Here is a 49,679-nt window from a genome sequence, read left to right on the forward strand (position 1 = left end):
AAATGAATGAAAAATACCAATCTGATAAGCTTTACTTAGTTGAAAACTTTGAAAAAACAGAAAAATTAGTTTATAATAGGTCTGTTGTAGAAAGGAAGTGATAATGTGAATAGAGGCTCTAGACGATTTCCGTTGATAGCAGATGATGAACCAGTAATGTCTCCGCTTGTAAAGATGAATCTTTATGATAATGAAGATTTAATTAACAACATTCGAGGCTTTTATCAAGAAAAAACATATCAAAGCATGGTCAAAAGCAATTATGAACATGAAAAAATATCACATCCTAAGGTAATTGAAAATGATCCTGTACCACCGCAGAGTTTTGTAAAAAAAGCGACAGAGTTGAGCAAATCTCGACAAGAGGCAAAGAGGTCTGTTCGGGAGAAACGACAAGCTTACTATGCGAAACAGGAATTTAAGGCGCCATCAAAGGAAGCTTTTCAGCAACAATTGAAGGCAACAGTACCGAAAAAACAAACTCAGCGAAAGGTGACTGAACTAAGTCATCTTTCTGATCGTTTACAGCAGGAAAGCTATATATTAGCAGAAATTCCAATCATATTTCAAGAACCTGATAATACACCGAACCCAAAAACAAAGAAAAATAATTTTGATTTTTTGAAACGCAGTCAAGTTTACAATAAACAAGACAATCAGTTTCATAAAGAAAGAGCCAAGGCTCAAGAATTAAATCTGACACGTTTTAAAGACATTAATTAAGGAGAGATCATGTCAAAAACTTATCATTTTATTGGTATTAAAGGATCCGGAATGAGTGCCCTAGCACTGATGCTTCATCAAATGGGACATAACGTCCAAGGAAGTGACGTTGACAAATATTATTTTACCCAACGTGGTTTAGAGCAAGCAGGTGTAACTATATTACCTTTCTCACCGAATAATATCAGTGAGGATTTAGAGATTATTGCAGGAAATGCTTTTCGTCCAGATAACAATGAAGAGTTGGCTTATGTTATTGAAAAGGGCTATCATTTTAAACGATATCATGAATTTCTCGGAGATTTTATGCGTCAGTTCACTAGTCTAGGTGTAGCTGGGGCACATGGAAAAACCTCAACGACAGGTTTATTAGCTCATGTTTTAAAAAATATTACAGACACTTCTTTCCTAATTGGAGATGGTACAGGACGTGGTTCTGCTAATGCTAATTACTTTGTGTTTGAAGCTGATGAATACGAACGTCATTTTATGCCGTACCATCCAGAATACTCAATTATTACCAATATTGATTTTGACCATCCTGATTATTTTACAGGCCTAGAGGACGTATTCAATGCCTTTAATGACTATGCTAAGCAAGTTCAAAAAGGTTTATTCATTTATGGAGAAGATCCAAAACTTCATGAAATCACTTCTGAGGCACCAATATATTATTATGGTTTTGAAGATTCAAATGATTTTATAGCAAAAGACATCACTCGAACTGTTAATGGTTCTGACTTTAAGGTTTTCTATAACCAAGAAGAAATTGGTCAGTTTCATGTACCAGCATACGGTAAACATAATATCTTAAATGCAACTGCTGTTATTGCTAACCTTTACATAATGGGAATTGATATGGCATTAGTAGCTGAGCATTTGAAGACATTTTCAGGGGTAAAGCGTCGTTTTACTGAGAAGATTATTGACGATACTGTCATTATTGATGACTTTGCTCACCATCCTACTGAGATTATTGCGACATTAGATGCTGCTCGACAAAAATACCCGTCAAAAGAAATTGTAGCTATTTTCCAACCGCATACGTTCACTCGTACGATAGCTCTTTTAGACGAATTTGCCCATGCCTTGAGTCAAGCGGATAGCGTTTATCTCGCTCAAATATATGGTTCTGCTAGAGAAGTAGATAATGGTGAGGTGAAGGTAGAAGATTTAGCTGCTAAGATTGTCAAACACTCAGATTTAGTGACAGTCGAAAATGTCTCGCCTTTACTCAATCATGATAATGCTGTCTATGTCTTTATGGGTGCTGGAGACATTCAATTGTATGAGCGCTCTTTTGAAGAATTATTAGCTAACCTAACTAAAAATACACAATAAGTTGATGGTAAGGGCTGAGAGAAGTTTCTCAGTCCTCTATCTGACTTTATCAAGAGAATTTCATAAAGAAATTAAGGAGATGAGTATGATTATTAGAAATGGTTGCCTAGAGGATTTACAGCAAGTCATTAGTATTGAACAAATAAATTTTTCAGAAGCAGAGGCTGCGAGTAAAAAAGCAATGAAAGAACGTTTAACGATAATGACTGATACTTTTTTAGTTGCAGAGATTAATGGTCGTTTAGCAGGTTACATTGAAGGACCGGTTATTAAAGGTCGGTACTTAACGGACGATTTATTCCATAAAGTTTCTGAAATCCCTGTAAGGGAAGGTGGTTTCATAGGAATTACTAGTCTATCAATACATCCTGATTTTAAAGGTCAGGGGATTGGTACAGCGTTATTAGCAGCGATGAAAGACCTGGTTGTTTCTCAAGAACGAGATGGTATAAGTTTAACTTGCCATGATGATTTAATTTCCTTCTATGAAATGAATGGATTTAAAGATGAGGGAGAATCTGACTCCCAACATGGTGGTTCGCTTTGGTATAATATGATCTGGAATAATCCAACACGATCAATTTGTTAAAAGTAGATAACATTGTCAAAGTTTTGTTGATTTTATAGACTATTTAAGATATAATTGCCTGTGATTATTATTAGGAGGAAATCTCTTTGACCGAATTTAATGACGATCAGCATTCTAACCATGATCAGAAAAGTTTTAAAGAACAAATTCTGGCAGAGTTAGAAGAAGCTAACCGTTTGAGAAAGTTGCGTGAAGAAGAACTCTATCAAAAAGAGCAAGAAGCCAAAGAAGCTGCTCGCAGAACAGCACAATTGATGGCAGATTATGAAGCGCAACGTTTGAAAGACGAACAAGAAGCTAGAGCAAAGGCGCTAGAGACTAAGCAACGCTTAGAAGAGCAAGAGAAGGCTCGGATTGAGGCGAAACTTCAGGCAGAAGCTGCTCGAGAAGAAGAAAGACGTCAGGCGGAACAAGCATTAGCTTCCCAAGAAGAACAAGTTATCAATCAAGGGATGGAACCTTCAAGAGAGCTTGATAGCGGCTCCAAATCTAGTGAATTTAGGACAACTGAAAATGTACCTGAAATAGATTTAAAAGCAGATAAGACTGATGTTGCAACTGCTGTGCCTAATCAAGAAACGGAAGAAATCTTTCTTGTGAGAGCAACAGATATTCCTACAGAAGGTGAAAATGTAAAACTTGGTGAGACATCAGAGTTAGAGCCCGTAGCAAAGGAACCTATCCGAGTAGAGGATTTGCCAAAAGAAGAAGAGGGTATAGCTTTGTCAGCCAAGAACAAACATAACAAGCGTGAAAGACGTCAAAAAGCAGATAATGTGGCAAAACGAATTGCACGTATTCTGATATCAATTATCATACTTGTATTGCTCTTGACAGCATTTGTAGGTTATCGTTTTGTAGATAGTGCTATTAAACCTGTTGATTCCAGTTCAAATAAATTTGTACAAGTTGAAATTCCGATAGGATCTGGGAATAAATTAATTGGTCAAATTTTAGAAAAAGCAGGAGTCATTAAGAGCGCCACAGTCTTTAATTACTATTCCAAGTTCAAAAACTATAGTAATTTTCAAAGTGGATACTACAATCTTAAAAAAAGTATGACTTTAGATCAGATTGCTGCTGAATTGGAAAAAGGCGGAACTGCAGAACCGACAAAACCAGCTTTAGGTAAGATATTAATTACCGAGGGTTACACTATTAAACAGATTGCTAAAGCTATTGAGTCTAATAAAATTGATACAAAGACTACAAGTACACCTTATAAAGCTGATGATTTCTTGAAACTTGTTCAAGATGAAACGTTTATTAAAAAAATGGTAGCTAAATATCCAAATTTACTAGGAAGTTTACCTGATAAATCAAAAGCTATTTATCAATTGGAAGGATATTTATTCCCAGCTACCTACAACTATTATAAAGATACAACCTTAGAAGGACTTGTTGAAGATATGATTTCAACAATGAATACTAAGATGGCACCTTACTATAACACTATTAAAGCGAAGAATATGTCTGTAAATGATGTTTTGACATTATCATCTCTTGTTGAAAAAGAGGGATCAACAGACGAAGATCGCCGTAAAATAGCAAGTGTCTTTTATAACCGACTATCAGCCGGTCAAGCTCTTCAAAGTAACATTGCAATTTTGTATGCTATGGGAAAATTAGGTGATAAAACAAGTTTAGCTGAAGATGCTCAAATTAATACTTCAATTAAATCACCATACAACATCTATACTAATACTGGTTTGATGCCTGGACCAGTTGATAGTCCAAGTATCTCAGCAATTGAAGCGACTATAAAACCTGCTTCAACAGATTACCTTTATTTTGTCGCTGATGTGAAGACCGGAAATGTATACTACGCTAAAGATTTTGAAACACACAAGGCTAACGTTGAAAAATATATCAATAGTCAAATTAACTAAGCTTATAAACATGGTGCGAGTCATCATGTTTATATCTTTGACTTGAAAAAATGAAAAGAAAAGAGAAATAAAATGGCAGAAAAAACTTACCCAATGACACAAGTGGAAAAAGATCAACTTGAAAAAGAACTTGAAGAGTTAAAATTAGTTCGTAGACCAGAAGTTGTAGAGCGTATCAAGATTGCTCGTTCTTATGGTGACTTATCAGAAAATAGCGAATATGATGCAGCAAAAGACGAACAAGCATTTGTTGAGGGCCAAATTCAAATTTTAGAAACAAAAATTCGTTATGCTGAAATTATTGATAGTGATGCAGTTGCTAAAGATGAGGTTGCAATTGGTAAAACTGTCCTTGTCCAAGAAGTTGGTACAAATGATAAAGATACTTACCATATCGTTGGTGCTGCTGGAGCTGACATTTTTTCAGGAAAAATTTCGAATGAAAGCCCAATTGCTCATGCTTTAATTGGTAAAAAAACAGGAGACTTAGCTACAATTGAATCACCTGCTGGTAGCTATCAAGTTGAAATCATTAGTGTTGAAAAAACAAATTAATAGTATAAATCATAGAATAATATCTAGAGTCTAGACGTTATTCTATTTTTTTAAAGTATTTTTTGTTATCTTATAATAAAAATACATTTTATGAGGTGTTTATATGGTTTTTAAAGATGCTACCGCTATGGCACAAGCGATAAAACAGCATAAGATTTCGTCGCAAGAATTAGTAGAGCAAGCAATCTACAAGATCGAGGAACAGAATGTAAGCGTTAATGCTGTTGTCAGCAAGCAATATAATGAGGCGCGTCAAGCAGCCAAATACGCAAATGAATCAGATGCTCCTTTTGCAGGAGTTCCTATTCTTCTGAAAGATTTGGGACAGAATCAAAAAGGACAACTCTCAACCTCAGGTTCACAATTATTTAAACACTATCATGCTAAACAAACGGACTATTTAGTGCAGTCCTTTGAAAAATTAGGGTTTATTATTTTAGGAAGAACAAATACCCCTGAATTTGGTTTTAAGAATATTAGTGATAGTCAACTTCACGGGAATGTTAATCTTCCATTTGACCATTCAAGAAATGCTGGAGGCTCTAGTGGTGGTGCAGCCGCAGCTGTTAGTTCAGGAATGGTTCCAATTGCAGGAGCTAGTGATGGAGGAGGGTCAATCAGAATTCCAGCAAGTTTTAATGGTTTGATTGGTTTAAAACCGAGTCGAGGACGTATACCTGTTGGACCTTCATCCTATAGAGGTTGGCAAGGGGCTTCTAGTCATTTTGCTTTAACAAAGTCAGTTAGAGATACAAAACGACTATTATATTATTTACAATCATATCAAGTAGAAAGTCCATTTCCCCTGAAAAAACTCAGCAAAGAGAGTCTTTTCGAGTTTAGCGTTAGTAAACCCCTAAAAATAGCAGTATTGATGGATTCTCCCTTAAAAACAAAGGTATCAAGTGAGGCTAAAGCAGCTATTAAAGAAGCCGCAGATTTTCTGTCTCAAAAAGGGAATCATTTAGAATTAGTAGAACAACCTTTAGATGGTATTCATTCTATGAAAACTTATTGTATGATGAATAGCGTTGAAACAGCAGCAATGTTTGATGACATCGAAAAGAGTTTAGGGCGTTCAATGGAATTTAGCGATATGGAATTAATGACCTGGGCTATGTATCAGAGTGGACAAAGGGTATTGGCTAAAGATTACAGTAAACTCTTAGATTCATGGGATCAATTTGCAGCTACCATGGCGAGGTTTCATGAAAATTATGATTTAATTTTAACAGCAGCAACTAATCAACCAGCTCCTTTTCATGGACAATTTGATTTAGACGAGACACTCCAGAAACAATTGAGGCATATGGGAGAATTCTCAGTAAGTGAACAACAGGATTTAATTTGGAAAATGTTTGAAGACTCAATGGCCTGGACACCTTTTACACATCAGCCAAACTTGACTGGGCAACCTTCTTTAGCCATACCAACTCATCTAACTAAAGAGGGGCTACCTTTAGGTGTACAATTGACAGCGGCTAAAGGGAGAGAAGATTTATTGCTTGCTGTTGCAGAGTTGTTTGAAAAAGAGAAGCAATTCAAAGGGCCTGTTTACCATTAATTTGAAAAGTAAACAATATTTTTGCGAAAACGGATACAATATGGTACTCTTAACAATGGTTGTATTATTATCGTAAATTTATGTATTAATTTTCATTAAATTTAATTTTCGATAGAGTACGCCAAACCATTTTAATATAATTTAATCTACAGGAGTACTTATGAAAAAGACAATTTTACTTGGTTTAGTCGGTTTATCTGCAATGACATTAGCAGCTTGCTCAAATGGTCAATCTAGCAAAGAAACAACATGGGACAATATTAAAAAAGATGGTGTCCTTAAGGTTGCTACCCCTGCAACGCTTTATCCAACAAGTTATTATGATGACCATAAAAAATTGACTGGTTATGAGATTGATATGATGAAAGCGATCGCTAAAAAACTTAAGATAAAAGTTAAGTTTGTTGAAGTTGGAGTTGCTGAATCATTTACTTCTGTAGATAGTGGCAAGGTGGATGTTGCTGTCAATAACTTCGACACAACTCCCGAGCGTTTGAAAAAATACAATTTCTCTCAACCTTATAAATATTCTGTTGGAGGTATGATTGTACGTGCAGATGGCTCTTCAAAGATTACAGCAAAAGATTTATCTGACTGGAAAGGTAAAAAAGCTGGTGGTGGCGCTGGAACGCAATATATGAAAATTGCAAAACAGCAAGGCGCTGAACCTGTTATTTATGACAACGTAACTAATGACGTTTACCTTCGAGATGTATCAACTGGACGTACAGATTTCATTCCGAATGATTACTACACACAAGTCATTGCTGTAAAATATGTAACAAAACAATATCCAGATATCAAAGTAAAAATGGGTGATGTGAAGTATAATCCGACTGAGCAAGGTATTGTGATGAGTAAAAAAGATAAGAGCCTCAAAACAAAAATTGATGCAGCTATCAAGGATATGAAGAAAGACGGTTCTTTGAAAAAAATCTCTGAAAAATATTATGCTGGTCAAGATCTCACAAAAGAACCTGCTGGAACAGATAAAATTCCAGTAATTAAAGTTAAATAAAATATTTCGAGAGGAGTAGATAAGTGATAAACTGGGATGCCATTTTTAATTTGGAACTAGCTGTTAAGGCTTTTCCAAGTGTTATTCAGGGGTTACCATATACCATTGGATTATCCTTGGTTGGCTTTATTTTAGGAGCTATCGTAGGATTCTTTGTAGCTCTAATGAAGATGTCTCATTTCCGCTTACTGAGGTATCTAGCTAATATTCATATTTCCTTAATGCGTGGGATTCCTTTAATGGTTCTACTCTTTCTTATCTATTTTGGTTTGCCTTTTATAGGGATACAGTTAGATGCTGTGACTGCTTCTATCGTAGGTTTTACCATGATGTCTAGTGCATATATATCAGAAATTATCAGAGCAGCTCTTTTAGCTGTTGATCATGGTCAGTGGGAAGCTGCTAGAGCTCTAGGGTTAAAAACACCGACGATTTATAGAGGCATTATTATTCCGCAAGCAACAAGAATTGCACTCCCTTCTTTAAGTAATGTTTTGCTAGATATGGTTAAGGGTTCCTCATTGACTGCGATGATTACGGTACCTGATATCTTTAATAATGCTAAAATAGTTGGGGGAACCTACTCCGACTATATGACCGCCTATATCTTAGTAGCCCTTATCTATTGGGTAATTTGTACGCTTTATGCAATTATTCAAGACTGGTGGGAAAAACGATTACTTTATTAATAAGGTAGTTTGTTAGCTAGATTACTTGCACTTTAAAAGCTAGATTTTTATCTGACTTTTAGGGTGCTTTTTATATGGTGTTGACTAAAAAGTTAGGCAAAAATAAAAAGACTTAGCTATGTAGGACATAGAACTAAGTCTTTTTTACTTGAATTACATAATAATCTTTAACTGTTTAGGACAACACACCATTATTTAGTATGCTTGTTTTATCCCCGTCTTTTTTGTTTTCCGGCGTTACGATTTGTTTTTTTAGATGTAATAATTGCTTGATTAGATTCAGTAGCTTTAGTTGAATTTGTAACATCTTTTCGTGCGTTATTAGCTTTGTAGGCTTTAGGAGGATTTTTAGTATATTCTTCTTCTACTTTTCGGCGTAGTTTAGGCTTAAGTACATAAGTCGTAACTAGCTGCTGGATAATACTGAAAATACCACCAATAAACCAATAAAGCGCAACACTAGCAGGTAAACTAATAGACATGAATACCATCATTATTGGCATCAGATACATCATTGTTTTCATTTGCTGACGTTGTTCATCTGGAACACCTTGCATTGACAACCAAGATTGTACAAAATAAAGAATGGCGATAATGACAGTAAGTGTCAGACTCTTTTGACCTAAGTTAAGTCCCAAGAAGGTTGCACTAGAGACTCCAGGAGTATAGCGTGCAGCAAAGAAAATAGCTGAGAAAAATGGCATCTGAATGAGTAATGGCAAGCAGCCAATACCGCCAAACATGCTAAGGCCATTCTCACGTTGAGCTGTCATTAATTCTGTCTGAGCTGCTAATTTTTCTTCTTGTGTTTTAGCATTGCGTAGTCGTTCATTGATAGGTTCGAATAAAGGCTTAAAGTACGCCATTTTTTCAGCTTGATAGCTAGCTTTCCAAGACTGATAAAGTCCAAGTGGTAAGATAACGACACGTACGATGACGGTTACAATAATGATAGCGACACCAAAACCAAGCCCTTGGTGTTGAGCGAAATAAGTAATGAGGTTGGCCATAGGCACTCCAAGAGTATTCCAGATAACTCCATAGGGTTTTCCAGCCTTATCAACGCTAACACATCCTGTCAATAATAATAACATAGACAAAGATAAGCTAGAGAATAAGATACGTTTCAATGTTTTTTTCAATGTTTTTAGTTCCTCTAATTTTTAATATACCTATCTATTTTACTTTTTTTTAAGAATTAAACAATACTTCCGCAGAATGATTTTTAATTACTCATTTTAAAGTCATTAAAATCATCGAAGTTATCTAGTTTAATATCAACATAAGTTACTTTAGACCATTTTGAAGGTCCTTTTCGAATTTTCTGAATAAATTGTGTCATTTTATTTGAATCTGTGGATTGTGCTAAAATTTCAACAGTTCCATCATCGTTATTCCAAACGCGACCGTAAATATCACCTATTTCTAAAGCTAAGGAATAAGTTGCATAGCGAAATCCGACTCCTTGAACGCGCCCTGAGACAATTAAATGAACTTTTTTCATAACTTGACCTCTTTTCTGATATAATAGGTTTATGACTACTATTATAACTTCAAAATCAAATAATCTCATTAAAAAAACGAAAAAGTTGTTACAAAAAAAATATCGGAAATCTTCATATCTTATTGAAGGCTGGCATTTATTTGAGGAAGCTGAAAAATATGGTGCACAATTTTTAAATATTTTTGTGACAGAAACGGCAATAGATCGTTTGAGAAAACCCGAGAGAGCTATTGTTGTTACAGATGATGTTTTGAAAGAATTAACTGACTCACAGACTCCTCAAGGGATTGTAGCTGAGATTGCCTTTCAAGAGACAAGATGGACAGATATTAAAAAAGGACGTTTTCTTGTATTAGAAGATGTGCAGGATCCAGGAAACCTAGGAACAATGGTTCGAACTGCAGATGCAGCGAATTTTGATGCTGTTTTTTTATCTCAGAAATCTGCTGATTTGTATAACCAAAAAACACTTCGTTCTATGCAAGGCAGTCACTTTCATTTACCAGTATTTAGGGTAGAAATAGAGCAGTTTGTTAACTTTTGTAAAGCAGAAGGGATAACTATGATTGCGACAACTTTATCTGAACAATCGGTAAATTATAAAAATCTCCCTAAATATGATTATTTTGCTTTAATCATGGGAAATGAGGGACAGGGAATTTCCAAAACTATGACAGAAGAAGCAGATGTTCTAGCACATATTGAAATGCCTGGACAAGCAGAAAGTCTTAATGTAGCAGTAGCTGCGGGAGTAGTCATTTTCAGCTTAATTTAAGTTCATATGTTATAATATCCCCAGAGGGGTGATTATAATGAAAAAGTATCAAGACGATAAGGACTTCATGGATTTGGTCGGTCACCTTATTGACCATCCACGTTTCCAAAAACTCGAAGCTATTGTCCAACATCATCACTCAACTCGCTTAGAGCATTCTATAAATGTTAGTTATACAAGTTATAAAATTGCTAAGAAGTTTGGTTGGGATGCGAGTAGTACTGCTCGAGGTGGTTTACTACATGATTTCTTTTATTATGATTGGCGTGTAACGAAATTTAACAAGAGCCATGCTTGGGTTCATCCAAGGATAGCGGTTCGTAATGCGCGAAAATTAACTGATTTAAACGCTAGAGAAGAAGATATTATTTTGAAACACATGTGGGGAGCGACTATTGCACCACCACGTTATAAAGAAAGTTATATTGTGACTATGGTTGATAAGTATTGGGCAGTACGAGAGGCTTCTCGTCCACTCAAACGTATTTTTAAGAAACCTATCCGTTTTAGTCGCAAATTCTTAGGTAGTCACAATCATTAAAATTTAGAATAGGAAAATACATATGAATGATAACGTCATTTACACACAATCTGATTCAGGGCTGAATCAATTTTTTGCTAAGATTTACGGTCTTGTAGGGATAGGAGTAGGTTTGTCAGCTGCTGTTTCTGCGATTATGCTGTATATGTTTCCACAAAATATGATTGCCATCATGCAAAAAATGCCAGGGTTGTATTTTGGAGCAATCATCTTAGAATTGGTTTTAGTCTTTGTTGCTAGTGGAGCGGCGCGTCGAAACACACCAGCTGCATTACCATTATTTTTGATTTATTCAGCTTTGAATGGGTTTACTTTAAGTTTCATTATCGCAAGGTACACGCAAACAACAGTTCTTCAAGCTTTTATAACATCTGCAGCTGTTTTCTTTGCAATGGCTTTGATTGGAGCTAAGACTAAAAAAGATTTATCAGGTATGCGTAAAGCGTTAATGGCTGCTTTAATTGGGATTTTAATTGCAAGTCTTGTTAATTTATTTATCGGTAGTGGGGGTATGAGTTATATCATTAGTATCGTATGTGTCATCATCTTTTCTGGATTGATTGCTTATGATAACCAAATGATTAAATATGTCTACAATAGCCAAGGCGGCCAAGTCGCAGATGGTTGGGCAGTTTCGATGGCACTAAGCCTTTATCTTGATTTTATTAATCTATTCTTAAATATTCTTCGTCTTTTTGCACGAAATGATTGAGGCTAACTGGTTAGATATTCTAGCCAGTTTTTAATTGTGAAATAACACCAAAGAAGGAATTTGTTATATGAAGGCACAGGAGCGTCGAGAAAATATTTTAACGACTTTAAAAGGAACAAAAGAAGCTGTATCGGCAAGCACATTAGCAAAGATTTTTAGTGTTAGTAGGCAGGTGATTGTTGGAGATATTGCCTTATTGCGTGCACAACAATGTGATATTATTTCTACCCCAAAAGGATACCTTATGTCCAGTGCTCTAAGTACTCATCAATTCACAGCTAGATTGGTTTGTCAGCATGGCATAGAACAGACAGAAGAAGAACTGGAAATTATTTTGCAGTATCAAGGAACCATTATGAATGTGGAGGTAGAGCACCCTATTTATGGGATGCTGACTGCTCCCTTAAACATTCAAAGCCAAAAAGACATTGATAATTTTACTGCTAAATTAAAAGTTTCCAATGCAGAATTGCTATCCTCTTTGACAGATGGTTTACATACACATATGATTTCTTGTCAAGATCAGTCGGTTTTTGACCAAATATGTGAGGCTCTAAAAAAAGCAGGAATCTTATACATAGACAAATAACCTTACAGGTGTCTTTACACCTGTAAGGTTATTTTGTATAATAGCTTCAAAGGAGATAAAAATGTCAAAAAAAACAACACAAATGGTTTCTTATACTTCTATTTTAGTAGCTTTTGCAATCATGATTCCTATAATCATGCCTGCTAAAATAATTATTGGGCCTGCTTCTTTCACCTTAGCAAGCCATGTACCTTTATTTTTAAGTATTTTTATATCTGTTCCAGTTGCAATATTGGTAGCTTTAGGGACAGGACTTGGATTTCTACTAGCTGGTTTTCCGATTGTAATCGTTCTTAGAGCTTTATCACATATCGGATTTGCATTAATTGCGGCTTTCTTGATTAAGTCAAAGCCCTCTTTATTGATGAGTAAATGGCAAACATTGTTATTTGCTGTAGCTATTAACATAATTCATGGTCTGCTCGAATTTATTACTGTTTATATAATCACAATGACTTCTAACAGTAGTTCAACTTATTTATGGTCACTATTTTCTTTGATAGGGCTAGGCTCTTTGCTACATGGATTGGTAGATTTTTATATAGCTCTCTTCATTTGGAAATGGATGGCACAAAAGTTGGGGAAAATACTTAGGATAAGATAAAGGAATCGGCTATATGCTTAATCATGCTCTAGTGAAAATTTAATAGTGTATTGACGTGACAAGGACGATAGAGGCTTTGATTTTGTTTACATATATTTGTAAACTCTTTCTTTTTTTGCTATAATGAGTCATGTAAATAAATGAGGAGAATGAATAGATGTCAACAACTATTTGGATTTTATTAATTATCGTCGCTTTGTTTGGTGGTCTCGTGGGAGGCATTTTTATTGCTCGTAAACAAATTGAAAAAGAGATTGGAGAGCACCCTCGTTTAACACCGGATGCTATTCGTGAAATGATGAGTCAAATGGGACAAAAACCTAGTGAAGCTAAAGTTCAACAGACATACCGTAATATTGTAAAACACGCAAAAACAGCTATCAAAACTAAAAAATAAGAGTGTTTTAGCGTTGAAGCGTTTAGTGATGAAATAGTGAGTGATAGTCCATCAGATTTCTAGACAAGATTTGGGCAAACTTGGTCAAGTGTAGATTTGACTGATTGGTTATTGTATAGAGAGGCTAGGACTGTTGTCCAGCCTCTTTTAGTCACTAATATTGGAGGAATAAAAATGGATAGTAGGCCTATTGGCTTTCTAGATTCTGGTGTAGGTGGTTTAACGGTTGTTAAGGAAATGTTCCGTCAACTTCCAGAAGAGGAAGTAATCTTCATTGGAGATCAGGCTAGAGCTCCGTATGGTCCTAGACCTGCTCAACAGATTAGAGAGTTTACCTGGCAGATGGTTAATTTCTTATTGACTAAAAATGTTAAGATGATTGTTATAGCTTGTAATACAGCAACTGCAGTTGCCTGGCAAGAAATTAAAGAAAAACTAGACATCCCTGTTTTAGGCGTTATTTTACCAGGAGCTAGCGCAGCTATCAAATCAACTAATTCAGGGAAAGTTGGTATTATAGGTACTCCCATGACTGTTAAATCAGATGCTTATCGTCAAAAAATTCAAGCTTTGTCTCCAAATACTGCTGTGGTATCCCTTGCTTGTCCGAAATTTGTTCCAATTGTGGAATCAAATCAGATGTCTTCTAGTTTAGCCAAAAAGGTGGTTTATGAAACATTGTCCCCATTAGTTGGTAAATTAGATACTTTAATTTTAGGTTGCACGCATTATCCCCTATTACGTCCCATCATTCAAAATGTTATGGGGGCTGAGGTTAAATTAATTGATAGTGGCGCAGAAACCGTTCGTGATATTTCTGTTTTATTGAACTATTTTGAGATAAACCATAATTGGCAAAATAAACACGGTGGTCATCACTTTTACACAACCGCCAGCCCAAAAGGTTTTAAAGAAATTGCAGAACAATGGCTTAGTCAAGAAATAAATGTGGAGCGTATCGTATTATGACAAAAACAATTTTTGAAAGTAAAACTGAAGGCAATTGGTTTTTAGGTAGTTTCCAAGCTTTTAATTATTTTACTTGTTTTGGTAATGATGAATCTTACGAAGCTATCCAAGATGTTTTTCATCGTCTATTATCAACTTTGAAAGTTGAAGGTCTACAGCTTCACGTTGTGCAGATGACTTCGGATTTTCAATTATTAGCATTCCTCGTTGATATGATTAATCAAGAGTATTCAAGGCATATCAAAGTGACTCAACATAAAGGGGCCATCTTAGTTAGTGAAGATGATCAGTTGTTCTTAGTTCACTTACCTAAAGAGGGCACTTCTTTAGAAAAATTCTTTGATTTAAAGAATGATAATAATTTTGGGGATACCATATTAATTGCGACTCACAATGAAGGAAAAACGAAGGAATTTAGAGAATTATTTGGGAAATTAGGACTCAAAGTTGAAAATTTAAATGATTACCCAGATTTACCAGAAGTTGAAGAGACTGGTATGACCTTTGAAGAAAATGCTCGACTTAAAGCAGAGACTATTTCAAAATTAACTGGAAAAATGGTAATTTCAGATGATTCCGGATTAAAAGTAGATGCTTTAGGTGGTTTGCCAGGGGTATGGTCTGCTCGTTTTTCAGGTCCTGACGCGACAGATGCTCGTAATAATGCCAAATTATTGCATGAATTAGCCATGGTATTTGACAAAGAAAGACGTTCAGCACAGTTTCATACAACCTTAGTCGTGTCAGCTCCAAATAAAGAAAGTTTGGTAGTTGAAGCAGAGTGGCCAGGTTATATTGGTACGGAACCTAAGGGGGAAAATGGCTTTGGTTATGATCCGCTCTTTATTGTCGGAGAAGGTAGTAGGACAGCAGCTGAATTGAGCGCACAAGAAAAAAATAATCTATCACATCGTGGGCAAGCTGTCCGTAAATTGATGGAGGTATTTCCAAAATGGCAATTAGAAAATTAGTTGTAATGAGTGATTCTCACGGAGATCGTGACATTGTAAAAGATATAAAGAATCATTATTTGGGAAAAGTGGATGCTATTTTTCACAATGGGGATTCCGAACTTCCTAGCTCAGATCCTATATGGGAAGGCATTCATGTGGTCACAGGAAATTGTGATTATGATTCAGGTTATCCGGAAGTTTTGGTTACAAAAATAGATAATGCTGTTATTGTTCAAACCCATGGTCATCTCCATCAGATTAATTTTACTTGGGATAAATTGGATTTATTAGCTCAGCAAGAAGACGCGGATATTTGTTTATACGGTCATCTTCATCGTGCAGATGCTTGGAAAAATGGTAAAACTATTTTTATCAATCCAGGCAGTGTTTTGCAGCCAAGAGGACCAATAAATGAGAAGCTTTACGCTGTTGTAACTATAACAGATAGTAAGGTTTTGGTAGAGTATTATACTCGCCAACACCAACCCTATCCTAACTTGACAAAGGAATTTTCAAGATGATTGCTAAAGAATTTGAGTCGTTTTTGCTAAGTCATTTGGACCACTATCTGATTCCAGCTGAAGACGTTGCTATTTTTGTGGATACGCACAATGCTGACCACGTTATGCTACTATTAGCAAGTAATGGTTTTTCACGTGTACCAGTTATCACTAAAGAGAAAAAATATGTAGGTACTATTAGTATCTCAGACATTATGGCCTACCAATCTAAAGGTCAATTAACAGATTGGGAGATGGCACAGACTGATATTGTTGAGATGGTTAATACAAAAATCGAGCCGATTAATGAGGCAGCTACTCTGACAGCAATTATGCATAAGATTGTAGATTATCCATTTTTACCTGTTATCAGTGATCAAAATGATTTTAGAGGCATTATAACCCGTAAATCGATTTTAAAAGCTATTAATAGCCTCCTACATGATTTTACAGACGAATATACTATCACTCCTAAAAACAATGATAAATGATATTAATAATTTTATTGAGAGTAAGAAATTATCTCTCAATTCGCGTAAGTCCTATCACTATGATTTAAAGCAATTTTATAAAATAATTGGTGGACATGTAAATTCTGAAAAACTGGCATTGTATCAACAGTCTCTAAGTGAATTTAAGTTAACAGCTCGTAAGCGAAAGTTATCTGCAGTCAATCAATTTCTTTTCTTTTTATATAATAGAGGAACACTGAAGGAATTTTACAGACTACAAGAGACTGAAAAAATCACTTTGACTCAGACAAAGTCTCAAATAATGGATTTATCAAATTTCTATCAAGATACTGATTATCCGAGTGGTCGTTTGATTGCTTTGTTGATTTTATCTTTAGGTTTAACTCCGGCTGAAATTGCTAATTTGAAGAAGGCTGATTTTGATACAACTTTTAATATCTTAAGTATTGAAAAATCGCAGATGAAGCGTATTTTAAAACTTCCAGAAGACTTGCTTCCTTTTCTTTTGGAATCTTTAGAGGAAGATGGTGACTTAGTCTTTGAGCATAACGGCAAGCCTTATTCTAGACAATGGTTTTTTAATCAATTAACAGATTTTTTAAATGAGAAGAATGAGCAACAACTAACTGCACAACTTCTGCGAGAACAATTTATTCTAAAGCAAAAAGAAAATGGCAAAACGATGACGGAGCTCAGTCGCCTTCTAGGCTTAAAAACTCCTATCACTTTAGAGAGATATTATAGATAATGGATATTAAGTTAAAAGATTTCGAGGGGCCTCTAGACTTACTCTTACACCTCGTATCTAAATATGAGGTTGATATATACGATGTACCGATTGTGGAAGTTATTGAGCAGTACCTTGCTTATATAGCAACATTACAGGCGATGCGTCTAGAAGTAGCTGGTGAGTATATGCTTATGGCAAGTCAGCTGATGTTGATAAAAAGCCGTAACTTATTACCTAAAGTAGTGGAGTCAAATCCTATTGAAGATGATCCAGAAATGGAATTGTTGAGCCAATTAGAGGAATATAGACGTTTTAAAGTGCTAAGTGAAGAGTTAGCTAATCAGCATCAGGAACGTGCCAAATATTTTTCAAAACCAAAACAAGAAGTTATCTTTGAAGATGCAATTCTTCTACACGATAAATCGGTGATGGATCTTTTTTTGACTTTTTCTCAAATGATGTCCCAAAAACAAAAAGAATTGTCAAATAGTCAAACGGTAATTGAGAAAGAAGACTACCGTATTGAAGATATGATGATCGTTATTGAAAGACATTTTAATCTTAAAAAGGAAACGACATTACAAGAAGTGTTTGCAGATTGCCAAACAAAATCTGAAATGATAACTTTATTTTTGGCAATGTTAGAGTTGATAAAATTACATCAAATCACAGTAGAACAAGACAGTAATTTTAGTCAAGTTATCTTAAGAAAGGAAGAGAAATGACTTATTTAGGCTCAATAGAAGCTCTTCTTTTTGTTGCAGGTGAAGATGGACTGAGTTTGCGTCAAATGGCAGAATTATTGTCTTTGACACCATCAGCATTAATACAGCAACTAGAAAAGTTGGCTAAACGATATGAAGAAGATGACGATTCTAGTCTATTATTGCTTGAGACAGCACAAACTTATAAATTGGTAACAAAGGATAGTTATATGACTTTGTTGAGAGATTATGCGAAGGCTCCGATTAATCAGAGTCTATCTCGGGCAAGTTTGGAAGTTCTATCTATTATTGCTTATAAACAACCTATTACTAGGATTGAAATTGATGATATTCGTGGCGTGAATTCCAGTGGAGCTATAACGAGACTGATAGCTTTTGGTTTAATTAAAGAGGCTGGAAAGAAAGAAGTGTTGGGACGTCCTAACCTTTATGAGACAACTAATTATTTCTTAGATTATATGGGAATTAATCAGTTAGATGACTTAATTGACGCCTCTTCAATTGAATTAGTTGACGAAGAAGTATCGTTATTTTCAATGGATTCAATTAATACAGAAGATAAGGAAAACAATGAGAATTAATAAATATATTGCGCATGCAGGGATTGCAAGTCGTAGAAAAGCTGAGGAATTAATCAAGCAAGGAATGGTCACGATTAATGGTCAAGTGGTTAATGAATTGGCGACCCAAGTAAAGGCTGGTGATCTGGTTGAAATTGAAGGAAGTCCAATTTACAACGAAGAGAAGGTATATTATCTCTTAAATAAACCACGAGGTGTTATTTCAAGTGTCTCAGATGACAAAGGACGTAAGACAGTTATTGACTTGTTGCCACAAGTCAAAGAACGGATATATCCTGTTGGTCGCTTGGATTGGGATACAACTGGACTTTTAATTTTGACTAATGATGGTGATTTTACTGATAAAATGATTCATCCTCGTAATGAAATTGATAAAGTTTATTTAGCACGTGTCAAAGGAATAGCTACTAAAGAAAACCTTCGACCATTAACGCGTGGCGTTGTTATCGATGGTAAGAAAACAAAACCTGCTCGCTATACTATCATAAAAGTGGATCATGAAAAAAATCGTTCAGTAGTTGAATTAACTATTCATGAAGGTCGTAATCATCAAGTTAAGAAAATGTTTGAACAAGTTGGGTTATTAGTGGACAAGCTATCTCGTACACAATTCGGTACCTTAGATTTAACGGGCCTCCGTCCTGGGGAAGCACGACGATTAAATAAAAAAGAAATTAGTCAGTTGCATAATGCGGCTATTAATAAATCTTAATGCTTAAATCTTTTTTGATTTTCTTGGTTCGCTTTTACCAAAAAAATATTTCTCCAGCTTTCCCAGCTAGCTGTCGTTATCGTCCAACTTGCTCTACGTATATGATAGAAGCTATTCAAAAACATGGTCTAAAAGGTGTGTTGATGGGGATTGCACGTATTTTGCGATGTCATCCCTTAGCCCACGGAGGAAATGATCCTGTCCCTGATCATTTTAGCTTAAGACGTAATAAAACGGATATATCAGATTGATATATCCGTTTTATTATTTGTAATTATAGTTTTGACCATGTTTTAGGAATAAACATTAATAAAACAGGGTATATTTCTAAACGTCCTGCTATCATAGCAAATGAAAGAAGGAGTTTTGAGAATGGACTAAAGAATGAGAAAGTTTCATTGCTACCTAAGAGTGGGCCTATGTTGTTAAAACATGAGGCTGCAGCACTGACAACAACCAAAAAATCATTAGTATCAAGCGTTAAAACAAGAACGAGTGCCATGAAGATAGCTAAATAGATAGTTAGATATTTTAAAACGCCATGTTGTGTATTTTTATCTAGAACGCTTTTATTAATGTGTAGTGACATGACTCTATTAGGATAGAGTGTAGACAATACTTGGTTACGTGCAACCTTTGCTAGGATTAAGCTACGCATGACTTTAAAGCCCCCAGCTGTAGAGCCAGCAGAACCACCGATAAACATCAAGAATAGCAAAATAACCTGTGAAAACAAAGGCCAACGAGTGATATCAGTCACGCCAAAACCAGTTGTCGTAATAATAGCTGATACTTCAAAGAAAATATGTTCGAGGCCTTGTCGAAAATTATCATACATACCGATGACGTTTAGAGCAATCATGAAAGTTGCTATTGCCACGATGCGGAGATAGGTTTTTAGTTCCTCATCACCAAAGAATGCTTTAATTTTTCGGAGTAAAAGAAGATAGTAAAGATTAAAGTTAACCCCGAAGATAAGCATACCAATAGAAACTAAGTTAGTTATCAGAGGACTATTATAATGAGCAATGCTATCATTGTAAACTGCAAAACCACCTGTACCTGCAGTTCCCATCGCTATGATAATACTATCAAAGAAAGGCATACCTGCAAAATATAATATTACTGCAAATACTGCAAACATAAGAAGATATAACAAATACAAAATTTGTGCAGTTTTTTTAAGTTTCGAGACAACTTTACCGAATACAGGTCCAGGAACTTCAGCTCTCATAACCTCTAAATGGCTATTTTTAGAATTTTCCATGATGGCAAGGGCAAATACTAAAACCCCCATTCCACCGATAAGATGGGTAAAACTACGCCAAAATAAGAGCGCGGGGGATAAGACACTGACGTCATCAAGAATAGTTGCTCCTGTTGTCGTAAAACCAGAAGATACTTCAAAGAAAGCATCGATAATATTAGGGATTTGCCCTGAGATAACAAATGGAAGGGCGCCAAAGAAGGACCAAAGTATCCAGCAGAGTGCAACAATTAACATGCCTTCTTTAGTGTAGATATGATAATTTTTAGGTTTAAAGAGAGAACCCAGTAATCCAAGGATAATTAGAATAATCATGGTAATGACTATACTCATCATGACACTTTGCGGTTCACGGTAAATAAGTCCAACAGTTAGAGGAATCGCTAGAAGAGCAGCTTCAATTAGCAAAAGTTTTGAGAGAAGGAAGCGAATCATACTTTTATTCATATTCCTACCTCGCTAACATATCACTAGTTCTAGTAATATTTTTTAATAAGGTGATAACAACGATACGATCACCCACTGTTAAAACATCCTCACCAGTTGGGAAAATCGTTTTATTATTGCGGATAATCGCTGCAATTAAAATATTTTGCTTTAATTTTAAAGATGCAAGGCTACGATTTGCTAATTTGCTAGTTTCTTTTATTTCAAATTGTAAGGTTTCAATGCGATCGTTAGCAATATGATGCATAGCTTCTAGGTTGGAATCCTGAGCATTTACACGCCCGCGTACAAAGTGCATCACATGGTCTACGGCAATACGCTTGGGTGTGATAATGCTTGATAGTTGTTTATCGTCAATGATTTCTAGTAGGCTAGTTCGATTAACTTTGGTAATGTTTTTAGGAATACCGATACTTTCTAAGAACATTGAGGTAATGATATTTTCTTCATCAACACCAGTTAAAGTAGCAACTGCGTCAAAACTTGTAACGCTTTCTTCTAACAAAATATTTTTAGCAGTACCATCCCCATGAACGACAGGAACATTGGGAAATTCTTGACTAAAATATTCAGCTTGTTCTTGGTTGAGTTCAACTAGTTTGACGTGTGTATTGGTATTTTTAAGGATATTGAGTAGGTAGTAGGCGATGCGTCCTGCACCGATAACCATCAAGTTTTTGACAACTTTATTTTTAACGTAATTATGGAAAAGTATCATTTCAATACGATTTCCAGTTACAAAGATTTTATCTTTGACTTGGATAGTTGCATCGCCATCAGGAATAATCAATTTGCCATCGCGTTCAATTGCGCAAATAACAATATTGCCAAATTTTTTACGAATTTGACTCATTGAAGTATGACAGAGTTTATTTCCTTCTAAAATTTTAAATTCCATTAACATCACACGCCCGTTGGCGAAATGTTCAACTGAAGTTGCATTTGGAAATTCTATGGTATTAGCGATATATTGTGCTGCCAACAATTCAGGGTTGACAACTGAAGAGAAGCCAAGAAAGTTTTTATCTTTGAAGTAAGGATTAGAATACTCAGGATTACGCATGCGAACAACAGTCTCTTTTGCCCCCATTTTTTTGGCAAGAACTGCTGAAATCATATTAACTTCATCTCGATCAGTGATAGCGATAAAAATATCACAATTTTTGACTTCGGCTTGTTCTAAAATTTTATAGTTTGCCCCATTCCCAACAATTCCCATAATATCATGCTGTTTAGTGACACGTTTAAGGACGTTTTCTTTTTTCTCAATTAAAACAACATCGTGCTTTTCAGCAACAAGTGAGCGACAAAGTGCGGTTCCGACTTTACCTCCGCCGACAACAATTATTCTCATTTTTACCTCCAATAATAAACTCTATGATACCTTTTTTTTAGTAAAAATGCACGAGAATTATGGTTAAAAAACGTTTTCATCTTTCTGATAAGAGTAATATGATTCTCTTATCAGAATCTGGTGAAAAATAACATAGATAAACTTGTGACAAGCCCTAAATTAGGTTATAATTAACCTTTAAGCGTACAGTAGAAATGGAGATATTATGGAGAATCATAATTCTATTAAACAGACCTATGGATTAATGACTACAATTGCTATGATTGTAGGTGTAGTGATTGGTTCAGGCATTTATTTTAAAGTTGATGACATCCTTAAATTTACTGGTGGAGATGTCTTTTTAGGCATGGTAATTTTAGTACTAGGTTCTTTTTCGATTGTTTTTGGAAGTTTGTCAATTTCTGAGCTAGCTATTAGAACGAGTGAAAGTGGTGGTATTTTTTCTTACTACGAAAAATATGTTAGCCCAGCTTTAGCAGCAACTTTAGGCTTGTTTGCGTCTTTTTTGTATCTTCCAACTTTAACAGCAATCGTTTCATGGGTAGCTGCATTTTATACTTTAGGTGAATCATCAAGATTGGAATCACAGATTATTTTAGCTGCTGTTTATATTTTAGCGCTTAGTCTCATGAATATCTTTGCTAAGCGTATTGCAGGGGGATTCCAATCTTTAACGACCTTTGTAAAAATGATTCCTTTAGTCCTAATTGCTTTAATTGGTGCTTTTTGGTCTGATAAAGCTCCACAACTTCCACAACATTTAACAGCTATTCAACCGTCAAATGTTGGATGGAGTTGGGTGTCAGGTCTGGTACCATTGTATTTTGCATATGATGGTTGGACAATTTTTGTTAGTATTGCACCAGAAGTCAAGAATCCCAAGAAGAATTTACCACTTGCTTTTGTCATTGGTCCAGCGCTTATCTTATTATCATATTTGGCATTTTTCTATGGTTTGACACAAATTTTAGGTGCTAGCTTTATTATGACAACTGGTAATGATGCTATTAATTATGCAGCTAACATTATTTTCGGTCCTAGTGTTGGGCGTTTATTATCTTTCATTGTTATTTTATCTGTATTAGGTGTTGCCAATGGACTTTTACTTGGGACGATGCGTCTACCTCAAGCTTTTGCGGAACGCGGATGGATCAAAAGTGAGAGGATGGCTAACATAAATTTGAAGTATCAAATGTCATTGCCAGCTAGTTTGACGGTGACGGCTGTAGCTATTTTTTGGCTTTTTGTTCACTTTATGGTTACAAAATTTAACTTATTACCGGGTAGTGATATTAGTGAAATTGCTGTGGTGTTTAATAATACCAGTTTAATCATTCTTTATGTTTTAGTACTCAGCCTTTATCTCAAAAAAGATATTAAAAATAAATTTACCGGCTTAGTTTCACCGATTCTAGCAATTTTAGGCGGTTTGATCCTCCTTATCGGGAGTTTGTTAAGTAATTTCTTTACGGTTTTAATTTTCCAATGTTTTTGCTTATTATTCTGTTTGATTTGTCATTATATCTATCAAAAAAATAATCCAAAAACTCATGAATAGGTTGACTTTGTAGACTGAAGTGCTATAATAGTGTCAACGATTTGTTAGTTTAAATCAAACCTGTTATGATTTAAGTTAACAAACCACCATAAACCACATTGTTTGCTGAGATTGACTCCGAGCAGTGTGGTTTTTTTGCGAGTCAGAATGAGTTCTAGAAAGTGATGATGAGATGAATATTGAAACATTAACGCAGAAAAATCATCGTTCCGATAGCGGACGAAATCATATTGTTTTATTTGAACCACAGATTCCAGCAAATACTGGTAATATTGCTAGAACTTGTGCGGCAACAAATGCTCCTTTGCACATCATACGACCAATGGGATTTCCTATTGATGATAAAAAAATGAAACGAGCGGGACTGGATTACTGGGATAAGCTAGATGTTAGTTTCTATGATAGTTTGGAAGAATTTATGTTGTCATGTCGAGGGAAAGTTCACCTAATTAGCAAATTTGCTGACAAGGTTTACTCAGATGAAAATTATAATGATGATCAAGACCATTATTTTATGTTTGGTCGTGAAGATAAAGGATTGCCAGAAACTTTTATGCGCGAGCATGCCGAAAAGGCCTTACGAATTCCCATGAACGATGAGCATGTGCGTAGCTTGAATGTTTCAAACACTGTTTGTATGATTGTTTATGAAGCCCTTAGGCAGCAAAGCTTTCCTAATTTAGAATTAAGCCATACTTATGAAAATGATAAACTAAAATAATAAAGAAAGTGATCGTTTAAAATGGTCACTTTTATCTTTAGAAAGTTAATTAGTATATAGTATCAAAAACAAATGGTAAAATAGTCACCAAGACGACAAGGGATATTTTTAGCTGTAGAATAGTCAGGAGTAATTATGATTACATATGATTTCACAAGTTTACCAGAACGTTTTTCAAGTAATGCCATCAAATGGAAGGCGGTTCAAAAAGATCAAGAAATCCTTCCCCTTTGGATTGCGGATATGGATTTTCCTATCTTTCCAGAAATGTCGGAGGCTATTGAAGATTTTTCACACCAAATGGTTTTTGGCTATGATAGTCCTAAAGACAGTTTATACCAAGCTATCTCTAATTGGGAAGTGCAAGAACATGGTTATCAATTTGATAAAAAATCATTATTATTAATTGATGGGGTTATACCAGCGATTTCAGTTGCTATACAAGCCTTCACAAAGGAGGGAGATGCTGTTCTAATTAATGCCCCAGTCTATCCGCCCTTTGCTAGAACTATAAAATACAATAATCGTCATTTAGTTTCAAATAGTTTACTTAATAATAATCAGTATTTTGAGATTGACTTTAAACAATTAGAAAAAGATATCATTGAAAATAATGTAAAGCTTTATATTTTTTGTAGTCCACATAATCCTGGTGGGCGTGTCTGGACAAAAGAAGAAATTCAAAAAATAGGAGATATCTGTAAACGGTATAATGTTATCCTCGTTTCTGACGAAATACATCAAGATTTGGTATTATTTGATAATGTACACCATAGCTTTAATACTGTTGATTCTAGTTTTAAAGAATTGAGTGTTATTTTATCTAGTGCAACTAAAACGTTTAATATTGCAGGGACTAAAAATAGCTTTGCAATAATTGAAAATGAAAAGTTACGCTCTGATTTTAAGAAGAGGCAAATAGCTAATAATCAACAAGAAATTTCCTCATTGGGGTTATTAGCTACAGAAGTTGCCTTTACAAAAGGGAAACAATGGTTAAAGGCCCTAAAAATGGAGTTAGAAGGATCAATAGAATACCTTTATGAGCAATTAACGCAAAAAACTCATATCAAAGTGATGAAACCAGAGGGAACTTATCTTGTTTGGTTAGATTTTTCTGCTTATAATTTAACGCATTTAGAAATTCAAGAAAAACTTCGATATGATGCCAAATTAATATTAAATGATGGTTTAACTTTTGGAAAAGAAGGGAAGAAACATGCTAGAATCAATGTCGCAGCTCCTAGGTCTGTTATTGAGGAGGCAGTTTTGCGATTAGTGACAAACTTTAGAAAAAATGACTAGACTATAAAAAAAGTCGCATGGAAAGGGTTTTTATGTTATAATACTTTGAATGTAAACAAGCATTAGAATGTTTTTAATGCTCAAAATTAAATAGAAAGCGGTCATTATAATGGGAAAATTTCAAGTCATTTCACATCCACTTATTCAACATAAACTGTCAATCTTACGTCGCACTACAACATCTACTAAAGATTTTCGTGAGTTAGTTGATGAGATTGCGATGTTAATGGGCTATGAAGTGTCTCGTGATTTGCCTTTAGAAGATGTTGAAATCCAAACACCAGTAGCGACAACTGTACAAAAACAATTAGCTGGGAAAAAGTTAGCAATTGTTCCAATTTTACGTGCAGGTATTGGTATGGTTGATGGTTTCTTAAGCCTTGTGCCAGCTGCTAAAGTTGGTCATATCGGTATGTATCGTGATGAAGAGACTTTCCAACCAGTCGAATATTTAGTTAAGTTACCTGAAGATATTGATCAACGTCAGATTTTTGTAGTTGATCCAATGCTTGCTACAGGTGGGTCTGCTATTTTAGCAGTAGATTCTCTAAAAAAACGTGGCGCAGCTAGTATCAAATTTGTTTGTTTAGTAGCAGCTCCAGAAGGAGTGGCAGCACTTCAAGAAGCACATCCAGATGTAGATATTTATACCGCTGCTTTGGATGAAAAACTCAACGAACATGGCTACATTGTTCCTGGACTCGGAGATGCTGGGGATCGCTTATTTGGTACAAAATAAGATTTGAGATGAAGAAGGCTTTTCTGAAGAACTCAGAAAGCCTTTTCTTAAAAAGGTTATTATTTGACCTTTGTTGACCAAATGATTATAATAGTGACAGTGATAAAAAGAAATGGAGAAAGATATGATTCCAGTAGTTATTGAACAAACAAGTCGTGGTGAACGCTCTTATGATATTTACTCACGTCTTTTAAAAGATCGTATTATTATGTTGACAGGCCAAGTTGAGGATAATATGGCTAATAGTATCATTGCACAGTTATTGTTTCTCGATGCACAAGATAATACAAAGGACATTTACCTTTATGTCAATACACCAGGTGGTTCAGTGTCGGCTGGACTTGCTATTGTGGATACCATGAACTTCATTAAATCGGACGTACAGACGATTGTTATGGGGATGGCTGCTTCAATGGGAACCATTATTGCTTCAAGTGGTGCTAAAGGAAAACGTTTTATGTTACCGAATGCAGAATATATGATCCACCAACCAATGGGTGGAACGGGCGGAGGCACACAGCAATCTGATATGGCTATCGCTGCTGAGCATCTTTTAAAAACGCGTCATACTTTAGAAAAAATCTTAGCTGATAATTCTGGTCAATCTATTGAAAAAGTCCATGATGATGCAGAGCGTGATCGTTGGATGAGTGCTCAAGAAACACTTGATTATGGCTTTATTGATGCTATTATGGAAAATAATAATTTACAATAATAGATTTAAAAGAGTTGAGTTTACCAACTCTTTTTTTATTTGTTGGAATTATGTTATAATCTTAGTAATTACAGATATGACGCAGAAAGGAAAAAATTATTGAATAAACAAGAGCGTTTAGGAATGAGCGTTTATCTTTACTATAATCGTGACGCTCGTAAATTATATAAATACGGAGATGTTCATTATCATTCTCGTAGATTAAGATATCTAGTCATTTATGTTAATAAAGAGGATATTGTTAGCGTTAGTAAAGAGATAAAACATTTAAAATTTGTTAAGGATGTTCGGTTATCGGCAATTGATGATATTGATCAGGATTTTGTTGGAAACTTATATCGTTAAGATATTTACTAGTAGTTATTAGAAAGAAGGAATTCAGATGTCCTTCTTTTTTATTTAGTTTCTATAATTTTCAAAAAACAATTTAAAAACTATTGACAATATTCTGATAATTCTGTATTATTTTAGTTACCATTTTCAAAAAAGGAGAAAAATATGGAAAAGAGACTTAGTTTAGGAGTTCTTGTTTTAGCTAGTACAGTTCTTTTAGCAGCATGTGGAAATGTCGGAGGAGGAGCATCTTCGACAGGAACAAAAATAGGGAAAGATATTAAAGTAGGGTATAACTGGGAATTATCAGGAAACGTTTCTTCGTATGGAAATTCAATGAAGAATGGAGCTGACTTAGCAGTAAAAGAGATTAATACTACTGGAGGAGTTGGCGGCAAGAAGTTAAAAGTCCTATCACAGGATAATAAATCAGAAAATGCAGAGGCAGCAACGGTTGCCACAAACTTGGTTACCAAAGGAGCTAATGTCATTATCGGACCAGCAACATCGGGTGCAGCTGCATCTTCAACTCCAAAAGTAAATGCAGCAGCAGTTCCAATGATTGCACCTGCTGCGACACAAGACAATTTAGTCTATGGTTCTGATGGAAAAACCTTAAATCAGTATTTCTTCCGAGCTACTTTTGTCGATAATTATCAAGGAAAGCTATTGTCTCAGTATGCTACAGACAACCTTAAAGCTAAAAAAGTTGTTCTATTTTATGATAATTCATCAGATTACTCAAAGGGGGTAGCAAAATCATTTAAGGAAAGTTATAGTGGAAAAATTGTTGATAGTATGACATTCTCCGCTGGTGATACTGATTTCCAAGCGTCATTGACTAAGTTGAAAGGGAAAGAATATGATGCTATTGTGATGCCAGGTTACTATACCGAGACAGGATTAATAGTTAAGCAAGCGCGTGATTTAGGTATCTCTAAACCGGTTCTTGGGCCTGATGGTTTTGATAGTCCGAAATTTGTGCAATCGGCAACACCTGTGGGAGCTTCAAACGTTTATTATTTGACAGGTTTCACTACACAAGGATCAACCAAAGCTAAAGCTTTCCATGATCATTACGTTAAGGCATATGGTGAAGAACCATCCATGTTCTCGGCTTTATCATACGATGCCGTGTATATGGCAGCTAAATCTGCTAAAGGAGCTAAAACTTCAATTGATATTAAAAAAGCTTTAGCTAAGCTGAAAGATTTTAAAGGTGTGACAGGGAAAATGTCTATTGATAAAAATCACAATGTTGTTAAATCAGCTTACGTTGTCAAATTAGAGGATGGAAAAACAAGTAGCGTTAACATTATTTCAGCAAAATAAGTATTCTCTAGAAAAATGGGAGTTTAATTTTCAGCTCCCCTTTTTTTAAAAGTGATTTTTCAGAATAATTCGACAATAATATATAATAGAAAGTATGGTTATAATATGCTTCAACAGCTCGTTAATGGACTTATCTTAGGATCCATATATGCTTTACTTGCCTTAGGATATACTATGGTATATGGCATTATTAAGCTGATTAATTTTGCTCATGGGGACATCTATATGATGGGCGCTTTTATGGGCTATTATTTGATTAATCATCTTCATCTTAATTTTTTCCTAGCTTTATTAATTGCAATGCTGGGGTCTGCTTTCCTAGGTGTTGTAATTGAATATTTAGCTTATCGTCCACTGAGAAAATCAACTAGAATTGCCGCGTTAATTACAGCTATTGGTGTTTCTTTTCTTTTGGAGTACGGGATGGTATACCTTGTTGGAGCGGATACTAGGGCATTTCCGCAAGCCATTCATACTGTTAAATATAATTTAGGACCGATAACTATAACCAATGTTCAGCTCATCATTTTAGGTATTGCGCTATTACTAATGCTTACTTTACAGTTCATCGTTCAAAAAACTAAAATGGGGAAAGCTATGAGAGCTTTATCAGTGGATAGCGATGCCGCACAATTGATGGGAATTAATGTTAACCGTACCATTAGTTTTACATTTGCACTGGGGTCTGCTTTAGCTGGAGCAGGCGGAGTACTGATTGGGCTTTATTATAATTCTGTTCAACCTCTTATGGGGGTAACTCCAGGGTTGAAAGCATTTGTTGCAGCTGTCTTAGGTGGTATTGGTATCATTCCGGGAGCGACTATCGGTGGTTTTGTTATTGGCATTTTAGAAACTTTAGCGACTGCACTTGGTGTGTCAGATTTTCGAGATGGTATCGTTTATGCTATTTTAATTCTCATTTTCTTGATTCGTCCAGCAGGAATTCTTGGAAAAAATATTAAGGAGAAGGTCTAGGCATGAAAGAAAATATGAAATCAATTTTATCTTGGTTAGCTATAGTAGTGTTAGGTTATCTCTTGATTAGCGTGCTAATATCTATGGGTATATTTAACCTCTATCATATTCAAATTATTGAAACAATTGGGATTAATGTTATTTTAGCAGTTGGTTTGAACCTAATTGTAGGTTGTTCGGGACAGTTTTCACTAGGACATGCAGGTTTCATGGCTATTGGCGCTTATGCAGTTGCTATTATCGGCGTTAAAATGCCAACTTATGTAGGTTTTTTGATAGCTATACTTGTTGGAACTCTTGTTGCAGGAGGTATTGCCTTAGGTGTAGGAATTCCTACTTTGAGACTAAAAGGTGATTATTTAGCTATAGCTACTTTAGGTGTTGCTGAGATTATCCGTATTTTGTTGGTTAATGGAGGTGATATTACGAATGGTGCTGCGGGTATCATGGGGATTCCGCCTTTTACAACCTGGTCTTTAGTTTATGGGGTGGCAGTTGTGAGTCTTATCCTTGCAATGAATTTTTTGCGGAGTCCCTTAGGGCGTAATACAATTGCTATACGAGAAGATGAAATTGCAGCAGAGTCTATGGGTGTGGATACAACAAAAGTGAAAGTAATTGTTTTTGTTTTTGGAGCTATTTTAGCTTCTATCGCTGGTAGTTTACAGGCTGGCTACGTTGGAACTGTTATGCCAAAAGACTTTTCATTTATGATGTCTGTCAATGTTTTAATTATTGTTGTTTTAGGTGGTTTAGGTTCAATGACAGGGACAGTTTTAGCAGCAATTTTATTAGGATTATTGAATATGTTACTACAAGACTACGCTTCTGTTCGAATGATTATCTATGCTTTAGCCCTGATTTTAATTATGATTTTTAGACCTAGCGGTTTATTAGGAACGAAAGAGTTAACTCTATCTCATCTATTTCGTAAGACGAGTAAGGGAGGCAATTAGATGGCACTTCTTGAAGTAAAAAATTTAAGTAAACATTTCGGTGGCTTAACTGCTGTAGGTGATGTTTCGATGAAATTACATAAAGGTGAATTAATTGGCTTAATCGGCCCCAACGGTGCGGGTAAGACAACGCTTTTTAATCTCTTAACAGGAGTATACCTTCCTAGTAAAGGGACAATATCACTTGATGGTAAGATATTAAATGGGAGGAAACCAGCTAAAATAGCTTCTTTAGGTTTAGGTAGAACTTTTCAAAATATCCGACTTTTTAAAAATATGACTGTTTTAGACAATGTACTAGTAGGACTCAGTAATCATCACTTATCACATCCTATTGCTAGTTTTTTACGATTACCCAAATACTATCATAGTGAAAAAGCCTTAAGGAAAAAGGCACTAGAGCTATTAGAGATTTTTGGTTTGAAAGCATATCAAGATGCTCTTGCCAAGAACCTCCCTTATGGAAAACAACGGCGTTTAGAAATTGTTCGTGCTTTAGCAACAGAACCAAAAATATTGTTTTTGGATGAGCCCGCGGCAGGAATGAATCCTCAAGAAACTGCAGAATTGACGCAGTTAATTAGTCAAATAAAGAGTGATTTTGATATTACTATTATGCTGATTGAACATGATATGAACTTGGTTATGCAAGTAACAGAGAGAATTTATGTATTGGAATATGGTCGTCTGATTGCTCACGGGACACCTGAAGAAATTAAAAATAATAAACGTGTTATAGAAGCATACTTGGGGGGTGAGTTATAATGACCATGTTGAAAGTAGAAAATCTATCTATTCATTATGGTGTTATTCAAGCGGTGAATGATGTCTCGTTTGAAGTTAACCAAGGTGAGGTTGTAACCTTAATTGGAGCCAATGGTGCAGGAAAGACATCAATTTTGAGGACAATTTCTGGTTTAGTAAGACCAAGTCAGGGTTCTATTTCTTTTATGGGGAAACCTATACATAAGTTAGCAGCTAGAAAAATTGTTGGCAATGGTTTAGCTCAGGTTCCAGAAGGGCGCCATGTTTTCTCAAGTTTGTCTGTTATGGAAAATTTAGAAATGGGAGCCTTTCTTCAAAAGGATCGTGAACAAAATCAAAAAATGTTAAAAAAAGTGTTTGATCGTTTTCCTCGCTTAGAAGAACGTAAAAACCAAGATGCAGCAACCTTATCAGGTGGTGAGCAGCAAATGCTCGCTATGGGGCGTGCATTGATGAGTCGTCCTAAATTATTACTTTTAGATGAACCGTCAATGGGCCTAGCTCCAATTTTTATTCAAGAAATTTTTAATATCATTGAAGACATCAAAAAACAAGGGACTACAGTTCTTTTAGTTGAACAAAATGCAAATAAAGCTCTGACGATTGCTGATAAAGCATATGTTCTAGAGACTGGGAAGGTTGTTTTATCAGGGACAGGTAAGGAATTACTAGTTTCAGATCAAGTTCGTAAAGCTTACTTAGGTGGATAATATTTAGAGGAGTCAGGTATGCCAGTGAAAGATTTTATGACAAAAAAATTAGTTTATGTCTCTCCAGACACTACAGTTGCAGAAGCTGCTGATTTATTGAGAGAACACCACTTAAGGCGTTTGCCAGTTGTTGAAAATGATCAGCTAGTGGGGTTAGTGACAGAAGGGACAATGGCAGAAGCACAACCTTCTAAAGCAACCAGTCTTTCTATATATGAGATGAACTATCTTCTTAATAAGACAAAAATTCGAGATATTATGATTAAAGATATTGTGACTGTTTCACAGTATGCTAGCCTTGAGGACGCTATTTATTTGATGATGTCTCGAAAGATCGGTGTTTTACCAGTAGTTGATAATGGACAACTTTATGGGATTATCACGGATAGGGATGTTTTTAAAGCCTTCCTTGAAATTGCGGGGTATGGTCAAGAAGGTTATCGCTTGGTTATATTAGCTGATGAGGGGATAGGGGTACTATCAAAAGTCCTAAATCGTCTTTCTAGTGCAAATTTAAGTGTTAAACGTTTAGTCATTATTGAACGAAAAGCAGGTAAGAAAGCGGTCGAGATACAACTAGAAGGATACGCTGACAAGGATGTTTTAAAACAAGAACTAGTATTTGATGATGTTATTGTGGAAACTTTAGAAAAGACCATGAAAAAATCACTTTCTTAAAAATATCAGACATGCACAATCAAGTTGTGGGTGTCTTTTTTTGATAAATTTTGATAGAATAGTAGTAATTATAAATAAAGGATGTACCATGAAAAAAGGACTAATGATTTCTTTTGAGGGCCCAGATGGTGCGGGTAAAACAACCGTTTTAGAAGCTGTTTTACCCTTGCTCAGAGAAAAATTATCACAAGATATTCTCACCACCAGAGAGCCTGGTGGCGTAACTATTTCAGAGGAAATTCGTCATATTATTTTAGATGTTAAACACACACAAATGGATAAAAAAACAGAGCTATTGCTTTACATGGCTGCTCGACGCCAACATCTAGTGGAAAAGGTACTCCCAGCTCTAGAAGAAGGAAAAATAGTCCTAATGGATCGTTTTATTGATAGTTCTGTTGCCTATCAGGGATCAGGAAGAGGATTAGATAAGTCACATATAAAATGGCTTAATGACTATGCGACTGATAGTCATAAACCTGATTTAACTTTATATTTTGATGTTCCTTCTGAAGTAGGTTTAGAGCGTATTCAAAAAAGTGTTCAAAGGGAGGTAAATCGTCTAGATCTCGAGCAATTAGATATGCATCAACGCGTCCGTCAAGGTTACCTTGAATTGGCGGATTCGGAGCCAAACCGCATTGTGACGATTGATGCCTCCCAACAGCTAGATGAAGTAATAGCTGAGACATTCTCTATTATTTTAGATCGTATCAACCAATGAATCAGGAAGTACAAAGGTCATGGATTTAAAGCGAATACAACCCAAATTGCTGGAAAAGTTTAATACTATTTTACAGTCAGATAGGATGAGTCATGCCTATCTTTTTTCGGGAAATTTTGCAAGTCTAGATATGGCACTTTATTTAGCACAAAGTCAGTTCTGTGAAAAGCGCCAGAGTGGTTTACCATGTCAAGAGTGTAGAGCCTGTCGTTTAATCGCTAATGGGGAATTTTCAGATGTTAAAATCATAGAACCACAGGGGCAACTTATTAAGACAGAGACTATAAAAGAGCTGACTAAAGATTTTTCAAGATCAGGTTTCGAAGGGAAATCACAGGTCTTTATCATCAAAGATTGCGAAAAAATGCATGTCAATGCAGCCAACAGTCTTTTGAAATTTATTGAAGAACCTCAAAGTTCATCTTATGTCATCTTATTGACTAATGATGAAAACAATGTTTTGCCAACAATTAAGAGTAGAACGCAAATTTTTCGTTTTCCAAAACAATTGGACATGTTGGTTCATCAAGCTGAACAAGCAGGATTGCTAAAATCACAAGCTAGCTTATTAGCTCAAGTAGCAGACGATCCTAAACATTTAGAAATATTGTTGACTAACAAAAAGTTATTAGATTACTTGAATTTAAGTCAACAGTTTGTGACGACTTTGGCAAAAGATAGGCAAACTGCTTATTTAGAAGTATCTCGCTTGACATCGCAAGTTGTAGATAAAAATGATCAGGCATTTGTTTTTCAATGGCTGACAATAATGCTGGCTAAAGAAGGCCAACTTTATGATTTAGAAAATACTTATAGAGCTCAGCAAATGTGGAAGAGCAATGTTAGTTTTCAAAATAGTTTAGAGTATATGGTGCTTTCTTAGAAAATAATACGCGCAGAGAGGAAGAGTGAATGGATAAAAAAGACTTGTTTGATGCCTTTGATGATTTTTCACAAAATTTATTAGTTGGGTTGTCTGAAATTGAGACTATGAAAAAACAAATCCAAAAATTATTGGAGGAGAATACTGTTCTACGCATTGAAAATGGTAAACTTCGTGAGCGTCTGAGCGTTATTGAAGCAGAAACAGAAACTGCAGTTAAAAATTCTAAACAAGGAAGAGAACTACTCGAAGGCATTTACAATGATGGCTTTCACATTTGTAATACTTTCTATGGTCAACGTCGTGAAAATGACGAAGAATGTGCTTTTTGTATTGAATTATTATATAGAGATTGATGGAAATGCAAGTTCAAAAAAGTTTTAAATCAAATATACATTACGGAACACTCTATCTAGTCCCAACTCCAATTGGTAATCTAGATGATATGACTTTTCGTGCCATTAGGATTTTAAGAGAAGTTGATTTTATTTGTGCAGAGGATACACGAAATACGGGACTTTTACTCAAGCACTTTGATATTACTACTAAACAAATTAGTTTTCACGAACACAATGCTTATGATAAAATCTCTGGGTTAATTGATTTGTTAAAAGAAGGGAGATCTTTAGCCCAAGTATCTGATGCAGGAATGCCCTCTATTTCTGACCCAGGACATGACCTTGTCAAGGCTGCTATTGAAGGGGATATCCCAGTTGTATCTATACCAGGAGCTAGCGCTGGTATTACTGCTCTCATCGCTTCAGGTTTAGCTCCACAACCTCATATTTTTTATGGCTTCTTACCGCGTAAGAAAGGTCAACAAATAACTTTTTTTGAAACAAAGCAAGATTACCCTGAAACACAAATCTTTTATGAGTCACCGTTTCGAGTCTCTGATACGCTAAAACACATGAAAGAGATTTACGGAGATCGCCAAGTTGTTTTAGTACGCGAATTGACGAAACTCTATGAAGAGTATCAAAGAGGAACTATTAGTCAACTTTTAGGGCATATTGAAAAAGTCCCTCTCAAAGGTGAATGCTTAATTATTGTTGATGGTAAGAGAGATACTGAGCGAGTGAAAGACAGTAGCCAACAAGATCCACTAGTATTAGTAAAAGAATATATCGCTAATGGCGATAAAACTAATCAAGCGATAAAAAAAGTAGCAAAAGAACTTAATCTCAATAGACAAGAACTCTATGCTAGTTTCCATGATTTATAAGTAATAATATAAAAAGGTTGCCAAAGAAAAATTTGGCAACCTTTTATAATCTCCGATTTAGCTATTGGAATAAAGAAGTAAGGTGCTTCCAATTTCCTTAAGATTTTTAATTTCAGCTCTTTTGAATACCATTGCAAATTGGATTTTATTTCTGAGAGCAGGTTATAAAAGATGGTATGCTCTTATTCCGGTTCTTTCAGGTTTTACAAAACATGAAAGAACTTAGTAGTAAATATACTAAAGAAACTTATAGCCCTGTTTCGAATTTTTTATTGAGTTATTCTAGTACCATGGGCTTGTTTAACCCCAGTTTCTTGGCAAATATATTGATAGTTTTCAGCAGTCACACCGCCGCCAACCATAATTTCAATACGATTATTAGCATATTCAACTAATGCTTTGATATGTTTGATATTTTCTATAATTGGTTCGCCATTAGATGAACCATGTAGGAGGATTCTTGTAAAGCCTAAAGTAACTAACTGATCTATTGCTTTTTTTTGGTCAGATTTCGGGATAACATCAAATGCCATATGAAAAACAAGTGGCAAACCTTGGGTAGCAGGTAGAAGTTGTTCAATGGCTTCAGTATCAATATGATTATTTGAAGTTAATATTCCCAAAACAAGAGCATCTGATTCTAACTCAACAGCACGTAGGATGTCCTCTTCCATAATACGTAATTCTAAATCATTGTATACAAAATTTCCTCCACGGGGACGAATCATAACAGCGACACTAATACCTTTTTCATGTAAATATTGATTAGCTTCTTTGATAACACCGTAGCTAGGAGTAGTGCCTCCGACAGCAAGGTTATCACAAAGCTCGACACGTGAAATAATAGCTTTATCTAATCTGGTTAAGTCTGTTAAATTCTCTGCACAAAATTCCCTCAAAATCATAAATTACTCCTTTAAACTTGATTGTTCGCCTTTACCATTATATCACGAATAAAAAGCAAAATTAATCAAAAAAATCTTTACAATATTCAAAATACTGTGCTATAATCTTACACAATTATATGGAGGTGTTATATGACAATTTATAATTTTTCTGCAGGTCCTGCAGTCTTACCAAAACCAGTGCTTGTAAAAGCCCAATCTGAACTCCTTAATTATCAAGGGTCCAGTATGAGTGTTTTGGAGGTATCGCACCGCTCCAAAGAGTTTGATGATATTATCAAAGGTGCTGAGCGTTACTTAAGAGATTTGATGGGAATTCCGGATAATTATAAAGTAATCTTTTTACAAGGTGGTGCATCCTTACAGTTTAGTATGATTCCCTTGAATATTGCCAGAGGGCGTAAAGCTTACTATCATGTTGCTGGTTCGTGGGGGAAAAAAGCTTATACAGAGGCTGTAAAACTATCAAAAACAATTCCTTTTGAACCAATTCTATTAGCCTCATCAGAAGAATCAGTTTATGATTATATTCCAGAGTTTGATGAAAAAGAGATTGATCCTGAAGCTGCCTATGTTCATGTGACAACAAATAATACCATTGAAGGAACATCGCTTTATGATATTCCTAAAACTAATGGAGTACCTGTTATTGCGGATATGTCTTCTAATATCTTAGCTGTAAAATATAAAGTAGAAGATTTTGCAATGATTTATGCAGGAGCTCAAAAAAATATTGGACCTGCTGGTGTAACGGTAGTTATTATCCGTGAAGATATGATTAATGAGGAACCAACTTTATCATCAATGTTGGATTATAAGATTCAGTCAGATGCTGGTTCTCTTTATAATACGCCGCCTGCTTACAGTATTTACATTGCTAAATTAGTCTTTGAATGGGTGAAAAGTCTAGGTGGTGTTGATGCTATGGAGAAAGCTAACCGTGAAAAATCAGGACTTCTCTATGATTATATTGATTCCTCAGAATTTTATAGTAATCCTGTCAGAGATAAAAAGAGTCGTTCTCTATGTAACATTCCTTTCATAACTATTAATAAAGATTTAGATGAAAAATTTGTAAAGGAAGCGACAGAACGTGGATTTAAAAATATTAAAGGACATCGTTCGGTAGGTGGTATGAGAGCTAGCCTTTATAATGCCTTTCCTAAACAAGGTGTCATCGAATTAATTGATTTTATGAAAACATTTGAAGCAGAAAATACATAGTAAATGTTATCACGAAAGAAAATTAAACCGTTATTATAGTCTATAATATATAAAAGTGGGTAATATAATGCAAATCAGATTAGCTTTTCCAAATGAAATTGACCAAATTATGCTTCTTATTGAGGAAGCGCGTGCCGAAATTGCTAAAACAGGAAGTGATCAATGGCAAAAAGAAGATGGATACCCTAATCGTAACGATATTATTGATGATATCTTGAACGGTTATGCTTGGGTTGGTATTGAAGATGGGATGCTAGCGACTTATGCGGCTGTCATTGATGGTCATGAAGAGGTTTATGATGCTATTTATGAGGGAAAATGGCTCCATGATAACCATCGCTATCTTACATTTCATCGTATTGCGATCTCAAATCAATTTCGTGGTAGAGGACTAGCACAGACATTCCTTCAAGGGTTAATTGAAGGTCATAAAGGACCTGATTTTCGTTGCGATACTCATGAAAAAAATGTCACTATGCAGCATATTCTAAATAAATTAGGCTATCAATATTGTGGTAAAGTACCTCTAGATGGGGTACGATTGGCTTATCAGAAGATAAAAGAAAAGGGAGAAACGAGCATCTATCGTGAGATTGATGAAAGAAATCCCATGTAAGAAAAAAAGAAAGGGGTTATTTTAGTCAATGATGACTAAAGAGATAACCTTAGTGAAAAAGAATGGTTTTTAGTGTCAAAACATTTAATAATATTAATCAAATTGGTTTACAAGAGTTAGGGAATCGTTTCCAGATTGATGGGGATATGTCAGAAAATCCTGATGCCTATATTATTCGTAGTCAAAATTTGCATAATCAGGATTTCCCAAGTAACCTCAAAGCTATTGCTAGGGCGGGTGCAGGAACAAATAATATTCCTATTGAAGAGGCAAGTGCACAGGGAATAGTCGTGTTTAATACCCCAGGTGCAAATGCTAATGCTGTAAAAGAAGCAGTCATTGCTGCCTTATTACTTTCAGCTTGCGATTATTTAGGAGCTAACCGATGGGTTAATACTCTAACTGGAACAGATATTCCCAAACAAATTGAAGCAGGAAAGAAAGCTTTTGCTGGTAATGAAATTGCAGGAAAAAAATTGGGAGTTATCGGCCTTGGTGCCATTGGAGCTAGAATTGCGAATGATGCTAGACGCTTAGGAATGACAGTTCTTGGTTATGATCCCTATGTTTCAATTGAAACAGCTTGGAATATTTCAAGCCATGTTCAAAGGGTTAAAGAGATTAAGGATATTTTTGAAACTTGTGACTATATCACAATTCATGTTCCCTTAACAAATGAAACTAAGCATACTTTTGATGCGGAAGCTTTTTCAATCATGAAAAAAGGAACTACGATTATCAACTTTGCTCGTGCAGAATTAGTCAATAACCAAGAGCTATTTGAAGCGATAGAAACTGGTGTTGTCAAGCGCTATATTACTGATTTTGGAGACAAAGAATTATTAAACCAAAAAGGAATTACAGTCTTTCCTCATGTAGGCGGATCAACAGATGAGGCAGAGCTAAATTGTGCTATTATGGCAAGTCAAACCATTCGTTGTTTTATGGAGACAGGAGAAATCACTAATTCAGTTAATTTCCCCAATGTACATCAAATCCAAACCGCACCATTTCGTATTACTTTAATTAACAAGAATGTTCCTAACATTGTGGCTAAAATTTCAACTGCTGTATCAGAGTTAGGTATAAATATTGACAACATTATTAACCGTTCAAAGGGTGACTACGCCTACACACTAATAGATTTAGATGAAACGGATAATAACAAGATTTCTACTTTAATTGAAGAATTTGAAGGTGATGAGAATATCGTCCGTGTACGTTTAATTGCAAAACAACAATAAAGAACTAAAAAAAGTCATGAATTGCTTTTCATGGCTTTTTAAGTTATGCTTATCATATGTTATATCAAGAATTCTATCAGTCCCCTCTTGGAGAAATTCGCCTTCTAGCAGACAATCTAGGTTTATCAGGGCTTTATTTTGTTGGGCAAAAATATGATATGCTAGCAGTCAACCAAGAGGAAATTGTTAATATGTCAAATTCCTATACTTTACTTGGTAAGAAGTGGTTAGATGCTTATTTTTCACAGCAAAATTTACCTAGTATTCCATTATCATTGAGAGGGACAGCATTTCAGACGAGAGTATGGCAGGAATTACAGAAAATCCCTTTTGGAGATACAAAAACTTATGGAGAATTAGCGAAAGAGCTAAATTGTCAATCTGCACAGGCTGTTGGAGGAGCAATAGGTAAAAATCCTATTTCTCTAATCATACCTTGTCACCGTATTTTAGGAAGATATGGTCAATTAACTGGTTATGCTGGTGGCTTAGAAAGAAAATCTTGGTTATTAGAATACGAAAAGGAGAAATAATATGTATACGTTTTATGAATACCCCAAATGTACCACTTGTCGTTCAGCAAAAAAAGAGTTAACTGAACTCGGCTTAACTTTTGAAGCGATTGATATAAAAAGCAATCCTCCCAAAGCTTCGTTATTAAAAGAATTGTTAGAGAATTCGCCTTATGATCTTAAAAAGTTTTTCAATACTTCAGGAAATTCTTACAGAGAATTAGGCTTAAAAGATAAATTTGATGATTTAACTCTTGACCAAGCTTTGGACTTATTGGCATCGGATGGGATGCTTATTAAGCGTCCATTGCTAGTTAAAGATAATAAAATTCTTCAGATTGGCTACCGTACTAAGTATAAAGACCTCAACTTAGTATAAAAAGATGATTGAGTTATAACTCAATCATCTTTTTTTGGTTTATAGTTCAATCTCCAAAATAATTGGTGTATGATCTTGACGATCACCAGAATGAATCATTTCTGACTTGGTAATTTTATCTGCGACACGGTTACTTGTTAGCCAATAATCAATTCTCCACCCTGTATTGTTGATTTTGGATGTACGACTTCGTTGTGCCCACCAGCTATAAACATTTGGAACATCGCCATGAAGGTAACGAAAAGTATCTGTAAAACCTTTGGCTAGTAGATTTGTAAAGCCTTGGCGCTCTTCATCTGTGAATCCAGCAGAACGACGATTACTGCTAGGATTAGCTAGGTCTATTTCCTTGTGGGCTACGTTATAGTCACCTGTTGCTAGAACAGGTTTTTGACTATCCAATGTTGCTAAATACTCAGCATACTTAATATCCCATATTTGACGGTCACCTAAGCGCTTTAGGGCATCACCTGCATTTGGAGTATAGACCTGTGTGATATAGCAGTTTTCCAATTCGAGAGTAATAATGCGACCTTCATTATCCATTGTAGTAGGAGCATCGATTTCAGGGAAGCTAACAATAGGATTTAACCCTTTACGATATAAGAACATTGTACCAGCATAGCCCTTACGAGCAGGTTCGACTGATGATCGCCAAACCAAATCATATTCTGGGAAGTAAGTTTCAAGTACTTCCAAATGTTTTTTAGTAGGTCCTTTGGCAGACAGTTTAGTTTCTTGAATCGCAATGATGTCGGCATCTTCAGCAACTAAAGTATCAATAACTTGGCGTGACATTAAAGCACGTGTTGATTCACTTGTTAATGCCGCATTGAGGGAATCAATATTCCATGAAATGAGTTTCATAATAATATCCTTTTTTATTTAGTTTAATTCGCAATATATTATATCAAAATACCAGGGGCGTTGCTATTTTACAGCTTTAGTGAGGTTTTGGTAATTTACCTTTCTCATTTTTAAGAATTTTTTCTGCGACATATTGGATAACTTCAGGATTATCAGGCAAGTCAGAATGTGTAGCATTATTACCAGTTACTGTTAGTTGGGTATAGTGTTTAGCGGTTTCTTGGAAAATATATTTACCAGTCTCCACACTAGCAAATGGAACAATTTTATCACCATCATATGAATTAGTTCCTGCCAAATTGTATACCATGAGACTTGATGGAATATTTCCTTTATTACTGATTAAATCTTTAAGCATTTGAGTATGATTTGAGGTGTTACTTTCTTCAAAGTTAAAAGGTGTTCCCATTGTTAACAATGATTTCATATCAAATTCATCAGAGTCGTAATAATCTTCTAGGAAAATAGTCCATGATAAGCCACCATTTGAATGACCGATAGCGTTAAAACGTTTAAATTTATATTTCTTCTGAAGATCATTCATAGCAATCTGTAGCCATTTTGTTTGTTTTTTGATGTTACTATAACCATCTTCATTATTTTCAAATCCAATGACAATGTAAGGTTTGTGGTCATTGCCGCTAATTTGTCCATTATAGATAATGCTATTGTCTTTTTTGACAGTTAACTTTAAAACGCTATGTTTTTCTCCCATTTGGTTGAGCTGTGCTAACATGCTGTTAAATCGTTCTTGAGTAGCACTGGATCCTGGAATTAAAATAGTAGGAGTCATTCGAGAGTTATAGAGTTTTATTTTGTGAGCTGTTACTTTATTGATATAGGACTTACCTAAGATAGTCATTCCTATAAGGATAATAATGACAAGTACAGGAGGAATCCATCTAAGTAATTTTTTCATATTGCTCCTCCTTAGCGAAAGCGATTTTGACAAACGGACGATAAATAAAGAAGCCAACAACTAGAATAATTGCAGTGACTGGAAGGTAACGCCAATCCCCATTTGAAGCAAGAAATCCAAATAGTAGACTAGGTGTACCACTTGGGACAGTATAAACTGCAGGGTCGACAAATTTTAGGTAGAGCATAAGAGCTCCAAAAGCCTCTGCAAAGATAGTTGTTAATACCATCGGAATGAATAATATTGGTTGTAAAATGACAGGTAGACCTACTAAAAATGGTAAATTTTGATCAAAAATAAGAGGAGTTAAGGTCAGTAATGTCAATTTATAGTAATTCTTCGATTGTAGTTTTCTACTTTCATATAAAACTGCTAAAAATAAGGATAATAGGATTCCAATACCGCCAAACATAGCAAAGCTATTTTTAACAGTATAAAAGGTATACAGATAAGGGATTTTATCTGTATGTTGGCTCAAGGCAGCATTTAAATTTTCGCTAACTACTGAAAAATAGGAGTAAGGACGAAATAAAATATCTGGTACAAAAAGACCTGATAAGGTTAGAAAAATAGCTAAGATAGACCAAAGCATAATAGGAATTAATTGATGTGGCCCATCACCCAGCCATTGAGAAAAGTGATTTTGTATAAGGTACTCTAAATCAATATTAGGATAACGATATAAGATATGTGACAAAATAGAAGAGATTAATAGTAGTATAGCTAACATACTATACTGGAAAATATGATGTCGATTTTGAAGCAGTCGAGTTAAAAAGATAAAAAGATACGAAATCAAAGCCAGCATAAGCCAAATGGGTTGGCTAGGATAGTGATAATCTGTACCTGGAACAACTGAAGTTAGAAGCAACCAAACAGTGGCAAAGCCAAGTAAACTTGCAGAAAAACTTTCTTTAGTTTGGTTAGATAAGCCTCTCCATACTAAACTAGCCACAAAATAACTAGCCATAAAGTAGATTAGTAAATGAGATAAATCATAAAGAGTATTGGAAACCGTATATAACCACTCGTTTTTATAAATACTGGACTTTGTTGTTTGAGCTAAAAAAGAATCATCTGATATAACGAGTTTTTGAAGGATTTCAATCCAAGAAAAAATGAGAGCAAAAGGAAAGATATCTTTAAAACTTTTATAAATTAGATAACGGCAATGATGACATTTATAAATAGTGCTGTGCATAATCTGTACTGACCTCCTAATAGGTTGTATTTATTGTAACAAATGTTAAGAATGGTGCAAGTTTTTTGGTAGTAAAATTAAAAGTAACTAATTAAACTTCAAATTAAGGGTAAATGACTCATGAGATTTTCTTTATCCTTTCATAAAGTGAGATTGCTTCAATGCTGAGGCTATGATATACTAAAACTACATTTAGCATTGCTTAATAATTTATTTAGAACTGTTAGGCTAGCTAGTGCTAATATTAATACTATTTTAAACCAATCTATTAGAAAAAAAGTGCTGAGCAAGATTGCCCAGTCTTATTTTTGTTTGCCATAAAGTTAGAGGAAAATATGTCCAAAAAGTCTCACCGTCAATATCAAATATATGAAGGGCTCAGGTGTGCGGTTGCACTCTGTTTTATTTCAGGTTATATCAATGCTTTTACTTATGTAACACAAGGAAAACGTTTTGCAGGTGTACAAACAGGGAATTTGTTATCTTTTGCTATTCATCTTAGTAATAAGCATTATAGTCAAGCGCTTGCTTTTTTGCTACCTATAATGGTTTTCATGTTAGGTCAATCGTTTACTTATTTCATGAATCGTTGGGCGAATAAACATAAACTGCACTGGTACCTATTATCTAGTTTTGCGTTGACACAGGTTGCTATAGTAACAATTATATTGACTCCTTTCTTACCATCGTCATTTACTGTGGCAGGACTAGCCTTCTTTGCTTCAATACAAGTAGATACCTTTAAATCACTCAGAGGAGCACCTTATGCTAATATGATGATGACTGGTAATATCAAGAATGCTGCTTATTTATTAACAAAGGGACTTTACGAAAAAAATTCTGATATTTTCTTAATTGCTAGAAATACGATTATTATTATTGGAGGATTTATCTTTGGTGTTGTTTGCTCGACTTATTTTTCAAGTAAACTGGGCGAATGGAGCTTATCATTAATATTAATTCCTCTTTTATATGTCAACTTGCTGTTAGGCCATGAATTTTATAACCTACAAGTAGAAAGGCACTCTTAATGTATGGCGTTTTATGTTGAAGGGCTATACTAAAGCTGATTGTTACAATAATGCTTTGAAATATCATTTCTATATATTTATAGGATAATCATGTATGGGTTTAGAATATATTTATTACCTAACCAAAGATAAAAGTGAGTAGATTTCTACTCACTTTTATGATCTTAATTTTCGAGCTAATAAAGTCGCAAACTGTAATTTTAAGCGATTACCGTTTTCATCCACCCTGTGCAATTCACCTAAATTTTCATTATATTTGATGATTTCCCAGTCATTGTAATAAGATTTCAATTGTCCTTCTTTGAAGGTAAAAGGGAATGGAAGCGGGCAAGGATTTTCAGCGGTATCCATAGCAGAAACGATAAGATTGTATCCTCCAATCTGAGTATGTGATTGCATTTGTAAAATAATATCAGAAATGCAGTCGGGATTTAAAAACATAAATACCACAGTTGATAAAATAAAATCATAGTGCCCTTCAATAGTAGCAGTATTAATATCATACCATTTTATATTGTAAGGAAGCCCTTCTTCTAATGCCATATTTTCTAAAGCTACAATGCTCTGTCCGTTTGAATCGACAGAAGTCACTTGATGTCCCAGCAGCGATAAATAAAGTGAGTTTCGCCCTTGACCACACCCAAGGTCTAATATATTACTCTTCTCAGATAAGAGAGGTGCACTGGCGATAACCTCAGAATGTGTGCGCGTGAGACCATATTTTTTATGGAAGTAATCTTCTTTTTGGCAGTAAAAAGTTAGATAGCAACTTAAGTCTGGACTATTTGGTGAAACTTTATGCCAGACTTGTGGATCAACAAAAGGAATATCACTACTAGCATCAAAAATATGCCGCGAGATTTCCTCTCCATCAGGAGATAACTGGTAAAATACTAAAGAACCACTTAGAATGGTTAGTTTTGCCCAGGTGCCTTCCTTAGTATTATGCTTTTCTAAAAATGCCTTTGGAATAGACTGTGCAGTCCAAACCGGCATAGTTTTGTAGGGAAGAAGTGTTTTTGTATTAATCATATATTAACCCTCTATGTTTAATACCTTTATTATAGCAAAAGTAGATATATTATTCAGAGATATATCCAGTTGAAAAAGATTTTATGTTATAATGTATCATGATAAAAAACACCTCTCATTAGGGTGGCTTATAGGAGAAATCATGACAGAAAAAAATCATTTTACATTACTACCCCAATTTATTACCCATCAGGTAAATTGCACATCGGTTCTGCCTATACAACGATAGCATGTGATGTTTTGGCACGTTACAAACGCATGATGGGCTTTGATGTTCAGTATTTGACTGGTCTTGATGAGCATGGTCAGAAAATTCAACAAAAAGCTGAAGAAGCAGGCATTACACCACAGGAATATGTTGATGGCATGGCTGAAAGTGTCAAAACATTATGGGAACTTCTAGATATTTCCTATGACAAATTCATCCGTACAACAGATACTTACCATGAAGAAGCGGTTGCTAAAATTTTTGAACAATTGTTGGCACAAGGGGACATCTATCTTGGTGAGTATACTGGATGGTATTCTGTTTCAGATGAAGAATTTTTTACTGAAAGCCAATTAGCAGAAGTTTATCGTGACGAAAACGGTAATATGATCGGTGGTGTTGCGCCATCTGGCCATGAAGTTGAAAAAGTTTCTGAAGAATCTTATTTCTTCCGCATGAGCAAATATGCAGATCGTTTAAAAGCGTACTACGCTGAGCATCCAGAATTTATTCAGCCAGATGGTCGTATGAATGAAATGCTAAAAAACTTTATAGAACCAGGTTTAGAAGATTTAGCAGTGTCTCGTACAACTTACACATGGGGAGTTCAGGTACCATCAAATCCAAAACATGTTATTTATGTCTGGATTGATGCTTTGATGAACTATATTTCTGCTCTTGGTTATGGTTGGTCTGACGATCTCAGTCAATATCATAAATTTTGGCCAGCAGACATTCATATGATTGGTAAAGATATTCTTCGTTTCCACTCTATTTATTGGCCTATCATGTTGATGGCGCTGGATTTGCCATTACCAAAACGTCTAGTTGCTCATGGTTGGTTTGTGATGCAAGATGGTAAAATGTCTAAATCAAAAGGGAATGTCGTTTATCCAGAAATGTTAGTAGAGCGTTTTGGTCTTGATCCACTTCGTTATTATCTCATGCGTTCATTGCCTGTTGGTTCAGACGGAACTTTTACGCCAGAAGATTATGTTGGACGTATTAACTATGAACTTGCTAATGATTTAGGAAACCTTCTCAACCGCACTATTGCTATGGTTAACAAGTATTTCGATGGAGAAGTACCAAGGTTTGCTGTTGCAACTGATTTTGATGCCGATTTAGCTTCTGTTGCGACAGATAGTATTGAAAACTATCATAAACAAATGGAAGCGGTGGATTTCCCACGTGCCCTTGAAGCTGTATGGAATCTTATTTCACGAACTAACAAATATATTGATGAAACAGCACCGTGGGTACTTGCAAAAGACGAAACAGATCGTGATAAGTTAGCAGCTGTAATGAGTCATTTAGTTGCTAGTCTACGTGTTGTTGCTCACCTCATTCAACCGTTCATGATGGAAACTTCCGATGCCATTATGGAACAACTTGGTTTAGGGACAACATTCGATCTTGAAAAATTGACTTTTGCTGGTCTACCAGAAGGTGTTCGAGTTGTTGCAAAAGGTTCACCAATTTTCCCAAGGTTGGATATGGAAGACGAAATTACTTATATCAAAGAACAAATGAATGCTGGAAAAGCACCAGTGGAAAAGGAGTGGGTTCCTGAAGAAGTTGAATTGACATCAAGCAAAGGTCAAATCAAGTTTGAGGATTTTGACGCTGTTGAAATCCGCGTTGCAGAAGTAATTGAAGTTGAGAAAGTGGAAGGTTCTGATAAACTTCTTCGTTTCCGTCTAGATGCTGGTGACGAGGGTCATCGTCAAATCTTATCAGGGATTGCAAAATTTTACCCAAATGAACAAGAGTTAGTAGGGAAAAAACTCCAAATTGTTGCTAACCTCAAACCACGTAAAATGATGAAAAAATATGTCAGTCAAGGCATGATTCTCTCAGCAGAACATGATGGTAAATTGACAGTGTTGACGGTCGATTCAGCAGTGACAAATGGATCAATTATTGGTTAATCAAAAAGAGCATTATGCTCTTTTTTTGTTTTCAAGAAAAAATGACTGAATAGTTGGAAAATTATGAAAATGACCTAGAATTTATTTTTATTTTTGATATAATAAAAGACATCGATTCTAAGCATTTAGATAGAATTTGATAAGGAGAATTTATGGAAAGGGTGTAAATAGATCATTTACACTAATGGTTGCTTATGGTAAAAAAAGGCTTTTTAACGGGATTACTCTTATTTGGTATCTTCTTTGGTGCAGGGAACCTCATTTTTCCACCAGCATTAGGTGTAGCATCTGGACAAGATTTCTGGCCAGCAATTTTAGGATTTTGTTTGTCAGGAGTTGGATTAGCTATTATTACCCTCCTACTAGGCACACTAACTAATGGTGGTTATAAGACAGAGATGTCGGAAAAATTTAGTCCGTGGTTTTCTTTAACATTTTTAGTTATACTCTACCTAACTATTGGTCCACTTTTTGCTATTCCTAGAACAGCAATGGTTTCTTTTGAAATTGGGGTTGCTCCAATTATAGGGCATAGTCCGATTGCTCTTTTGTGTTTTACAGCCTGTTTTTTTGCTGCAGCTTATTATCTCGCTATTAGACCAAATGGTATATTAGATAGTGTTGGAAAAATCTTAACGCCTGTTTTTGCCTTTTTAATTCTCTCTTTGGTTGTTGTTGGAGCTATTGCTTATGGAAACTTGGAGAGTGCTAAGGCGAGTGCTGACTATGCAGGAAAAGCGTTTGGAAGTGGTGTCTTAGCAGGCTATAATACACTTGATGCACTTGCAGCAGTTGCTTTTTGTCTAGTAGCAACAGAAACGCTTAAAAAGTTTGGTTTTAAAACTAAAAAAGAATATTTATCAACCATTTGGATTGTTGGAATTGTTACTAGTTTAGCATTTAGTATTTTATATATTGGCTTAGGTTTTTTAGGGAATAAGTTTCCTGTCCCAGCTGATATTTTAGCTGATCCAAATGTTAATAAAGGAGCTTATGTATTATCACAAGCATCTTATAAATTATTTGGAAATTTTGGTCGTTATTTCTTGAGTATTATGGTAACATTGACATGCTTTACAACAACAGTTGGGCTTATTGTGTCAGTATCTGAATTTTTTGATAAGAACTTTCGTTTTGGGAATTATAAATTATTTGCTACTGTTTTTACTTTGATTGGTTTTTTAATTGCTAATCTTGGTTTAAATGCTGTAATTACTTTTTCAGTTCCTGTGCTAACTTTATTGTATCCGATTGTTATTGTTATTGTCTTAATTATTTTGATTAATAAGTGGTTGCCGCTTTCAAAAAAGGGAATGTCTTTGACAATTGGTCTTGTCACTTTAGTGTCGTTTGTTGAGGTTCTAGCGGGACAATGGCAAGAAAAAACATTAACTCAGTTAGTTGGATTCCTCCCCTTTCATACTATTTCAATGGGATGGCTAGTTCCAATGTTGATTGGTCTAGTATTTTCTTTGGTGCTGTCAGATAAACAAAAAGGCCAAGCATTTGATTTAAAGAAATTTGAAGGATAGCACTATTTCAATTTTATAGATATGTCAAAAAGGTTAAAACTTAGTTTTAGCCTTTTTTTATAGTACGACGGGCATGTCGTACATCTGAGGTGCAAGTCCTCTGTGGGCACCCGCTACCGGTGAACCCAATAGCGACTCCCAAGCCTGACTATCGTGAGATAGCGGGGAGAGGAAGGGATAGCGAAATCGTGGCTCTACGAACAGAAACGTGATATGAAGGCGTATATAGCGGATGAGGGGGCTATAAACTCTAAAGTT

56 protein-coding genes are annotated in these 49,679 nt (G+C 35.2%); 47 read left to right on the forward strand and 9 right to left on the reverse strand.

All coding sequences use genetic code 11. The features are described from left to right. Nucleotides 1–105: 105 nt before the first annotated feature. The 8 genes from zapJ to HMPREF9171_RS110080 all read left to right on the forward strand — a co-directional run bounded on the left by zapJ (nucleotide 106) and on the right by HMPREF9171_RS110080 (nucleotide 8,368). Nucleotides 106–723: a divisome accessory protein ZapJ gene (gene zapJ, locus HMPREF9171_RS110115; RefSeq protein ID WP_001079340.1), complete on the forward strand. Its 618-nt coding sequence runs from the start codon at nucleotides 106–108 to the stop codon at nucleotides 721–723. 9 nt (nucleotides 724–732) lie between these two features. After that, the gene (murC, locus tag HMPREF9171_RS110110; RefSeq protein ID WP_000048107.1) at nucleotides 733–2,064 is read left to right on the forward strand and encodes a UDP-N-acetylmuramate--L-alanine ligase; all 1,332 of its coding nucleotides are present in this window, start codon (nucleotides 733–735) and stop codon (nucleotides 2,062–2,064) included. Between the two features lie 85 nt (nucleotides 2,065–2,149). After that, on the forward strand, nucleotides 2,150–2,653 hold the full coding sequence (locus HMPREF9171_RS110105; protein ID WP_000586870.1) for a GNAT family N-acetyltransferase: 504 nt from the start codon (nucleotides 2,150–2,152) through the stop codon (nucleotides 2,651–2,653). Between the two features lie 86 nt (nucleotides 2,654–2,739). Next, nucleotides 2,740–4,542, forward strand: coding sequence for an endolytic transglycosylase MltG (mltG, locus tag HMPREF9171_RS110100; protein WP_000134321.1), 1,803 nt, complete (start codon nucleotides 2,740–2,742; stop codon nucleotides 4,540–4,542). 72 nt (nucleotides 4,543–4,614) lie between these two features. Further along, the gene (gene greA / locus HMPREF9171_RS110095) at nucleotides 4,615–5,097 is read left to right on the forward strand and encodes a transcription elongation factor GreA (RefSeq protein ID WP_000818772.1); all 483 of its coding nucleotides are present in this window, start codon (nucleotides 4,615–4,617) and stop codon (nucleotides 5,095–5,097) included. Between the two features lie 103 nt (nucleotides 5,098–5,200). Then, nucleotides 5,201–6,661, forward strand: coding sequence for an amidase (locus tag HMPREF9171_RS110090; protein ID WP_000231315.1), 1,461 nt, complete (start codon nucleotides 5,201–5,203; stop codon nucleotides 6,659–6,661). A gap of 160 nt (nucleotides 6,662–6,821) precedes the next feature. Next, complete coding sequence (locus HMPREF9171_RS110085) at nucleotides 6,822–7,679, forward strand: transporter substrate-binding domain-containing protein (protein ID WP_000751026.1); 858 nt, start codon at nucleotides 6,822–6,824, stop codon at nucleotides 7,677–7,679. Between the two features lie 23 nt (nucleotides 7,680–7,702). Beyond that, complete coding sequence (locus HMPREF9171_RS110080; RefSeq protein WP_000611497.1) at nucleotides 7,703–8,368, forward strand: amino acid ABC transporter permease; 666 nt, start codon at nucleotides 7,703–7,705, stop codon at nucleotides 8,366–8,368. A 209-nt stretch (nucleotides 8,369–8,577) separates the two neighbouring features. Here the strand turns inward: HMPREF9171_RS110080 and yidC are convergent, their stop codons facing one another. Then, on the reverse strand, nucleotides 8,578–9,510 hold the full coding sequence (yidC, locus tag HMPREF9171_RS110075) for a membrane protein insertase YidC (protein ID WP_000751931.1): 933 nt from the start codon (nucleotides 9,508–9,510) through the stop codon (nucleotides 8,578–8,580). Between the two features lie 83 nt (nucleotides 9,511–9,593). After that, nucleotides 9,594–9,872 (reverse strand): acylphosphatase, encoded by a 279-nt coding sequence (locus tag HMPREF9171_RS0102420; RefSeq protein ID WP_000755490.1) that lies wholly within the window; start codon nucleotides 9,870–9,872, stop codon nucleotides 9,594–9,596. A 31-nt stretch (nucleotides 9,873–9,903) separates the two neighbouring features. Here HMPREF9171_RS0102420 and HMPREF9171_RS110070 point away from each other — a divergent pair, with 31 nt between their 5' ends. The 15 genes from HMPREF9171_RS110070 (at nucleotide 9,904) to yidD (ending at nucleotide 19,384) form a co-directional block, all read left to right on the forward strand. Beyond that, nucleotides 9,904–10,647 carry a TrmH family RNA methyltransferase gene (locus tag HMPREF9171_RS110070; RefSeq protein WP_000207505.1) on the forward strand — a complete coding sequence of 248 codons (744 nt, stop codon included), beginning with the start codon at nucleotides 9,904–9,906 and terminating at the stop codon, nucleotides 10,645–10,647. A 37-nt stretch (nucleotides 10,648–10,684) separates the two neighbouring features. Beyond that, complete coding sequence (locus HMPREF9171_RS110065; RefSeq protein ID WP_000760496.1) at nucleotides 10,685–11,188, forward strand: HD domain-containing protein; 504 nt, start codon at nucleotides 10,685–10,687, stop codon at nucleotides 11,186–11,188. A 22-nt stretch (nucleotides 11,189–11,210) separates the two neighbouring features. Then, entirely contained in the window at nucleotides 11,211–11,900 is a 690-nt protein-coding gene (locus tag HMPREF9171_RS110060; protein WP_000999457.1) for a Bax inhibitor-1/YccA family protein, read from the forward strand. Between the two features lie 67 nt (nucleotides 11,901–11,967). Beyond that, nucleotides 11,968–12,489: a transcription repressor NadR gene (locus HMPREF9171_RS110055; RefSeq protein WP_000647219.1), complete on the forward strand. Its 522-nt coding sequence runs from the start codon at nucleotides 11,968–11,970 to the stop codon at nucleotides 12,487–12,489. 61 nt (nucleotides 12,490–12,550) lie between these two features. Further along, nucleotides 12,551–13,093 carry a hypothetical protein gene (locus HMPREF9171_RS110050; protein ID WP_000039537.1) on the forward strand — a complete coding sequence of 181 codons (543 nt, stop codon included), beginning with the start codon at nucleotides 12,551–12,553 and terminating at the stop codon, nucleotides 13,091–13,093. Between the two features lie 157 nt (nucleotides 13,094–13,250). Next, nucleotides 13,251–13,490 (forward strand): YneF family protein, encoded by a 240-nt coding sequence (locus HMPREF9171_RS110045; protein WP_000108275.1) that lies wholly within the window; start codon nucleotides 13,251–13,253, stop codon nucleotides 13,488–13,490. A 174-nt stretch (nucleotides 13,491–13,664) separates the two neighbouring features. After that, nucleotides 13,665–14,459, forward strand: a complete 795-nt coding sequence (racE, locus tag HMPREF9171_RS110040) for a glutamate racemase (RefSeq protein ID WP_000378351.1) — start codon at nucleotides 13,665–13,667, stop codon at nucleotides 14,457–14,459. Continuing rightward, nucleotides 14,456–15,430, forward strand: a complete 975-nt coding sequence (locus HMPREF9171_RS110035) for a nucleoside-triphosphate diphosphatase (RefSeq protein ID WP_000167813.1) — start codon at nucleotides 14,456–14,458, stop codon at nucleotides 15,428–15,430. Before racE ends, HMPREF9171_RS110035 begins: the two co-directional genes overlap by 4 nt. Then, nucleotides 15,412–15,933 (forward strand): metallophosphoesterase, encoded by a 522-nt coding sequence (locus HMPREF9171_RS110030; protein ID WP_001007721.1) that lies wholly within the window; start codon nucleotides 15,412–15,414, stop codon nucleotides 15,931–15,933. The genes HMPREF9171_RS110035 and HMPREF9171_RS110030 overlap by 19 nt, the downstream gene beginning before the upstream one ends. Continuing rightward, the gene (gene cbpB, locus HMPREF9171_RS110025; RefSeq protein ID WP_000560705.1) at nucleotides 15,930–16,403 is read left to right on the forward strand and encodes a cyclic-di-AMP-binding protein CbpB; all 474 of its coding nucleotides are present in this window, start codon (nucleotides 15,930–15,932) and stop codon (nucleotides 16,401–16,403) included. The genes HMPREF9171_RS110030 and cbpB overlap by 4 nt, the downstream gene beginning before the upstream one ends. Beyond that, a complete protein-coding gene (gene xerD / locus HMPREF9171_RS110020) occupies nucleotides 16,393–17,133 on the forward strand; it encodes a site-specific tyrosine recombinase XerD (protein WP_000606412.1) in 741 nt (246 codons plus the stop codon). The genes cbpB and xerD overlap by 11 nt, the downstream gene beginning before the upstream one ends. Then, on the forward strand, nucleotides 17,133–17,840 hold the full coding sequence (locus HMPREF9171_RS110015) for a segregation/condensation protein A (protein WP_000351868.1): 708 nt from the start codon (nucleotides 17,133–17,135) through the stop codon (nucleotides 17,838–17,840). The genes xerD and HMPREF9171_RS110015 overlap by 1 nt, the downstream gene beginning before the upstream one ends. Then, the gene (scpB, locus tag HMPREF9171_RS110010; protein WP_000221690.1) at nucleotides 17,837–18,421 is read left to right on the forward strand and encodes an SMC-Scp complex subunit ScpB; all 585 of its coding nucleotides are present in this window, start codon (nucleotides 17,837–17,839) and stop codon (nucleotides 18,419–18,421) included. Before HMPREF9171_RS110015 ends, scpB begins: the two co-directional genes overlap by 4 nt. Continuing rightward, on the forward strand, nucleotides 18,411–19,133 hold the full coding sequence (locus HMPREF9171_RS110005) for a pseudouridine synthase (protein WP_001222207.1): 723 nt from the start codon (nucleotides 18,411–18,413) through the stop codon (nucleotides 19,131–19,133). The genes scpB and HMPREF9171_RS110005 overlap by 11 nt, the downstream gene beginning before the upstream one ends. After that, complete coding sequence (gene yidD / locus HMPREF9171_RS110000) at nucleotides 19,133–19,384, forward strand: membrane protein insertion efficiency factor YidD (RefSeq protein WP_000920196.1); 252 nt, start codon at nucleotides 19,133–19,135, stop codon at nucleotides 19,382–19,384. Before HMPREF9171_RS110005 ends, yidD begins: the two co-directional genes overlap by 1 nt. 23 nt (nucleotides 19,385–19,407) lie before the next feature. On the opposite strand, the gene HMPREF9171_RS109995 is transcribed toward yidD, so the two are convergent. Together HMPREF9171_RS109995 and trkA are read right to left on the reverse strand one after the other, a co-directional pair. After that, complete coding sequence (locus HMPREF9171_RS109995; RefSeq protein WP_001043412.1) at nucleotides 19,408–20,847, reverse strand: TrkH family potassium uptake protein; 1,440 nt, start codon at nucleotides 20,845–20,847, stop codon at nucleotides 19,408–19,410. Nucleotides 20,848–20,851: 4 nt separating this feature from the next. Continuing rightward, nucleotides 20,852–22,201: a Trk system potassium transporter TrkA gene (gene trkA / locus HMPREF9171_RS109990; RefSeq protein ID WP_001220338.1), complete on the reverse strand. Its 1,350-nt coding sequence runs from the start codon at nucleotides 22,199–22,201 to the stop codon at nucleotides 20,852–20,854. 205 nt (nucleotides 22,202–22,406) lie between these two features. Here trkA and HMPREF9171_RS109985 point away from each other — a divergent pair, with 205 nt between their 5' ends. The 16 genes from HMPREF9171_RS109985 (at nucleotide 22,407) to rsmI (ending at nucleotide 35,820) form a co-directional block, all read left to right on the forward strand. Beyond that, nucleotides 22,407–23,759, forward strand: coding sequence for an APC family permease (locus tag HMPREF9171_RS109985; protein ID WP_000427457.1), 1,353 nt, complete (start codon nucleotides 22,407–22,409; stop codon nucleotides 23,757–23,759). A gap of 172 nt (nucleotides 23,760–23,931) precedes the next feature. After that, the gene (locus HMPREF9171_RS109980) at nucleotides 23,932–24,480 is read left to right on the forward strand and encodes a tRNA (cytidine(34)-2'-O)-methyltransferase (RefSeq protein ID WP_001019794.1); all 549 of its coding nucleotides are present in this window, start codon (nucleotides 23,932–23,934) and stop codon (nucleotides 24,478–24,480) included. Nucleotides 24,481–24,615: 135 nt separating this feature from the next. After that, nucleotides 24,616–25,785, forward strand: coding sequence for a MalY/PatB family protein (locus HMPREF9171_RS109975; protein ID WP_000634071.1), 1,170 nt, complete (start codon nucleotides 24,616–24,618; stop codon nucleotides 25,783–25,785). 109 nt (nucleotides 25,786–25,894) lie between these two features. Then, entirely contained in the window at nucleotides 25,895–26,524 is a 630-nt protein-coding gene (gene upp, locus HMPREF9171_RS109970; RefSeq protein WP_000514490.1) for a uracil phosphoribosyltransferase, read from the forward strand. A gap of 124 nt (nucleotides 26,525–26,648) precedes the next feature. Next, nucleotides 26,649–27,239 (forward strand): ATP-dependent Clp protease proteolytic subunit, encoded by a 591-nt coding sequence (locus tag HMPREF9171_RS109965; protein ID WP_000613483.1) that lies wholly within the window; start codon nucleotides 26,649–26,651, stop codon nucleotides 27,237–27,239. Nucleotides 27,240–27,338: 99 nt separating this feature from the next. Then, nucleotides 27,339–27,584, forward strand: a complete 246-nt coding sequence (locus HMPREF9171_RS109960) for a DUF2129 domain-containing protein (RefSeq protein ID WP_001041186.1) — start codon at nucleotides 27,339–27,341, stop codon at nucleotides 27,582–27,584. Nucleotides 27,585–27,737: 153 nt separating this feature from the next. After that, on the forward strand, nucleotides 27,738–28,904 hold the full coding sequence (locus tag HMPREF9171_RS109955) for an ABC transporter substrate-binding protein (RefSeq protein WP_000415524.1): 1,167 nt from the start codon (nucleotides 27,738–27,740) through the stop codon (nucleotides 28,902–28,904). Between the two features lie 105 nt (nucleotides 28,905–29,009). Continuing rightward, nucleotides 29,010–29,879 carry a branched-chain amino acid ABC transporter permease gene (locus tag HMPREF9171_RS109950; protein ID WP_000941402.1) on the forward strand — a complete coding sequence of 290 codons (870 nt, stop codon included), beginning with the start codon at nucleotides 29,010–29,012 and terminating at the stop codon, nucleotides 29,877–29,879. Between the two features lie 2 nt (nucleotides 29,880–29,881). Next, nucleotides 29,882–30,835: a branched-chain amino acid ABC transporter permease gene (locus tag HMPREF9171_RS109945; RefSeq protein WP_000662328.1), complete on the forward strand. Its 954-nt coding sequence runs from the start codon at nucleotides 29,882–29,884 to the stop codon at nucleotides 30,833–30,835. Then, a complete protein-coding gene (locus HMPREF9171_RS109940) occupies nucleotides 30,836–31,600 on the forward strand; it encodes an ABC transporter ATP-binding protein (protein WP_001185985.1) in 765 nt (254 codons plus the stop codon). Beyond that, nucleotides 31,600–32,310, forward strand: coding sequence for an ABC transporter ATP-binding protein (locus tag HMPREF9171_RS109935; RefSeq protein ID WP_000178146.1), 711 nt, complete (start codon nucleotides 31,600–31,602; stop codon nucleotides 32,308–32,310). Before HMPREF9171_RS109940 ends, HMPREF9171_RS109935 begins: the two co-directional genes overlap by 1 nt. A gap of 18 nt (nucleotides 32,311–32,328) precedes the next feature. Next, the gene (locus HMPREF9171_RS109930) at nucleotides 32,329–32,988 is read left to right on the forward strand and encodes a CBS domain-containing protein (RefSeq protein WP_001144243.1); all 660 of its coding nucleotides are present in this window, start codon (nucleotides 32,329–32,331) and stop codon (nucleotides 32,986–32,988) included. An 88-nt stretch (nucleotides 32,989–33,076) separates the two neighbouring features. Further along, nucleotides 33,077–33,712, forward strand: a complete 636-nt coding sequence (gene tmk / locus HMPREF9171_RS109925; RefSeq protein WP_000715592.1) for a dTMP kinase — start codon at nucleotides 33,077–33,079, stop codon at nucleotides 33,710–33,712. A 19-nt stretch (nucleotides 33,713–33,731) separates the two neighbouring features. Beyond that, a complete protein-coding gene (locus tag HMPREF9171_RS109920) occupies nucleotides 33,732–34,595 on the forward strand; it encodes a DNA polymerase III subunit delta' (protein WP_000364547.1) in 864 nt (287 codons plus the stop codon). 29 nt (nucleotides 34,596–34,624) lie between these two features. Further along, nucleotides 34,625–34,951, forward strand: a complete 327-nt coding sequence (gene yabA / locus HMPREF9171_RS109915; protein ID WP_000358198.1) for a DNA replication initiation control protein YabA — start codon at nucleotides 34,625–34,627, stop codon at nucleotides 34,949–34,951. After that, a complete protein-coding gene (rsmI, locus tag HMPREF9171_RS109910) occupies nucleotides 34,951–35,820 on the forward strand; it encodes a 16S rRNA (cytidine(1402)-2'-O)-methyltransferase (protein ID WP_000425857.1) in 870 nt (289 codons plus the stop codon). The genes yabA and rsmI overlap by 1 nt, the downstream gene beginning before the upstream one ends. A 269-nt stretch (nucleotides 35,821–36,089) precedes the next feature. On the opposite strand, the gene HMPREF9171_RS109905 is transcribed toward rsmI, so the two are convergent. Then, nucleotides 36,090–36,725: a copper homeostasis protein CutC gene (locus HMPREF9171_RS109905; RefSeq protein ID WP_000603276.1), complete on the reverse strand. Its 636-nt coding sequence runs from the start codon at nucleotides 36,723–36,725 to the stop codon at nucleotides 36,090–36,092. A 132-nt stretch (nucleotides 36,726–36,857) separates the two neighbouring features. On the opposite strand from HMPREF9171_RS109905, the gene serC reads away from it, so the two are divergent. From serC to HMPREF9171_RS109880, 5 genes are all read left to right on the forward strand, one after another. Beyond that, complete coding sequence (serC, locus tag HMPREF9171_RS109900) at nucleotides 36,858–37,949, forward strand: 3-phosphoserine/phosphohydroxythreonine transaminase (RefSeq protein WP_000158396.1); 1,092 nt, start codon at nucleotides 36,858–36,860, stop codon at nucleotides 37,947–37,949. Nucleotides 37,950–38,016: 67 nt separating this feature from the next. Then, complete coding sequence (locus tag HMPREF9171_RS109895; RefSeq protein WP_001167085.1) at nucleotides 38,017–38,565, forward strand: acetyltransferase; 549 nt, start codon at nucleotides 38,017–38,019, stop codon at nucleotides 38,563–38,565. Nucleotides 38,566–38,627: 62 nt separating this feature from the next. Next, complete coding sequence (locus HMPREF9171_RS109890; RefSeq protein ID WP_000232148.1) at nucleotides 38,628–39,809, forward strand: phosphoglycerate dehydrogenase; 1,182 nt, start codon at nucleotides 38,628–38,630, stop codon at nucleotides 39,807–39,809. 56 nt (nucleotides 39,810–39,865) lie between these two features. After that, the gene (locus HMPREF9171_RS109885) at nucleotides 39,866–40,342 is read left to right on the forward strand and encodes a methylated-DNA--[protein]-cysteine S-methyltransferase (protein WP_000966771.1); all 477 of its coding nucleotides are present in this window, start codon (nucleotides 39,866–39,868) and stop codon (nucleotides 40,340–40,342) included. A 1-nt stretch (nucleotide 40,343) separates the two neighbouring features. Continuing rightward, complete coding sequence (locus HMPREF9171_RS109880; protein WP_000287943.1) at nucleotides 40,344–40,700, forward strand: arsenate reductase family protein; 357 nt, start codon at nucleotides 40,344–40,346, stop codon at nucleotides 40,698–40,700. Nucleotides 40,701–40,739: 39 nt separating this feature from the next. Here HMPREF9171_RS109880 and HMPREF9171_RS109875 read toward each other — a convergent pair whose 3' ends face one another. The 3 genes from HMPREF9171_RS109875 to HMPREF9171_RS109865 all read right to left on the reverse strand — a co-directional run bounded on the left by HMPREF9171_RS109875 (nucleotide 40,740) and on the right by HMPREF9171_RS109865 (nucleotide 43,687). Next, the gene (locus HMPREF9171_RS109875) at nucleotides 40,740–41,567 is read right to left on the reverse strand and encodes an exodeoxyribonuclease III (RefSeq protein WP_000767483.1); all 828 of its coding nucleotides are present in this window, start codon (nucleotides 41,565–41,567) and stop codon (nucleotides 40,740–40,742) included. A 76-nt stretch (nucleotides 41,568–41,643) separates the two neighbouring features. Then, on the reverse strand, nucleotides 41,644–42,486 hold the full coding sequence (locus HMPREF9171_RS109870) for an alpha/beta hydrolase (protein ID WP_000735434.1): 843 nt from the start codon (nucleotides 42,484–42,486) through the stop codon (nucleotides 41,644–41,646). Next, entirely contained in the window at nucleotides 42,470–43,687 is a 1,218-nt protein-coding gene (locus HMPREF9171_RS109865; protein ID WP_000556340.1) for a PTS sugar transporter subunit IIC, read from the reverse strand. Before HMPREF9171_RS109865 ends, HMPREF9171_RS109870 begins: the two co-directional genes overlap by 17 nt. Before the next feature lie 335 nt (nucleotides 43,688–44,022). Between HMPREF9171_RS109865 and HMPREF9171_RS109860 the strand changes: the two genes are divergently transcribed. Next, nucleotides 44,023–44,718 carry a YoaK family protein gene (locus HMPREF9171_RS109860; protein WP_000039367.1) on the forward strand — a complete coding sequence of 232 codons (696 nt, stop codon included), beginning with the start codon at nucleotides 44,023–44,025 and terminating at the stop codon, nucleotides 44,716–44,718. 156 nt (nucleotides 44,719–44,874) lie between these two features. On the opposite strand, the gene tehB is transcribed toward HMPREF9171_RS109860, so the two are convergent. Next, nucleotides 44,875–45,750, reverse strand: coding sequence for an SAM-dependent methyltransferase TehB (tehB, locus tag HMPREF9171_RS109855; RefSeq protein ID WP_000611121.1), 876 nt, complete (start codon nucleotides 45,748–45,750; stop codon nucleotides 44,875–44,877). A 123-nt stretch (nucleotides 45,751–45,873) separates the two neighbouring features. Here tehB and metG point away from each other — a divergent pair, with 123 nt between their 5' ends. Beyond that, complete coding sequence (gene metG / locus HMPREF9171_RS109850; protein ID WP_001872100.1) at nucleotides 45,874–47,889, forward strand: methionine--tRNA ligase; 2,016 nt, start codon at nucleotides 45,874–45,876, stop codon at nucleotides 47,887–47,889. A gap of 194 nt (nucleotides 47,890–48,083) precedes the next feature. Then, nucleotides 48,084–49,421, forward strand: coding sequence for a branched-chain amino acid transport system II carrier protein (gene brnQ, locus HMPREF9171_RS109845; protein WP_000239241.1), 1,338 nt, complete (start codon nucleotides 48,084–48,086; stop codon nucleotides 49,419–49,421). Nucleotides 49,422–49,679 lie beyond the last annotated feature (258 nt).

The organism is Streptococcus agalactiae ATCC 13813, from assembly GCF_000186445.1.
Taxonomy (GTDB): domain Bacteria; phylum Bacillota; class Bacilli; order Lactobacillales; family Streptococcaceae; genus Streptococcus; species Streptococcus agalactiae.

Excerpts from the sequence above, each read along its gene's own strand:
- murC (WP_000048107.1), top strand. The coding sequence starts at position 733 with ATGTCAAAAACTTATCATTTTATTGGTATTAAAGGATCCGGAATGAGT.
- HMPREF9171_RS109920 (WP_000364547.1), top strand. The coding sequence starts at position 33,732 with ATGGATTTAAAGCGAATACAACCCAAATTGCTGGAAAAGTTTAATACT.
- upp (WP_000514490.1), top strand. The coding sequence starts at position 25,895 with ATGGGAAAATTTCAAGTCATTTCACATCCACTTATTCAACATAAACTG.
- HMPREF9171_RS109975 (WP_000634071.1), top strand. The coding sequence starts at position 24,616 with ATGATTACATATGATTTCACAAGTTTACCAGAACGTTTTTCAAGTAAT.
- yabA (WP_000358198.1), top strand. The coding sequence starts at position 34,625 with ATGGATAAAAAAGACTTGTTTGATGCCTTTGATGATTTTTCACAAAAT.
- HMPREF9171_RS110070 (WP_000207505.1), top strand. The coding sequence starts at position 9,904 with ATGACTACTATTATAACTTCAAAATCAAATAATCTCATTAAAAAAACG.
- HMPREF9171_RS109865 (WP_000556340.1), bottom strand. The coding sequence starts at position 43,687 with ATGCACAGCACTATTTATAAATGTCATCATTGCCGTTATCTAATTTAT.
- rsmI (WP_000425857.1), top strand. The coding sequence starts at position 34,951 with ATGGAAATGCAAGTTCAAAAAAGTTTTAAATCAAATATACATTACGGA.
- serC (WP_000158396.1), top strand. The coding sequence starts at position 36,858 with ATGACAATTTATAATTTTTCTGCAGGTCCTGCAGTCTTACCAAAACCA.
- HMPREF9171_RS109945 (WP_000662328.1), top strand. The coding sequence starts at position 29,882 with ATGAAAGAAAATATGAAATCAATTTTATCTTGGTTAGCTATAGTAGTG.
- HMPREF9171_RS109905 (WP_000603276.1), bottom strand. The coding sequence starts at position 36,725 with ATGATTTTGAGGGAATTTTGTGCAGAGAATTTAACAGACTTAACCAGA.
- HMPREF9171_RS109965 (WP_000613483.1), top strand. The coding sequence starts at position 26,649 with ATGATTCCAGTAGTTATTGAACAAACAAGTCGTGGTGAACGCTCTTAT.
- HMPREF9171_RS0102420 (WP_000755490.1), bottom strand. The coding sequence starts at position 9,872 with ATGAAAAAAGTTCATTTAATTGTCTCAGGGCGCGTTCAAGGAGTCGGA.
- HMPREF9171_RS110065 (WP_000760496.1), top strand. The coding sequence starts at position 10,685 with ATGAAAAAGTATCAAGACGATAAGGACTTCATGGATTTGGTCGGTCAC.
- HMPREF9171_RS109895 (WP_001167085.1), top strand. The coding sequence starts at position 38,017 with ATGCAAATCAGATTAGCTTTTCCAAATGAAATTGACCAAATTATGCTT.
- HMPREF9171_RS109940 (WP_001185985.1), top strand. The coding sequence starts at position 30,836 with ATGGCACTTCTTGAAGTAAAAAATTTAAGTAAACATTTCGGTGGCTTA.
- HMPREF9171_RS110030 (WP_001007721.1), top strand. The coding sequence starts at position 15,412 with ATGGCAATTAGAAAATTAGTTGTAATGAGTGATTCTCACGGAGATCGT.
- HMPREF9171_RS110060 (WP_000999457.1), top strand. The coding sequence starts at position 11,211 with ATGAATGATAACGTCATTTACACACAATCTGATTCAGGGCTGAATCAA.
- HMPREF9171_RS109955 (WP_000415524.1), top strand. The coding sequence starts at position 27,738 with ATGGAAAAGAGACTTAGTTTAGGAGTTCTTGTTTTAGCTAGTACAGTT.
- HMPREF9171_RS110090 (WP_000231315.1), top strand. The coding sequence starts at position 5,201 with ATGGTTTTTAAAGATGCTACCGCTATGGCACAAGCGATAAAACAGCAT.
- HMPREF9171_RS110050 (WP_000039537.1), top strand. The coding sequence starts at position 12,551 with ATGTCAAAAAAAACAACACAAATGGTTTCTTATACTTCTATTTTAGTA.
- racE (WP_000378351.1), top strand. The coding sequence starts at position 13,665 with ATGGATAGTAGGCCTATTGGCTTTCTAGATTCTGGTGTAGGTGGTTTA.
- HMPREF9171_RS110015 (WP_000351868.1), top strand. The coding sequence starts at position 17,133 with ATGGATATTAAGTTAAAAGATTTCGAGGGGCCTCTAGACTTACTCTTA.
- tehB (WP_000611121.1), bottom strand. The coding sequence starts at position 45,750 with ATGATTAATACAAAAACACTTCTTCCCTACAAAACTATGCCGGTTTGG.
- HMPREF9171_RS109890 (WP_000232148.1), top strand. The coding sequence starts at position 38,628 with ATGGTTTTTAGTGTCAAAACATTTAATAATATTAATCAAATTGGTTTA.
- HMPREF9171_RS110035 (WP_000167813.1), top strand. The coding sequence starts at position 14,456 with ATGACAAAAACAATTTTTGAAAGTAAAACTGAAGGCAATTGGTTTTTA.
- HMPREF9171_RS109880 (WP_000287943.1), top strand. The coding sequence starts at position 40,344 with ATGTATACGTTTTATGAATACCCCAAATGTACCACTTGTCGTTCAGCA.
- HMPREF9171_RS109950 (WP_000941402.1), top strand. The coding sequence starts at position 29,010 with ATGCTTCAACAGCTCGTTAATGGACTTATCTTAGGATCCATATATGCT.
- HMPREF9171_RS109875 (WP_000767483.1), bottom strand. The coding sequence starts at position 41,567 with ATGAAACTCATTTCATGGAATATTGATTCCCTCAATGCGGCATTAACA.
- greA (WP_000818772.1), top strand. The coding sequence starts at position 4,615 with ATGGCAGAAAAAACTTACCCAATGACACAAGTGGAAAAAGATCAACTT.
- HMPREF9171_RS109995 (WP_001043412.1), bottom strand. The coding sequence starts at position 20,847 with ATGAATAAAAGTATGATTCGCTTCCTTCTCTCAAAACTTTTGCTAATT.
- HMPREF9171_RS110055 (WP_000647219.1), top strand. The coding sequence starts at position 11,968 with ATGAAGGCACAGGAGCGTCGAGAAAATATTTTAACGACTTTAAAAGGA.
- HMPREF9171_RS109870 (WP_000735434.1), bottom strand. The coding sequence starts at position 42,486 with ATGAAAAAATTACTTAGATGGATTCCTCCTGTACTTGTCATTATTATC.
- yidD (WP_000920196.1), top strand. The coding sequence starts at position 19,133 with ATGCTTAAATCTTTTTTGATTTTCTTGGTTCGCTTTTACCAAAAAAAT.
- HMPREF9171_RS109885 (WP_000966771.1), top strand. The coding sequence starts at position 39,866 with ATGTTATATCAAGAATTCTATCAGTCCCCTCTTGGAGAAATTCGCCTT.
- HMPREF9171_RS109980 (WP_001019794.1), top strand. The coding sequence starts at position 23,932 with ATGAATATTGAAACATTAACGCAGAAAAATCATCGTTCCGATAGCGGA.
- trkA (WP_001220338.1), bottom strand. The coding sequence starts at position 22,201 with ATGAGAATAATTGTTGTCGGCGGAGGTAAAGTCGGAACCGCACTTTGT.
- brnQ (WP_000239241.1), top strand. The coding sequence starts at position 48,084 with ATGGTAAAAAAAGGCTTTTTAACGGGATTACTCTTATTTGGTATCTTC.
- HMPREF9171_RS109860 (WP_000039367.1), top strand. The coding sequence starts at position 44,023 with ATGTCCAAAAAGTCTCACCGTCAATATCAAATATATGAAGGGCTCAGG.
- HMPREF9171_RS109935 (WP_000178146.1), top strand. The coding sequence starts at position 31,600 with ATGACCATGTTGAAAGTAGAAAATCTATCTATTCATTATGGTGTTATT.
- HMPREF9171_RS110085 (WP_000751026.1), top strand. The coding sequence starts at position 6,822 with ATGAAAAAGACAATTTTACTTGGTTTAGTCGGTTTATCTGCAATGACA.
- HMPREF9171_RS109985 (WP_000427457.1), top strand. The coding sequence starts at position 22,407 with ATGGAGAATCATAATTCTATTAAACAGACCTATGGATTAATGACTACA.
- xerD (WP_000606412.1), top strand. The coding sequence starts at position 16,393 with ATGATAAATGATATTAATAATTTTATTGAGAGTAAGAAATTATCTCTC.
- tmk (WP_000715592.1), top strand. The coding sequence starts at position 33,077 with ATGAAAAAAGGACTAATGATTTCTTTTGAGGGCCCAGATGGTGCGGGT.
- HMPREF9171_RS110005 (WP_001222207.1), top strand. The coding sequence starts at position 18,411 with ATGAGAATTAATAAATATATTGCGCATGCAGGGATTGCAAGTCGTAGA.
- cbpB (WP_000560705.1), top strand. The coding sequence starts at position 15,930 with ATGATTGCTAAAGAATTTGAGTCGTTTTTGCTAAGTCATTTGGACCAC.
- HMPREF9171_RS110045 (WP_000108275.1), top strand. The coding sequence starts at position 13,251 with ATGTCAACAACTATTTGGATTTTATTAATTATCGTCGCTTTGTTTGGT.
- scpB (WP_000221690.1), top strand. The coding sequence starts at position 17,837 with ATGACTTATTTAGGCTCAATAGAAGCTCTTCTTTTTGTTGCAGGTGAA.
- HMPREF9171_RS109930 (WP_001144243.1), top strand. The coding sequence starts at position 32,329 with ATGCCAGTGAAAGATTTTATGACAAAAAAATTAGTTTATGTCTCTCCA.
- HMPREF9171_RS110105 (WP_000586870.1), top strand. The coding sequence starts at position 2,150 with ATGATTATTAGAAATGGTTGCCTAGAGGATTTACAGCAAGTCATTAGT.